The organism is Enterobacter sichuanensis (genome assembly GCF_002939185.1).
GTDB classification, from domain to species: domain Bacteria; phylum Pseudomonadota; class Gammaproteobacteria; order Enterobacterales; family Enterobacteriaceae; genus Enterobacter; species Enterobacter sichuanensis.
The window spans coordinates 1-57,671 of sequence record NZ_POVL01000008.1 but is presented as its reverse complement, the minus strand read 5'-3'; the positions used below and the strand labels follow the sequence as shown (position 1 = coordinate 57,671).

Here is a 57,671-nt window from a genome sequence, read left to right as displayed (position 1 = left end):
CAGTTAATCAGCGTCAGTGAGCGAAATTTACCGCGTTCAATCATTACTCTTCCTCCCCGCTATCCGGCAGATTCTCTTCATGCTCATCATTGAGCTGCAAATGGTTTTCCACCGGCATCGCTTCACCGTCGCGGATCATGCGAAGCTGCGCTTCACGCGCGTCGTCACCCGCACGCACGTCGGCGCCGAAGCGGAAGACAGATTCCGTAATGCGGAATTTGCTGCTGTCGTGGCCCATAAACCAGACCATCCCCAGACGGCGCAGACGGTTCAGGGAGGAGCGGACTTTTTCCTGTAATTTCTGACGATCGAGATCCGACCCTGTTGAACGGTTATTGACCAGCTTAAGCAGCTTGCTCTCATCTGCCAGCGTTAATAGCTCATCGTAAAGCTCCTGCTGGGTGAAAATACCTTCATTAGCCAGACGTTCAGGGCTGAGATAGAGGTAGCAAAGAATTTTGCCGACCATCATGTCCAGCTCGGAGAGTACGGAACGCGGAATCAACGTCGTGGAGCGTGGGCGCAGGTAGAAAAACCCTTCCGGCGCGCGAATGAGCTCCACGTTGTAGCGTGCGTAAAACTCTTCCAGGTACTCCTGGAAGTCCATCAAAAAGGCGTGATTATCCAGCTCGTCGAGGCCAATGTGACGACCGGCACGCAGCTGGCTGTCCAGCGCCGGAAATAACGGATTCGCCAGCGCCTGTGCCAGCTTAACCGGCATCACTTGTTCAATATTTGTCAATGACATGCGCCTGTACCTTGGCTCCGTAATCGTTAATTGGCTGCCACTTCGGCGGCAGTCCGGTGAAATCTGCTTGCGCGATGCCCAGGCGTACCGCCTGGTCTACTACAATGCGGGCAATGTCGAAGTGGCGCGCGCGAGGATATTGCGCCAGATAGTCGCGCACCACGAGGCCAAGATCCAGCGGCACTTGTCTGGTTTTGTAGACAGCGAGCTGTTCTTCGATCATGGCCGCAAGTTGCTCGCGAATTTCGTTAAATTCTTCATATTCCAGATCCGGTGGCAGTTCACCGGTCACCTCTTCATCGCGCAACGCCATCTCTTCGTCGCGCATATCCAGCAGACGATCGGCGTTGGCGTAGGTCAGCGCCCATGGCGCATCGAAATAGGTCTGTACCGACTGGCGCAGACGCTGAGCAAAGACGCGGTTTTTATCCATATCGATCGCGGTACGGATAAATTTATGCACGTGGCGATCGTAGCCGATCCACAGGTCGATCGACTGCTGGCCCCAGCTGATAATGCGATCGAGCTTGCTCTGCAAATCAAAGACCAGACGGTCGATAAAATGCAGATCGTCATGCGCCAGGGTCGCATCCTGAATGCGCAGCAGGTTTGCCTGCAGCTTATCCCCCGCCGCCTCCAGCGTATCCTGCAATTCGCGCAGCGTGCCGGAAGTTTCTGAGAGCAGCAGTTCGCAGCTGGAGATGGCCGCACGCCAGTCTTTATTCAGCAGTTGCGCGATATCGTCTTTCACCTGCTGCTGCTGTTCGTCCATCAGACGCTGGGTCAGATCGATACTGTCGAAAATTTCCGCCACCGAGTATTTCAGCGGGGCGTAGACGTTACGGTGCCAGTGGAACTCATCACCGTTTTCATCCGCAGCATCAGCGGCACGCTTAAGCTCACCCGCCACAATCGAGAGCTGCATCGAGAGACGCAGCGTGGAAAATTCGCGCTGGCGGATGTAGTAATCGGTAATGCCAATGCCCAGTGGCGTCAGGCGATAGATGGCGTTTCCTTCCGCCTGCTCGCTGGTAAAGCGGTTCAGCAGACGTTGACGCACCATATCGTTGATTGCGTTGTTGGCACGCACGCTAATGGTTTCGCTGGTTTGCTCAAACGCATCACTGACATGGCGGAACGCGTCCACCAGTTCACCCTCGCTCATTTCCCCGTCCAGCCGTTCGCCGTTCAGCGTGGCCACCGCCAGCAGGAAAGAGAGTCTGTCTACCGGCAGCGAGATGGAGAAATCGTTTTTCCTGGCCCAGGCAACCAGTTCGGGGACTGTCTGGGAAAATTCACTCATAGGTTATCCTTGCATCTGCGGCTTGTGCGCGGTGACGTGAATATAGCGGCCAAGGCTGACAAAAGGCTCCTGACGGCAATACCGCGTTTCTAATTCTGTCAAGGTGTCAAAACAGTCACGCTGTTTGTGTTTTTCACGCAGATAATCATGAAACACCCTGACGCCCGTCTTCCCGGTTATCTTCCAGCCGATCGCTTCCAGCCAGCCATAAACCTGCTGCGGATCGCGCGGATAGTCCGGGGAAAGCGTGCGCTTTTTCTTTTTAGGCATCCCGACCTGAACATAGTCAAAGTTACCCGCAACCATGTTGTGCATCAGGAAGCCGTTAGCATTGTAGAACATCAGCGACAGCGTGCCGCCCGGGCGCAACATCGACCACAGGGTTTGTAACACGCTTTGCGGATCGGCTACCCACTCCAGCACCGCATGAAACAATATCAGATCAACCTGGGTTTCCAAATGCTGTGCAATGTCCTGAGCGGCGCATTGTATAAAATGCATGTTGTCGCTCACACCTTTCTCTTCCGCTGCACGCGTCGCACGAGCGACCATTTCAGCAGAAAGATCGCAAAGCGTGACGTGATGACCGCGTTCCGCCATTTTTATGGCCGTCTGTCCTTCACCGCCTCCGGCGTCCAGCACGCGCAACGTTTGCCCCCCGAAGGTGGCCAGAATCGTGTCCAGATCCTGCCAGAGGATCGTCTGACGGAGCTGCCCTTTAGTGGTGCCATAAATGTTGCGCGAAAACTTTTCCGCGATGTCATCAAAATTGCGATCCCGCATTGGGAGAGTTCCACTCGCTAACTGCAAAACCGCTATTTTGTCACACCCGCGCGGAGAATGAACCTCTCTGGTGTAATATCACGGGTATTCACCTGCTATATGGTTAAAAAAGGAACCAAAAAGGATGCTTTTTACCCTGAAGAAATATGTGGGAGGGATGATGCTTCCCCTTCCGCTCCTGCTGCTCATCATCGCGCTGGGGTTGACGCTGGTGTGGTTCAGTCGCTTTCAGAAAAGTGGCAAAACGCTTATTACATTTGGCTGGTTGGTCTTGCTGCTGCTGAGCCTGCAACCGGTCGCGGATGGCCTGTTACGTCCCATCGAAAACAGGTACCCAACATGGCAGGGTAATCAGAAAGTGGCCTATATCGTGGTGCTGGGCGGCGGATATACCTGGGACCCGGACTGGGCCCCCAGCTCAAACCTGATCAACAACAGCCTGCCACGGCTCAACGAAGGCATTCGCCTGTGGCTGGCGAATCCGGGATCAAAAATGATCTTCACCGGTGCAGCGGCTAAAACCAACCCGGTGAGTACGGCTGAAGCGGGGGCCAGGGTGGCGGAATCGCTCGGCGTGCCGCGGTCATCGATCATTACCCTGGACCGCCCAAAAGATACCGAAGAAGAGGCCGCTGCGGTGAAGCAGGCGATTGGTGATGTCCCGTTCTTACTGGTGACCTCCGCCTCGCACTTGCCAAGAGCGATGATCTTCTTTGAAAAGCAGGGCCTGCACCCGCTCCCGGCACCGGCAAACCAGATGGCCATCGACGCACCGCTTAACCCCTGGGAACGGGCGATCCCGTCCCCGGCCTGGCTGATGCACAGCGATCGCGTGGGTTATGAGACGCTTGGACGCCTCTGGCAGTGGCTGAAGGGGTCCTCAGGCAAGCCAGGGCAGGAGTGATTTTGTCGCCAGATCGAAGTTGGCGCGATTGAAACGACCGGTATTCACCAGTTGCGCCACCTCGTCCCACAGCAGGTAGAGCCAGCGCCGCCAGAGAAACGCTTCGGCAACGGGCGCACGTTGAAGGTAGTGCCAAAGCAGACCTTCCGCCGCCCCGCTGTCGCTGAGCCTGAATAACTCATATTCGCGCGGCGCCCAGAGCATGACTCCCGGACCCAGCATGGCCAGAAGCTGATCGCTGCGGGAGTCCTTGAGCATGCTGCGCAGGGTGAAATTACCGTGGATCAGCACGCAGTTGTCATTAAAACCTTCAAACAGCGCCGGTAAGCACTCGCGGGTGCGGAACAGAATACGTTTGTCCTGCATGGTTAAACCGGTGTTATTGAATTGGTTAAGCGTCCCCCACAGCACTTCGACCCGCTGGCGATACCATAGCGGCCACAGGTTTTCCTGGGTACTGTCGACCGGGCCAACGAGTCCACGGCTATCCTGACGATGCCAGGCCAGCAGCGCCTCGACAATCTGGTCCTTGAGCTGTTCCCAGCGCTCCGGCGTACGTGCCGGGGCTTCAACAGACACCCCGCGCAGCCGCTCAATCAGCAGCACATCCGGGCCGGGGTGCTCCTCATGCGTCATCACGCCATAAACCGTCGGCATACGGACGGTTCCCTGCCGTGCGAGCATTGAAATTTTCCAGGCGAGCTGGCGGGCAACCCCCGGCGAGGTAAAGCTCCTGGCCATCAGCGGCATTGGGTTTCCCTGACTGTCGTACAACGACCAGAGCGCGGTATCAGCCTTTTCACTCACACATTCAACCCGGCTTAATTTCTCGCCAAGCAGGTGACTCAGTTCGGCACGCAGCTGTTCCATATGAGATTACCCCCATTAAGACTACTGCTTTTATAATGAGCGCGTTGAAAGCAGATGTCACCCTGCAGAGATCAATTATGGAAAAGACAGGAAAAAATAAACCGGAGATTGCATCCCTCCATGAGGGATGCAGACAGGATTAACGCAGTTCGGCGCGAACGCGCTCAAGATCTTCAGGAGTATCAACGCCCGTGCCAGGGACCTCCTCGGCAACAGCAACGTGGATTTTTTCGCCATACCAGAGCACGCGCAGCTGCTCCAGCATTTCGATATGTTCCAGTGGGCTCGGCGCCCAGCTCACATACCGACGAATAAAGCCAGCGCGATAGCCGTAGATGCCAATGTGACGCAGGAAGGTATCACCAATAGTCTCTTTTGAAACCGCAAAGCGATCGCGATCCCACGGAATGGTGGCGCGGGAGAAATAGAGCGCATAACCCTCAGCATCCGTCACCACCTTCACCGCATTCGGATTGAACGCTTCTTCTGCATGATGAATGGGCACCGCCAGCGTGGCCATTCCGACCTGACGCTGAGCCAGGTTTTCTGCCACCTGACGAATAATGACCGCCGGGATCATCGGCTCGTCACCCTGCACGTTCACGATGACCGTATCATCGCTGAAACCGCATTTCTCAACCACTTCCGCCAGACGCTCGGTGCCAGACTGGTGATCGGCGCGGGTCATACACACTTCCCCACCCGCGGCCTCAACCGCACGCGCCACATCGGGATGGTCGGTCGCCACGATAATGCGCTCAGCACCCGACTCACGGGCACGTTCAAGGACGTGCACAATCATCGGCTTGCCATTGATATCCACCAGCGGTTTACCCGGCAGACGGGTTGAGGCGTAACGCGCAGGAATAATGACAACAAAACTCATGGTTTGCTCTCTTCTGCCACCAGGGAACGGGCTTCGTTTTCCAGCAATACCGGAATACCGTCACGCAGCGGGAAAGCCAGACTGTCCAGCTTGCAGATCAGCTCTTGTTTGTCCTGGCTGTAGTAGAGTTTGCCGTTGCATACCGGGCAGGCAATAATTTCAAGTAAACGGTGATCCATAGTTCCTCCGTATGGGTAATCGCTAAAGCTTAACACATTCCTTTTTCAGGGAGTGCCTGTTTCCCAGCCACTTCGACAGGATGTAAACAATCCGTCGGGTACCCGACCCAGCGTCACATCGTGAGCCCCCTGCCAGCGCGCGAATTCGCTTATGGCGAGCGTTAACCCTTTTTCCAGAGCCGCCGTCACCCTGACGCCCTCTTCCAGATAAAGCGCAATGATTTCAAGCGTACCGGTCTTGCGGTGCATTTTGGCATCCATACGCCCGACCAGTTGCCCTTTATGCAGCAGAGGTAAGACGAAGTATCCATACTGGCGCTTGGGTGCCGGGGTGTAACACTCCAGCCGGTAGCTGAAACCGAACAGCTGCTCGGCGCGTTTTCTGTCCCAGACCACCGGATCGAAAGGCGACAGTACCGTGCTGTGGGTTGCCTGAAGTTTCCCTTCCTGCGCCTGAGGTAATAGCGGGAAGAGCTCCTTATGCAGCCACATTTCGCCCAGTGTTTCTACCATAACGGGGATTATGCGCTGTTCTTGCTGCCACATTTCCAGCAGCGGTTTTAGCGCAGGCTGGCGCAGACGGTAATAATCTGCCAGCCATTGTGAACGGAAAATACCCAGGCTGCGGGCGCTGTTTTCCAGCATGATGGCCTCAGCGGCCTCACGGGAAAGCAGGTCGCGCTCGTCGTCCCAGTGCGGCATCACGCGATGCGTGAGGTCGTAAACACGCTGAAAATTACGCCGTTCAATCACCATGACTTTGCCTGAGGTAAACAGGCCTTCCAGATGACGTTTGTGTGGCTTCCACTCCCACCATCCGCTCGTGCCTTTCCGGGGATGTTCAAAGTCGGCGGAACGTACCGGACCGTTCTCCTGAATATGTGCGATAAGCTGCTCGATTTCAGCCGCATGTTCCAGCATCCACGCCTGGCGGTATTTCCAGCCCATCTTCTCCGGCGCAAGCATACGGTGACGAACCAGGGCAAAGTCGCTACGGGGCAGGAAGCAGGCTTCGTGCGCCCAATACTCCATCAACTCCCCCTTGCTGAGCGACTCATCCAGCCACTGTGAAGGATACCCCCCCAGCCGGCTAAACAGCACCAGATAAGGGCTGCGGGCCACGATGTTAATGGTGTCGATTTGAAGTAGCGACATGCGCTGGACGGTAGAGAGAATATCGGCAGGCTGCGCACGGCGACGGGGCTTTTTAAGCAGCCCCTGTGCGGCAAGGTGTAAATGACGTGCGGCTGAAAGCGAGAGTTGCGGTAAAGACATGCGTTTTCCTGTCAGTCAAAGCGCCACCAGAACCGCGTAAGCGTTTATTTCACCAACGCCAGCAGTTCCTGGAGCAAGTGTTCCGGCTGCTCGCCGCTGAGTTCAGCGTCAACCGGCAGATACCACCAGTTATCTTTCGCAAAGAGACGGCATTTCACCGCATCTTTTTCAGTCATGATCAATGTCTGACCGGGCGTCGTCAGTGCGTCAACCTGTTCCACCGACAGCGCCTGATGATCGGCCAGCGGAACGCGTTTTTCAAGCCGGGCACCGCCCTGTTCCAGCGTCGAGAAGAAGCGAGGAGGATGACCAATACCCGCCATGGCGACCAGCGCAGGTAAATGAGAAACCGGACGACGTTCGCCCGTCACAAGATTGACGGCCATGCCAGGCTGGAGGTGCATAGGGATTTCGCCCGTTTTTGCCTCACCGCCATTCACAATCACCGCATCCACGGACTTCAGGCGTGAAGCCCGTTCTCTCATGGGGCCGGCGGGCAGCCACCAGCCGTTACCAAAACGACGAACCCCATCAATGACCACAATCTCTTTATCACGCGCCAGCGCGTAGTGTTGCAGGCCATCATCCGTGATGATTATCTGTACTGCATGTTCAGCAAGCAGGGCCCGAACGGCATCGCTGCGCACCGGCGAGACCGCGACAGGGGCGCCAGTACGCTGGTAAATCAATACTGGCTCATCACCCGCCTCGGCGGTCGTGGTTTCCGCCGTCAGCAACAGAGGGTATTTCGCCGCTTTACCGCCATACCCTCGCGATACCACGCCGGGACGCATACCGCGCTGTTGCAGTTGCTCAACCAGCCAGATGACCACCGGGGTTTTACCGTTGCCACCCGCCGTAAGATTACCCACCACCACAACCGGTACCGGCGCGCGCCATGCCTGCTTCAGCCCCAGACGGTAAAGCAGGCGAATAGCACCGCTCACCAGGCCGTACAGCCAGGAGAGCGGCAGAAGCAGCAGCCACAGCGGGGATTCACCGGACCAGATGCGTGCAATCATTCGCCGAACTGCATCTTATGAAGCTGGGCATAAACGCCGCGGTGTTCCAGCAGATCGGCATGGCTTCCGCGTTCAACAATGACCCCATCCTCAACCACGACGATTTCATCAGCCTGCTCGATAGTCGACAGACGGTGCGCAATCACCAGCGAGGTACGGTTCTTTTGCAGCTCATCCAGCGCCGACTGAATCGCACGTTCTGATTCCGTATCCAGCGCAGAGGTCGCTTCGTCCAGGATCAGGATCGGGCTGTCACGCAGCAGCGCGCGGGCAATGGCGATACGCTGACGCTGACCACCGGAGAGCAGTACGCCGTTCTCGCCGATGATGGTATCGAGACCGTTATCCATCTTGTTGATAAAGTCCATTGCATAGGCCATACGCGCGGCATTCTCAATCTGCTCACGGCTGTACTCTTCAGTGCGCGCATAAGCGATGTTGTTTGCCACCGTATCGTTGAACAGGTGCACGTTCTGGGAGACCAGCGCCACCTGGTTACGCAGCGACTGCAGGGTATACTCGCGCAGATCGTGGCCGTCTAACAGAATTTCACCTTCGTCAATGTCGTAGAAACGGGTGATCAGGCTGGCAATGGTCGATTTACCGGAGCCGGAACGGCCTACCAGCGCAACGGTTTTTCCTGCCGGAATGGTCAGGTTGATATTGCGCAGAGCCGGTGTTTCGCGGCCAGGATAGGTGAAGGTCACATTGCGGAACTCAACGTCACCGTTCGCGCGCTCAATGACGCGCTTGCCTTCATCTTTTTCCTGTTCGGAATCCAGAATGCTGAACAGGGTCTGACAGGCCGCCATCCCGCGCTGGAACTGAGCGTTGACGTTTGTCAGGGATTTCAGCGGACGCATCAGGGCGATCATGGAGGAGAAGACCACGGTGATGGTACCTGCCGTCAGCGTCTCCATCACGCTTGGGAAGCTTGCCGCGTACAGAACGAACGCCAGCGCCAGTGAGGCAATCAGCTGAATAATCGGGTCAGAGATGGAAGAGGCCGACACCATTTTCATTCCCTGCAGACGCATTTTGTTGCTGACTTTATCAAAGCGTTTTGTTTCGACGTCCTGACCACCAAAAATCAGAACTTCTTTATGCCCTTTCAGCATCTGCTCTGCGCTGGTGGTCACCTGTCCCATCGTATTCTGCATATTCTTGCTGATATTACGGAAGCGCTTCGACACGACGCGAATAGCCACGGACACGACCGGAGCCAGTACGATAAGGATCAGCGACAGCTGCCAGCTGTAGTAGAACATCATCACGAACAGGCCGATAATCGACGCGCCTTCGCGCACAACGGTAATCAGCGCGCTGGAAGAGGAAGAGGCAACCTGCTCGGAGTCGTAGGTAATACGTGACAACAACGTTCCGGTCGACTGTTTATCGAAGAACGCAACCGGCATACCCATCATATGACTGAACAGTCGACGGCGCATGGTCATCACCACTTTTCCTGATACCCAGGAAATACAGTAGCTGGAGATATAGCTGGTGATACCGCGTAAGATCATCAGTCCGATCACCACCAGAGGCATCCATAGCAGCACTGAGCGATCCGTTTTACCAAAACCGTCGTCCAGTAACGGTTTAAGAAGCGATAGCATAAAAGTATCGCTGGCTGCGTTGAGGATTAACGCTACACCCGCCACGATCAAGCCTGCTTTAAAAGGAGCAATCATCGGCCAGAGTCGGCGGAACGTTTGCCACGTGGAGAGATCTTTGTCGTTATGCATTCAAAAAACCAGCATTGTTGAAATAGCCGCATATTCTACCCGTTATCTACGGGCGCGCCAAACCACTGATGATACCAGCGGGGTAAAATTTGTTCTCGCAAGCGTCGGATTTGCCAGTGATGTTGCGAGAATGTCACCGATATTTGTCCAGAATGAGGCGTATCGTGCCAGATATACCCCTCTTTACGATAACGTCGTACGACTTTAGCCGACGGAAAATGCCATGCGTTGTAGCGGGCCGCCGAATCCAGTGCAATCTGCCCTTCCGCCCGCTTTACCAGTGGCAACGATGAAGACGTATTGCTGCCATGATGGGGGACTTGTATGAGCGTGGTCCTCAGATGACGCCAGTAATGGCTAAGCATAGCCTGTTCCGCAGGCGCTTCAATGTCCCCAGTCAGCAGAACACTCTGCTCACCGTCATCAACTTTTACCACACAGGAAGCGTTATTCCCCTGGGAGGGATAATTCTCTGGTGGCCAGTGAACGGTGAAGGTGAGCCCCTGCCATCGCCAGCGTTGTCCCCGGAAACAAGGGCGATGACCTGCCTGACGTAAGGGGCTTCTTATCCACATTTCAGGCCAGGCTTTTTTCAGCGATGCCAGGCCCCCTGTATGGTCGAGGTGATCATGACTGAGAATGACGCCTTCCGGCCACAGGTGATGCCAGCGAAGCCACGGAATAATTACCCGCTGCGCGCTGTCTCCGCCCGGCCAGGCGAGCCCGGTATCATACAGAATGGCTTTTCCCTGCCGTTCAATGACCATAGCCAGCCCCTGCCCTACATCCAGCATATGTAGCGTCCAGCTATCGCTTTTTGTTGTTTGCCACAGGGGATATGTCAACAGGACGCTGCCTGCCAGACAAACAGCAGGAACGATTTTCCAGGCACGAAAACGCCAGCCCGCGATGGCAAGCCAGGGCAGCAATGACAGGTACTGCCAGCGTTGATCCACATTTTGCCAGCCATCAGGCAGGCGCATCAGTAGCCAGAAGAGTCCCGCAAGCGACTTATCGGCCGCAAACCAGACGGCACTTTCTACCGCCGCCAGCGGCAGCAGATGGAGCAACATACCGAGCAGGATCAGCGGCACGGAGATAAATGTCACCAGGGGAACGGCAAAGAGATTGGCAATGAGGGACGAGAGGCTGAAACCATGGAAAATCAGCACCTGCAACGGCATAAGCAGCAGCAACATTCCGACCTGTAGATATACGAGGTTCAGGAGTGGTCGTATCCGACGAACCCGGTGCCAGTGAGGAAGCGGCAACCACTGAAACCAGAAAATCAACGCAGCGACGGCAAATGCTGACAGGGCCAGACTTTGCGACAGTACGGCTAACGGATCGCTTAGCAGGATCGCCGCGATACAGCAAAACCATACCTGCCAGGGAGACCATTGACGGGCCGTAATACGCAACGTCGCGAGTACAGCAAGGGCGATAACCGTTCGCATTGCCGGTGGTTGTAAACCGGTAAGCCAGGCGTAAAAAGCGGCAAAGGCCAACCCGGCCAGGAGAGGAATTTGCCAGTGGATCCGATGGGCGGGTAATAAAAACTGGAAACCGCGAGCCAGTAACCAGACGATGGATGCTGCCAGTGCGATATGCAGACCTGAAATCGCCATGAGATGCAGCGTGCCGGTTTCTCGCATCAGATCTTTTATTTCCCGCGGGACATCCAGACGCTCCCCCATCCCCAACCCGAGGATAACCGCTCCCCATTGATAAGCAGAAAGTCGCTTTTGCAGTGACATCAGGTATTGTGCGCGCAGGCTGCAGCGTCCATCGACGCGTTCCGCATGGGTGAAGCGCCCGCTCAGCGTTTGATGTTGGGCAAGAGCGCTTCGCTGGACATCATAGCCTCCGTCGTTCAGTTCGCCGTGAACAGGCCTGAGTCTGAGCGTCATGGCCCAGCGCTGACCGGCACATACGTTCTGTGGCAGATCGTTGCCATACAGCGTTACGCCCGTGGACGCCCACCAGCGTTGACCATCCAGGCTGAGAATGTTTCCCTTGAGCAGGGTTTTGCCATCTGTCGCGGTGATCTCGACCTCAGCCCGCACCGCTTCCGAGGTTAAATGCGCCATAGGCCAGACGCTCTCCTGAGCAGCAAGGATCCCCCATACACAAAATAACACCCCCATCCCCACATACTTCAGTTGTACGTTTCGCCGTGCAGCCAGCACGACACCACCCACAATCATTATCCAGACGAGATGACGTGATGGCAGCTCAGGTAACCAGAGCAAAGGGGTTATTGCCAGAATGGCGCAGATGCTTAGCGCGGGTATGCCCATTGCTACCTCCCTGTTTCAGGATGGCAGTATGTAAGCAGGCAGAGCGTGTTGTCAGGTGGGAAGACCAGGTTTTACAGCACGTGCCGTACTGTTTTTATCCGTTTGCAGAAACGGAAATGAAAAATGCGGGGGCTCTTCAGAACGAAAATGTTAAGCACAAAAAAAGCACCCGCAGGTGCTTTCTTTCGAACCCAGTTTACCCCAAGGGATAAACTCAGTTGCCATAAATATTGGCGCGATCGCGCAGTTCTTTACCTGGCTTAAAGTGCGGAACGTACTTACCTTCCAGTTCGACTTTATCGCCCGTTTTCGGGTTACGCCCGGTACGTGGAGCACGATAGTGCAGAGAAAAACTACCGAAACCGCGGATTTCAATGCGCTCGCCCTGGGCAAGAGTGGAGGCCATATGCTCCAGCATCTCTTTTACGGCATCTTCCACTGCCTTGGCAGGGATATGCGGTTGCTGACTGGCAAGTCTTTCAATCAATTCTGACTTGGTCATGATTCCTCCGGTTCCTTTCAAACCAATTAGCTGAACAGCTCATTAAACAAGGGCGGCCGTAGCCGCCCTTTGTTATTGATTACAGGACGGATCCTGCAATCTGTCAAGTTTGCTCCTCATCCTTCGCGCTGTAAATGCGTTACAGCTCAAATGATGCTGAGAACCTGATATTACTCGCCTTTAGCTGCTTTGAAAGCTTCAGCCATTGCGTTGTTAGAGAAGTTTGCATCTTCCTGTTTGTTAACAGTTGCGATTGCATCTTTCTCATCAGCTTCGTCTTTAGCACGAACAGACAGGCTGATTGCACGGTTCTTACGGTCAACACCGGTGAACTTAGCTTCAACGTCGTCGCCTACGTTCAGAACCAGAGTGGCATCTTCAACGCGGTCACGGGAAGCTTCAGAAGCGCGCAGGTAACCTTCAACGCCGTCAGCCAGTTCTACGGTTGCGCCTTTAGCGTCAACTGCAGTTACTTTACCGTTTACGATTGCGCCTTTCTTGTTCAGTGCAACCCAGTTGTTGAACGGATCTTCCGCGAGCTGTTTAACGCCCAGGGAGATACGCTCACGCTCTGCGTCAACCTGCAGAACAACTGCAGCGATTTCGTCGCCTTTTTTGTATTCACGAACTGCTTCTTCGCCTGCAACGTTCCAGGAGATGTCAGACAGGTGAACCAGGCCATCGATGCCGCCGTCCAGGCCGATGAAGATACCGAAGTCAGTGATAGACTTGATTTTACCTTCAACACGGTCGCCCTTGTTGTGGGTTTCCGCGAACTGCTGCCATGGGTTGTTTTTGCACTGCTTCAGGCCCAGGGAGATACGACGACGTTCTTCGTCGATATCCAGAACCATCACTTCCACTACATCACCAACGTTAACAACTTTGGATGGGTGGATGTTTTTGTTGGTCCAGTCCATTTCGGAAACGTGTACCAGACCTTCAACGCCTTCTTCGATTTCAACGAAGCAGCCGTAGTCAGTCAGGTTGGTCACGCGACCAGTCAGTTTGGTACCTTCTGGGTAACGCTTAGCGATAGCTACCCATGGATCTTCGCCCAGCTGTTTCAGGCCGAGGGATACACGAGTACGCTCGCGGTCGAACTTCAGCACTTTAACAGTGATTTCGTCGCCCACGTTCACGATTTCGCTTGGGTGCTTAACGCGTTTCCACGCCATGTCGGTGATGTGCAGCAGGCCATCAACGCCGCCCAGGTCAACGAATGCGCCGTAGTCAGTGAGGTTCTTAACGATACCTTTGACTTCCATGCCTTCCTGCAGGTTTTCCAGCAGCTGATCGCGTTCTGCGCTGTTTTCGGATTCGATAACGGCACGACGGGAAACAACAACGTTGTTACGCTTCTGGTCCAGCTTGATTACTTTGAACTCAAGCTCTTTGCCTTCGAGGTGCAGGGTGTCACGGACTGGACGAACGTCTACCAGAGAACCTGGCAGGAACGCACGAATACCATTCAGCTCAACAGTGAAGCCACCTTTAACTTTGCCGTTGATAACACCGACCACAGTTTCAGCTTCTTCGTAAGCTTTCTCCAGCGTGATCCATGCTTCGTGACGTTTAGCTTTCTCACGAGACAGCAGGGTTTCGCCGAAGCCGTCTTCTACTGCGTCCAGAGCAACGTCAACTTCGTCACCCACCTGGATTTCCAGCTCGCCCTGGGCGTTTTTGAACTGCTCTGCCGGAATGGCGGACTCAGATTTCAGACCGGCGTCAACCAGTACTACGTCTTTGTCGATAGCAACAACAACACCGCGAACGATGGAACCCGGACGGGTTTCGATTTCTTTTAAGGATTCTTCAAACAGTTGAGCAAAAGATTCAGTCATGTTTAATCTTCAGGTTAATATTAACGTCCACCTGGCTCCGTGCCGGATGGGGTTGTTTCACATACCCGCCGTCAATCCATTGCAGCGGGGGTACTGCTAAATCGGTCGCGATTACGCGAGTGCCAGTTTTTGGCGCGCATATTGTAGCGCTTTTTCAATCACTTGCTCAATAGTTAAACTGGTGGAATCCAGAACTAATGCATCTTCTGCAGGAACAAGTGGGGCGACGGCGCGGTTACGATCGCGGTCATCGCGCTCTTTTATCTCGGATAAAAGGCGATCAAAGTTAACACTAAACCCCTTCTCCTGCAACTGAAGCATGCGGCGTTGCGCACGTTCTTCCGAAGAGGCGTCAAGGAAAATTTTCACCGGCGCATCAGGGAATACCACGGTTCCCATATCACGCCCGTCCGCAATCAGACCCGGGGCTTCACGGAACGCGCGCTGACGGCGTAACAGAGCCTCACGAACGCGCGGGAATGCCGCCACCTGGGAGGCGGCATTTGCCACTTCCTGCGTACGAATTTCGCCGCTCACGTCTTCCCCTTCAAGGATGACTTCCAGGTTGCCATCGGTCGACACGAAACGCACATCCAGATGCGCCGCCAACGGAACCAGCGCCTCTTCAGAGGCTACATCCACATGATGATGCAGTGCAGCCAGCGCCAGCACGCGATAGATTGCTCCCGAATCTAAAAGATGCCATTGCAATGCTTCCGCCATCGCTTTGCACAGCGTACCTTTCCCTGCGCCACTAGGCCCATCAATGGTGATTACCGGGGCAACTGCCGTCATCTTTTTCTCCTTAAATAAGGCATACCGTTTACATAAACGCCGCGCATTATACGCGCCAACGTGCGCAACTGTTACCTTTGCGTGCAAATTAGGGAATTAATGAAGCAGAGTGTAGAAGAAATGCGCGTGAATGAACGTCAGGAAGCGTAAGCAAATGCCGCATCGGGCGATGCGGCACGCTGTTATCAGGCCAGCGTACTGATGCGGGCCAGCTGCTCGAAGTAGTCCGGGAAGGTTTTCGCTGTACATTTTGGATCGAGGATGGTCACCGCGGTATCGGACAGCGCCACCAGCGAGAAGCACATCGCCATACGGTGATCGTTGTAGGTCCCAATTTCCGCGAACTGCAGTTTTGCCGGAGGCGTAACGCGAATGTAGTCTTCGCCCTCTTCCACTTCAGCTCCCACCTTACGCAACTCGGTGGCCATTGCGAACAGACGATCGGTCTCTTTCACGCGCCAGTTGTAGATGTTACGCAGCGTGGTGGTGCCTTTTGCAAACAGCGCCGCCGTGGCGATGGTCATCGCCGCATCCGGGATATGGTTCATGTCCATATCAATGGCCTTCAATTCACCGTGTGTACAGGAGATGAAATCATCGCCCCAGGTGACAATGGCACCCATTTTCTCCAGCACGTCAGCAAAACGAATATCACCCTGCACGCTGTTACGGCCAATGCCGGTCACTTTCACCGTGCCGCCTTTAATCGCCCCGGCAGCCAGGAAATACGAAGCGGAAGAGGCATCCCCTTCCACCAGGTAATGGCCCGGAGACTGATATTGCTGGGCGCCGCGAACGACAAAACGCTGATAAGCCTGGTTTTCAACCTCTACACCGAAGGTCTTCATCAGATGCAGCGTAATATCAATGTACGGTTTGGAAACCAGATCGCCCTTAATAGTGATAACGGTATCCTGCGGTGCCAGCGGTGCGGTCATCAGCAGCGCCGTCAGGAACTGGCTGGATACGCTACCGTCAACCTCGACGTTACCGCCGGTAAACCCTCCGCGCAGACGCAGGGGTGGATAATTCTCTTGCTCCAGATACTCAATCTGCGCGCCGCCCTGACGAAGGGCATCCACCAGATGGCCGATCGGGCGCTCTTTCATGCGCGGCTCGCCTGTCAGGACAATGTTGTTGCTGCCCAGACACAGCGCTGCCGCCAGCGGACGCATTGCGGTCCCCGCGTTACCCAGAAACAGTTCAAGCTCATCAGCCGAGCGTAGCGCGCCGCCGTTCCCCGTCACCTCGCAGCGGGTACGGTCGTCAGACAGCGTGTAATGAACTCCCAACGCTTTCAGCGCATTGAGCATATGGCGCACGTCATCGCTGTCCAGCAGGTTCGTGAGGACGGTGGTGCCGTTTGCCAGAGCTGCCAGCAGCAGAGCGCGGTTCGAGACACTTTTTGAACCAGGCAGATTGATGGTGCCATCTACCCGCGCGATAGGTTGTAACGTCAGGGATTCCATGAAACTTATCTCAACTCAACATAATAAAAACCCCGCAGCAGGGCTACGGGGGTGAAAACAGCGCAATTAACCGTGGCGACGTTCGAAGTCAATCATGAAATCGGTCAGCGCTTTAACGCCTTCCAGCGGCATGGCGTTATAGATGGAGGCACGCATGCCGCCCACCACTCGGTGGCCTTTCAGCGCGTGCAGACCTGCCGCGAAGGACTCTTCCAGGAAGACTTTATCCAGGTTGCTGTCCGCCAGCTGGAACGGCACGTTCATGCGCGAACGGTTGGCTTTCGCCACATCGTTACGATAGAAATCGCTCTTATCAATCACGCCGTACAGCAGCTCGGCTTTCTGCTGATTAACCTTGTCCATCTGCGCCACACCGCCGTTTTGCTTCAGCCATTTGAAGACCAGGCCGGACAGGTACCAGGCAAACGTCGGCGGGGTGTTGAACATGGAGTCGTTATCGTTCAGCACGGTGTAATCGAGAATCGACGGGCAGGATTTGTGCGCTTTACCCAGCAGGTCTTCGCGCACGATGACGATAGTCAGGCCAGCAGGGCCGATATTTTTCTGCGCGCCCGCATAAATTACACCGTAGCGACTGACGTCAATTGGCGCAGAAAGAATGGTGGAGGAGAAATCTGCGGCAACCACTACGTCTTTGCCGAAGTTCGGGGTCTCGTCAATGGCGATACCGTCGATGGTTTCGTTCGGGCAGTAGTGAAGATACGCAGCGTTGTCAGAGAGTTGCCACTCGCTCATGGGCTTCACGGCGCGCAGACCGTCAACGGTCACTTTGGCGTCAATAACATTCGGCGTGCAGTACTTGTGCGCTTCTTTCACCGCACTGGCCGCCCAGTAGCCCGCATCAACGTAGTCTGCCGTCGTTTTATCACCAAGGATGTTCAGCGGCACGCCAGCAAACTGGCCGCGTCCGCCGCCATGGCAGAACAATACTTTGTAGTTCGAGGGAATATTCAGCAGATCGCGAAAATCCTTTTCTGCCTCTTCCGCCACCTGAATAAACTCTTTACCCCGGTGGCTGATTTCCATCACCGACGTCCCCAGACCGTTCCAGTCACAAAGTTCCTGTTGAGCCTGTTTAAGCACGTCTGCCGGTAACATTGCCGGACCTGAACTGAAATTAAAGACTTGAGCCATTTCCCCTCACCACGCTAAAAGCCATAAGTTATAACTGTGGATATCGGTTTTATCATTCAGTGACACGCGCCGCAATGTCTAAAACTAATGACCGGTGAAATGTGCCCCGCGTCACACAAAACAATCTGCCGCCTCGCTATCGCAAAACCGACAAAATGGCTGTCAGGTGATCCGTTTAGCCCGGCTAACCTTCGTCCATTCCGGATTTGCACAGCGAGGGCATAATTGACGATCGCCAGGCTTCATGGCCACAACATGGCTACATCTTACGCAAGCGTAATCGCCTGCTTCGGGGACCGTCCTGAAACGCTCGATCAGCATATCCGGCAAAATACAGAGACCAGGCTTTACGTCCTCATCCGCGTAGTAATAGACGCTGATCTGCCCGTTAGTTTCCATTATCGCCAGACGCACCTGCCCGAGCTGTTCCACGCTGTTCAGGCGCAGCTCCATAAAGAACTCAAACTCGGTCATATTGGCACTCTGGACATTTTCCCAGGCCAGCTGACCGTCCTCGACAATCACGACCGGCTTTCCTTCAAGCAGATCTTCCAGCTTTTCGCTTTTCGACATCAGCCACATTACCAGGCGATAGAGGAGCGCCAGTGAGACAAAAACGATAAACACCGGCACCATCGGCACATCATCATAAAAAGCGACATCCCCCGCCGCTGAACCCAGCGTCAGGATGATCAATACTTCAAAAAGCGACATCTGCCGCACGCCGCGACGACCGGTGATTTTAAGAAACAGGAAGACCAGAACGAAGGTATACAGACTACGCAGCGCCACTTCGCCTAAAAATTCGGGAGGGACTTTATCAAACGCCATCCGCTGGAGATCGAATGCTTTCATTTTTCTATGCCTTAACAGTGAGTTACTGACAGTAAGCATAGCCCAGTCTTTTATTTTCGCCGGAGATAGCACCTGTCACGCAAAACCCGTATCATTGCGCGCTTTACGTACGATAAAAGTGAACGCCATGACTCAAACGTTTATCCCCGGCAAAGACGCCGCCCTGGAAGATTCCATCGCTCGCTTCCAGCAGAAACTGACCGACCTGGGTTTTAACATCGAAGAAGCCTCCTGGCTCAATCCGGTGCCGCATGTCTGGTCCGTACATATTCGCGATAAAGACTGTGCCCTGTGCTTTACCAACGGTAAAGGCGCGACAAAAAAAGCGGCACTGGCCTCTGCGCTGGGTGAGTATTTTGAGCGTCTGTCCACCAACTACTTCTTCGCCGATTTCTGGCTGGGTGAAACCATCGCTAACGGCCCGTTCGTTCACTACCCGAATGAAAAATGGTTCCCGCTGACCGAAGATGACGAACTGCCGGAAGGTATCCTGGATACGCGTCTGCGTGCGTTTTACGATCCCGAAAACGAACTGACCGCCAGCATGCTGATCGATCTGCAGTCCGGTAACGAAGATCGCGGTATTTGCGCCCTGCCATTCACTCGTCAGTCGGATGAGCAGACCGTCTATATCCCGATGAACATCGTCGGCAACCTGTACGTGTCTAACGGCATGTCCGCCGGTAATACCCGCAATGAAGCGCGCGTGCAGGGTCTGTCTGAAGTCTTCGAACGCCACATTAAAAACCGCATTATTGCCGAATCCATCAGCCTGCCTGAAATTCCGGCAGACGTGCTGGCGCGTTATCCGGGCGTGGTGGAATCCATCGCCAAACTGGAAGCCGAAGGTTTCCCAATCTTTGCGTATGACGGCTCGCTGGGCGGTAAATACCCGGTTATCTGCGTTGTGCTGTTTAACCCGACAAATGGCACCTGCTTCGCCTCCTTCGGCGCACATCCGGACTTCGGCGTAGCGCTGGAACGTACCGTGACCGAACTGCTGCAGGGCCGTAGCCTGAAAGACCTCGACGTGTTTACGCCGCCAACGTTCGACGATGAAGAAGTGGCTGAGCATACCAATCTGGAAACCCACTTCATCGACTCCAGCGGTTTGATCTCATGGGATCTATTCAAACAGGACGCCGACTATCCTTTCGTGGACTGGAGCTTTGCCGGTACCACGGAAGAAGAGTTCGCCACGCTGATGGCCATCTTCAAATCTGAAGATAAAGAAGTCTACATTGCTGACTACGAGCACCTGGGCGTCTATGCGTGCCGTATTATTGTTCCTGGCATGTCCGACATCTACCCTGCTGAAGATCTGTGGCTGGCGAACAACAGCATGGGCGCGCATCTGCGTGAAACATTGCTGGCTCTGCCGGGCAGCGAATGGGAAAAAGAGGATTATCTGAACCTGATCGCCCAGCTGGATGAGGAAGGCCACGATGACTTCACGCGCGTACGCGAGCTGTTGGGTCTGGCGACCGGCAAAGATAACGGCTGGTATACCCTGCGCATCGGCGAGCTGAAAGCGATGCTGGCGCTGGCGGGCGGCGATCTGGATCAGGCCCTGGCCTGGACCGAGTGGACCATGGAGTTTAACCAGTCGGTCTTCTCTGCCGAGCGCACCAACTATTACCGCTGCCTGCAAACCCTGCTGCTTCTCGCGCAGGAAGAGGATCGTGAGCCGCTGCAGTATCTGAATGCTTTTGTGCGCATGTACGGTGCCGAGGCGGTAGAAGCGGCCAGCGCGGCGCTGAGCGGTGAAGAGCCGTTCTACGGTCTGCAGGCTGTTGACAGCGATCTGAAAGCTTTCCCGGCGCATCAGTCGCTGCTGAAGGCCTATGAGAAGCTGCAGAAAGCGAAAACCGCTTACTGGTCAAAATAAGCGCACATAACATTACCAGCAGTAGGCGTATTCAATCGTCTGGGCTATATTACGGGGCAATTTCATTGCCCCTTTTTTTATTTTCTTCGGCAATGACTGTTGTTTGTAATAATAAAGTTAATCATGGGTAAATATAATAATATCTACCCGGACTTAACTGTTACTTTTTATGGCTAATACTCCATATTAATTAACTGTTTCAGAGGTGGCCGAACGAAAAAATTCAACTCTTTTCACAACTTTTAAAATTTATTTTTATACGGATAATCAAATACTTACTCCGCATTTGGTGTAAAACCATACACACTGCGGGCCTATAAGCCAGGCGAGATATGATCTATATCAATTTCTCTTCTATAATGCTTTGTTAGTATCTCGTCGCCGACTTAATAAAGAGAGAGTTAGTGTGAAAGCTGACAACCCTTTTGATCTTTTACTCCCCGCTGCGATGGCAAAAGTCGCCGAAGAAGCGGGTGTCTATAAAGCAACGAAACACCCGATGAAGACGTTCTATCTGGCGATCACGGCTGGTGTGTTCATCTCTATCGCTTTCGTCTTCTACATCACCGCCACCACCGGTACTGCCGGAATGCCTTTTGGCATGGCCAAACTGATTGGCGGCATTTGCTTCTCACTGGGTCTGATTCTTTGCGTCATTTGCGGTGCCGATCTCTTCACCTCAACGGTGCTGATTGTCGTGGCAAAGGCCAGCGGAAGAATTACCTGGGGTCAGCTGGCACGTAACTGGCTTAACGTCTACGTGGGTAACCTGGTTGGCTGTCTGCTCTTTGTTTTGTTGATGTGGCTTTCTGGCGAGTACATGACCGCCAACGGCGGCTGGGGACTGAACGTCCTGCAAACCGCCGACCACAAAATGCACCACACATTTATTGAAGCCGTTGCTCTCGGCATCCTCGCGAACCTGATGGTCTGCCTGGCTGTATGGATGAGCTACTCCGGTCGTAGCCTGATGGACAAAGCCTTAATCATGGTTCTGCCGGTTGCGATGTTTGTTGCCAGCGGCTTTGAGCACAGTATCGCGAATATGTTCATGATCCCAATGGGCATTGTCATCCGCGACTTTGCAAGCCCGGAGTTCTGGACCGCAGTTGGTTCATCCCCGGAAAGTTTCTCTCACCTGACTATTATGAATTTCATTACTGATAACCTGATCCCTGTCACTATCGGGAACATTATCGGTGGGGGTCTGTTAGTTGGGTTGACATACTGGGTCATTTACCTGCGTGGCGACGATCATCATTGATGGTTTTCTCAGGCAGTAAATAAAAAATCCACTTAAGAAGGTAGGTGTTACATGTCCGAGCTTAATGAAAAGTTAGCCACAGCCTGGGAAGGTTTTGCGAAAGGTGACTGGCAGAATGAAGTCAACGTACGTGACTTCATTCAGAAAAACTATACCCCGTATGAAGGTGACGAATCCTTCCTGGCTGGCGCAACTGAAGCGACCACCAAGCTGTGGGACAGCGTAATGGAAGGCGTTAAACTGGAAAACCGCACTCACGCGCCAGTTGATTTTGACACCTCCGTGGCTTCCACCATCACTTCTCACGACGCTGGCTATATCAACAAAGCCCTTGAGAAAATCGTTGGTCTGCAGACTGAAGCACCACTGAAACGCGCAATCATCCCGTTCGGTGGTATTAAAATGGTTGAAGGTTCCTGCAAAGCGTATAACCGCGAGCTGGACCCAATGCTGAAAAAAATCTTCACCGAATACCGCAAAACTCATAACCAGGGCGTATTCGATGTTTACACCAAAGACATTCTGAACTGCCGTAAATCTGGCGTTCTGACTGGTCTGCCAGATGCCTATGGCCGTGGTCGTATCATCGGTGACTACCGTCGCGTTGCGCTGTACGGTATCGACTTCCTGATGAAAGACAAGTACGCGCAGTTTGTTTCCCTGCAGTCCGATCTGGAAAACGGCGTAAACCTGGAAGCGACTATCCGTCTGCGTGAAGAGATTGCTGAACAGCACCGCGCGCTGGGTCAGATCAAAGAAATGGCAGCGAAATACGGCTGCGATATCTCTGGTCCTGCAACCAACGCTCAGGAAGCTATCCAGTGGACCTACTTCGGCTACCTGGCCGCAGTTAAGTCTCAGAACGGTGCCGCAATGTCCTTCGGTCGCGTATCCACCTTCCTGGATGCCTACATCGAACGTGACCTGAAAGCTGGCAAAATTACCGAGCAAGACGCACAGGAAATGATTGACCACCTGGTCATGAAACTGCGTATGGTTCGCTTCCTGCGTACCCCTGAGTACGATGAGCTGTTCTCCGGTGACCCAATCTGGGCAACTGAATCTATCGGTGGTATGGGCGTTGATGGCCGTACTCTGGTAACTAAAAACAGCTTCCGCTTCCTGAACACCCTGTACACCATGGGTCCTTCTCCGGAGCCGAACATCACCGTTCTGTGGTCTGAAAAACTGCCTCTGAACTTCAAGAAATTCGCCGCTAAAGTGTCCATCGACACCTCTTCTCTGCAGTACGAGAACGATGACCTGATGCGTCCGGACTTCAACAACGACGATTACGCTATCGCTTGCTGCGTAAGCCCAATGGTTGTTGGTAAACAAATGCAGTTCTTCGGTGCGCGTGCAAACCTGGCGAAAACCATGCTGTACGCTATCAACGGCGGCGTTGATGAAAAACTGAAAATGCAGGTGGGTCCTAAGTCTGAGCCGATCAAAGGCGATGTTCTGAATTTCGACGAAGTCATGGACCGCATGGATCACTTCATGGACTGGCTGGCTAAACAGTATGTCACTGCGCTGAACGTTATCCACTACATGCACGACAAGTACAGCTACGAAGCCTCTCTGATGGCGCTGCACGACCGTGACGTTATCCGCACCATGGCGTGTGGTATCGCAGGTCTGTCCGTTGCTGCTGACTCCCTGTCTGCAATCAAATATGCGAAAGTTAAACCAATTCGTGACGAAGATGGTCTGGCTATCGACTTCGAAATCGAAGGCGAATACCCGCAGTTTGGTAACAACGACGCTCGCGTGGATGACATGGCGGTTGACCTGGTAGAACGTTTCATGAAGAAAATTCAGAAACTCACTACCTACCGTAACGCTATCCCGACTCAGTCTGTTCTGACCATCACCTCTAACGTTGTGTATGGTAAGAAAACCGGTAACACCCCAGACGGTCGTCGTGCTGGCGCGCCATTCGGCCCAGGTGCTAACCCAATGCACGGTCGTGACCAGAAAGGTGCTGTTGCCTCTCTGACATCCGTTGCGAAACTGCCGTTTGCTTACGCGAAAGATGGTATCTCCTATACCTTCTCTATCGTGCCAAACGCGCTGGGTAAAGACGACGAAGTGCGTAAAACGAACCTCGCGGGTCTGATGGATGGTTACTTCCACCACGAAGCGTCCATCGAAGGTGGTCAGCACCTGAACGTGAACGTAATGAACCGTGAAATGCTGCTCGACGCGATGGAACACCCTGAGAAATATCCTCAGCTGACCATCCGCGTATCTGGCTACGCAGTACGTTTTAACTCCCTGACCAAAGAACAGCAGCAGGACGTTATCACCCGTACTTTCACTCAGTCCATGTAAGTGGAAATGACTGAAATCACGCGTTAAAAAGCGTACAATAAAGGCTCCACGTCAGTGGGGCCTTTTTAGCACCCTCTCCACCTTAGTCTCTTTTGTCCGCTATCTATACTCTATGGATATCAGCCAAAACAGACTTCAACACAGCCGGTTTTGAGCTGTGCATACACAGGCCCCGGACGGGCCGATGCTGGAGATATCACCGCAATGTCAACTATTGGTCGCATTCACTCCTTTGAATCCTGTGGCACCGTCGATGGCCCGGGTATCCGCTTTATTACCTTTTTCCAGGGCTGCCTGATGCGCTGCCTGTACTGCCATAACCGCGACACCTGGGACACGCACGGCGGGAAAGAAGTGACCGTCGACGATCTGATGAAAGAGGTGGTGACCTACCGCCACTTTATGAACGCATCCGGCGGCGGTGTGACGGCGTCCGGTGGCGAGGCCATTCTTCAGGCCGAGTTTGTCCGCGACTGGTTCCGCGCCTGCCACAAAGAAGGTATTCATACCTGCCTCGACACGAACGGTTTTGTGCGCCGCTACGATCCCGTTATTGATGAATTGCTTGAAGTAACCGATCTGGTGATGCTCGATCTCAAACAGATGAACGACGAGATCCACCAGAATCTGGTTGGCGTGTCCAACCACCGTACGCTGGAGTTTGCTAAATATATCTCAGCGAAAGGCATTAAAACCTGGATCCGCTACGTGGTGGTTCCTGGCTGGTCAGATGACGACGATTCCGCGCACCGCCTGGGCGAATTTACCCGCGACATGGGCAACGTCGAGAAAATTGAGCTGCTGCCCTACCATGAGCTGGGTAAACATAAATGGGTGGCGATGGGCGAAGAATATAAGCTTGATGGCGTGAAGCCGCCGAAGAAAGAGACCATGGAGCGCGTGAAAGGTATTCTTGAACAGTACGGTCACAAAGTAATGTATTAAAGTAAAGGCCCGGTAAAAACCGGGCCTTATTTATTCTATTTGAATACACCGTTAATAATGGTCGTCACCACAGCCGTGCTGAGTGCAATTAAGACCAGATCGTCACCGACCACGCGCCATTCATAGCCAGGATAGGAAGGCAACTGGTCCAGCATAGAAGCCGGCACGGTTTTCTTCGCAATCCCCGGAGGCAGTGGTTTACCGCGTGCGAGGTTTTTCGCAATGCCCGGAGGCAATGACTCATAGCCGGTTAAACCATAGTTCACTGCCAGATGACGGGCATGATCGAAGCTTACACGGGCGTCGACATCATCGCTGACGCTTTTATTTGATTTACCCGGATTATCTGTATTGTGTTTACTACCATGGGTACCGGAATTTCCGTTACCATGATTCCCGGAATTGCCGTGATTACCACCATTACCTTGTCCGCCACTGTTACCGTGACCACCACCGCCATTCCCGTTTCCAGGATTAGCCATGACCGGTGCTGTAGCAAACGTTAAAGACAACACTACTGCCAGTGCGGTAGTGGTTAAACGACGTGTAGCCATGATTGCTGCCTTTTAGTGATAGAACTCACCTGAATTATCGCCTGGCGCGATAAACAAACAATGCGTAAAAGTCTTAGATGTGATGGGGACAAAAAAGCCAGTCGATGACTGGCTTTAATTTAATCAGGCATGCGCCACTGGCGTTGGATGTTCGCCCGCTTTGCGCAGCAGCATCAGGAGATAAATAAACGACACGCTGGCGATCATGATGAACAGCAAATTGTCGGAATAATTCTGCATCAGCATCGCGGTAAACGTCGGCCCTAACAAACTGCCGATGGTATAGCTCAGTAAAAGCGCCTGGTTCATGGCCACCAGCTGATGATGTTCCACTTTCTCACAGGCCCAGGCCATCGCGACCGGATAGAGCGTGAAACCGGCAGCCCCAAGAATAAACAGCGCCGGTGCCATCGCGGCGTTGCTAAGCATGGCGAGGCATCCCATAATCACCACGAAGACCTGAACGCGCAGCACCAGCAGGCGGCCAAAACGGTCCGCCAGACGGCCAATAGGCCACTGGCCGAGAATGCCCGCACTCACCATCACCGCCATCCAGAAGCCGATCCCGGAATCGCTGACGCCCTGGTGGTTCAGATAGAGCGGCATCAGGCCATAGAGCGAGCCCAGTACAATCCCGGAAATAATGCAGCCATTTACCCCCAGACGTGCCTGCCGGAGTCTCAGCATTGGCCAGACGTGGGTGACTTCCTGATGTTCGCTGTTCTGGTTCACAATACGCGTGAAGAGCAGCGGCAGGATCGCGGCCAGCACCATACCCGTCACCCACGGCAGAACGCTCATCAGGTCGGTTGGCAGCTTGCTGACCATCAGTTGTCCCAGCACGGTCCCCACGTAATACACCATCATATAGGCTGCCAGCAGGCGCCCGCGATTGCGCGACGTGCCGCTGCACATTAACGCACTTTCAACGACCACCCAAATCATCGCGCAGCCTACGCCGGCGATAAAACGCCACACCATCCAGCTCCAGAAGCCGACCATCAGGCCCAGCCCCGCACACCCGGCAGCGAAAATCAGCGAGGCCAGGTAATAGCTGCGGTTAAATCCTAAGCGCTTAATGAGGCTCCCGGTCACCAGCGTGCCCAGCAGGTTTCCGGTAAAAAAGGACGAGCTGACCATACCCACCTGCCAGGTCGGTAAGTTTTCATGGGCGAGCCACAGCGGAACGAGCGTATTTAACACTGCGATCGCCAGGGTCAACAGCAGCAGGCCACAGAGCAACAGCAGCACTGGCCGGGTATAGGTGGTCATGGATTAAAAGCCGTGAGGAAGTTCAGATTTCGTGCGCATCATGCCACTGGCAAAAACAAAGTCAATCCACTGACTTAGCCGCCAGGCACAATATGTTCCCTGTCGATTTAAAAAACTTATCCTGCTAATGCCACGCCTGCTATAGATATTAATTATGTCTCTGTTTTTATTTATTAATGGCCTAAATTAAAACAAAACGACAGTCGAAAAATTTCATGATCGAAAAAAAGAAAAGCCGGGCGCTCTGACCCGGCTTTACAGAAGGGATGACCGTCTTAACTGGCGACAGCCATACCCACGGTCATATGCAATCCGTAGAATACCCCACGGCCAATCAGTTCGTCCGTCAGGACGAGTACAAAGGCCAGTGACAGCAGCGGCAGCGCGGGCTGATAACCTTTGAGCTGCGGGGCAATCCAGAATACCAATGCCGCGACCAGCAGAACGACACGCCAGGCCATTAGCGAACCGTAATCCGGCACCAGGGCAGACGCCTGCTGAATCGAACTGTGAATGGTTGCCAGTTCAGCGCCCTGCATCAGGGCAACCATAGCACTCACGACCAGCGCCAGCAGCGAAACGGCAGGCAGCAAGCGCATAGCCCAACCGTCTACCCCCGCCACGCGCAGCAACAGATAGCCCAGCAGCGGTCCGCCGATAAACATGGTCAGGAAGAAGCTCATTGGCGTCCAGACGGTGTACCAGGTGGGAACCGTGTCGATGGTGTTATAGACGCGCACCATCATCCACACGAACACCACGCCCAGCACCATGGTCACGATCAGCCACAGGCTGCGTAGAGCCGCAGGCAGCTTCTTCATTGCGGCCAGCAGCCAGCCCAGCCCGCCAACGGCAAAGAAAATCGCCCCGCTGGCAATCTCATTACTGAGGGACGAGGCGCCCACACGGTTCAGAGAATTAAATGCGCGCATCGGCGAGCCCAGGTGCAGCGTAGAAGCAACGAAGCCAATCCCCATGAGCACCCACAGGCCAAACATGCTCAACACTAAACGCTGCTGCTGTTCGCCGCTGAGATTACCCTTCAGCAGCGCCAGCGCGAGCACAATGAAGCCACCAGCCACGCACTGACCAAAGACCGTGAAGATCATCAGCGGCCATTCATGCCATCCACTTCCCATCTCACACCTCCTTCGGATTTGCCAGGTAGCCGGTGGTATCACCTGTAGGACGGCTGTTGGCGTTAGGTTTAATCACAATACTCGGCTTCGTGAAGTGCGCAGACGGCAGGGGCGCCACTGCGGCAAGCTGACCGTGTTTTTGACGCAGCTCTTCAACTGGGCCGAAGTCCAGCGCGCGCAGCGGGCAGGATTCGACGCAAATCGGCTTTTTGCCCTCTGCGACGCGGGTGTGGCAGCCATCGCATTTGGTCATATGCCCTTTCGCGGCGTTGTACTGCGGTGCGCCGTAGGGGCAGGCCATATGGCAATAGCGACAGCCGATGCAAACATCTTCATCCACCACCACAAAACCGTCTTCACGCTTATGCATCGCGCCGCTCGGGCAGACCTTGGTACAGGCGGGATCTTCACAGTGGTTACAGGCAATCGACAGGTAATAAGCGAACACGTTCTGATGCCAGACGCCGTTATCTTCCTGCCAGTCGCCCCCGGCGTATTCGTAGATGCGACGGAAGCTCACGTCCGGAGTCAGGTCTTTGTAATCTTTACAGGCCAGCTCGCAGGTTTTGCACCCGGTGCAACGGCTGGAATCAATAAAAAATCCATACTGGGTTGTCATCGGTTACTCCTTAAACCTTTTCAACCTGGACAAGGTTTGTGTGGGATGGGTTGCCTTTTGCCAGCGGCGACGGGCGCTGCGTGGTCAGTACGTTAATACTGCCAGCCTGATCGATGCCCTTTGCATCCGGGCTGTACCAGGCGCCTTCCCCCAGCGCCACCACGCCGGGCATCATGCGCGGGGTCACTTTGGCTTCAATATGGACCTCACCGCGGCCGTTAAAGATCCGCACGCGATCGCCATTGCTGATACCGCGCGCTTTGGCATCCATCGGGTTGATCCACATCTCCTGTCGACAGGCCGCTTTCAGGACATCGACGTTACCGTAAGTGGAGTGAACACGCGCTTTGTAGTGGAAACCGGTCAGTTGCAGCGGGAATTTCGCCGTCAGTGGATCGTTATAGTTTTCAAAACCCGGCGTGTAGATCGGCAGCGGATCGATAACGTCCCCTTCCGGCAGCTCCCAGGTAGAGGCGATTTTTGCCAGCTCTTCGGAGTAGATTTCGATTTTGCCCGACGGCGTGGTTAGCGGGTTCGCCTGCGGATCTTCACGGAACGCTTTGTACGCCACGTGATGCCCTTCCGGGTCACGCTGTTTGTACATACCCTGCTTGCGGAAGGTATCGAAGTCCGGCAGATCGGGGATCGCTTTACGGGAGAGCGCGTGAAGATGGCGCATCCACCCTTCCTGAGTACGCCCCTCGGTAAACTGCTGCTCTACACCAAGCCGTTTCGCCAGTTCGGAGGTCATTTCATAGATGGTTTTGCACTCAAAACGCGGCTTGATGGCCTGGTCGGTGAAGATCACATAGGACATGTTGCCGCAGGAGGCATCCAGCGCGAAATCCATCTGCTCAGAGGCGGTGCAGTCCGGCAGAAGAATATCGGCATATTTTGCCGAGGAGGTCATGTGGCAGTCGATCACCACAATCATCTCGCACTTCTTGTCGTCCTGCAGGATTTCATGGGTACGGTTAATTTCGGAGTGCTGGTTGATAAGACAGTTGCCGGCATAGTTCCAGATCATCTTGATCGGCACGTCCAGTTTGTCCTTGCCGCGCACACCGTCGCGCAGGGCGGTCATTTCCGGGCCACGTTCAATCGCATCGGTCCACATAAACATGGAGATGCTGGTCTTCACGGGGTTGTCCAGGGTCGGCATCCGTTCAAACGGCAGCGAGTACGAACCTTCACGCGCGCCGGTATTACCGCCGTGAATACCGACGTTGCCGGTCAGAATAGAGAGCATAGAGATAGCGCGGGTGGCAATTTCGCCGTTCGCATGGCGCTGCGGGCCCCAGCCCTGGCTGATGTAGGCAGGTTTGGCTGAGCCAATTTCACGTGCCAGCTGCACAATACGTTCCGCCGGAATACCGGTGATGGTAGATGCCCACGCCGGCGTTTTCGCTACGCCGTCGCTGCCCTGGCCGAGAATATACGCTTTGTAATGCCCGTTTGCTGGCGCGCTGGCCGGCAGGGTTTTCTCGTCATAGCCGACGCAGTATTTATCCAGGAAAGGCTGATCGACGAGGTTTTCGGTGATCATCACCCAGGCCAGTGCGGAGACCAGCGCCGCATCGGTCCCCGGACGAATGGGGATCCATTCATCTTCACGCCCTGCACCGGTGTCGGTATAGCGCGGATCGATGATGATCATGCGGGCATTGGATTTGGCGCGGGCCTGTTCCAGATAGTAGGTCACCCCGCCGCCGCTCATACGCGTTTCACCCGGGTTGTTACCGAACAGCACGACCAGCTTACTGTTTTCGATATCCGACGGGCTGTTTCCGTCCGCCCAGCCACCGTAGGTGTAGTTCAGGCCAGCGGCGATCTGCGCCGAGGAGTAATCACCGTAGTGATTGAGATAACCGCCACAGCAATTCATCAGGCGCGCCACCAGCGTTTTACCCGGTGGCCAGGAGCGGGTCAACGTGCCGCCGAGAGTCCCGGTGCCATAGTTCAGGTAGATGGATTCGTTGCCGTACTCTTTGATCAAACGCTGCATATTGCTGGCGATGATATCGTAGGCTTCATCCCAGCTAATCCGCTCGAACTTCCCTTCTCCACGCTTGCCGACGCGTTTCATCGGGTATTTCAGACGGTCCGGGTTATACACGCGACGACGCATGGAGCGTCCGCGCAGACAAGCCCTAACCTGATGTAACCCTTCGTAGCTATCGTCGCCGGTATTATCGGTTTCGACATACTTAATTTCGCCGTCCACCACGTGCATACGCAGGGGACAACGGCTACCACAGTTGACGGTACAGGCACTCCACACCACTTTTTCAGGCGTCGTGGCTGGGGAGAGTGCCTCTGCCGCCGATGCCAGTCGGGTAAAAGGGAGCGTGAAGGCGCTGCTGGCTACAGCCAGACCGCCTATTGCCGTGGTTTTCATCAACCCACGGCGAGTGACCTCGGCAGCCATGAGTGCTTCAGGCGCGTTGATTTTCATAGAAACTCACTTTGGTTGCTCACAAAGAAAAGAGAGGCGGCGCGAACCGCTACATAGCTTTATAGATATCGAATTTCCGGGTATTCAGCTTTTTATGCTGACTTTCATTCGCAACAGTATTACTACTTTGGAGGGAGGGGGTATTGCGTCGTATCAATTCACAGACATAAAAAAAGCGCCCGCAGGCGCTTTTTTATTTTGAGGCAAATCATTAGCCGATGTACTGCAGGCCTTTCATGTATGGACGCAGCACTTCAGGGATCTCGATGCGACCATCTGCCTGCTGGTAGTTTTCCATCACGGCAACCAGCGTACGGCCAACCGCCAGACCAGAACCGTTCAGGGTGTGCACCAGACGGGTTTTCTTGTCAGATTTGCTGCGGCAGCGTGCCTGCATACGGCGCGCCTGGAAATCCCAGACGTTAGAGCAGGAAGAGATTTCACGGTAGGTGTTCTGCGCAGGCACCCACACTTCAAGATCGAAGGTTTTGCGGGCGCCAAAGCCCATATCACCGGTGCACAGGGCCATACGACGGTACGGCAGACCCAGCAGCTCCAGCACTTTCTCGGCGTGACCGGTCATCTCTTCCAGCGCATCCATGGAATCTTCAGGACGGACGATCTGCACCATCTCAACTTTATCGAACTGGTGCATACGGATCAGACCGCGCGTGTCGCGACCGTAAGAGCCTGCTTCAGAACGGAAGCACGGAGAGTGCGCCGTCAGTTTGATCGGCAGATCGTCTTCATCGATGATCTCATCACGCACGAGGTTGGTCAGCGGCACTTCCGCCGTTGGGATCAGCGCGTAGTTGCTGCTGTCCGCTTCCTCGTCCAGCGGACGGGTGTGGAACAGATCGCCGGCAAATTTCGGCAGCTGACCGGTACCGTACAGGGTATCGTGGTTAACAAGATACGGAACATAAGTTTCACTGTAGCCGTGCTGCTCGGTGTGCAGATCCAGCATGAACTGCGCCAGAGCGCGGTGCAGATGAGCAATCTGGCCTTTCATCACCACAAAGCGAGAACCGGTCAGCTTAACTGCTGCTGCAAAGTCCAGGCCTGTGTGCATTTCGCCCAGCGTCACGTGATCGCGCACCTCGAAGTCAAACTCACGAGGCGTACCCCAGCGTTTCACTTCAACGTTGTCGTTTTCATCTTTACCGACAGGGACGCTGTCGTCAGGAATATTCGGGATAGCCAGGGCAATATCACGAATTTCGGCCTGAAGAACATCCAGTTCGGCTTTCGCCTGATCCAGTTCTTCACCCAGTTTGTTCACTTCCAGGCGTAATGGCTCAATATCTTCCCCGCGCGCTTTCGCCTGGCCAATGGATTTCGATCGAGAATTACGCTCTGCCTGCAGATTTTCAGTTTGTACCTGCAGAACTTTACGACGCTCTTCAAGAGCGCGCAGCTTATCTACATCCAGCTTAAAGCCCCGGCGTGCCAGTTTTTCAGCGACTGCGTCTGGCTCATTACGCAGCAGATTGGGATCGAGCATGCTTATCCTGTGCTTATCGAATTAAAATAGGAAAAAGTGACCACAGCCTGCGATCACAGGGATACAACGCCAACATTACCGCAACGACTGCACTAACGGTAGCGTTTTATAGGGCTATTTTGATCCTGTCCGGCGAGCCAGGCGAGCTTTTCGCCAATCTTGCCTTCAAGACCTCTGTTTGTGGGGTGATAATAGCGGGTTTGTGCCATCTCCTGCGGGAAATATTCCTCACCGGCCGCGTAGGCATTGGGTTCGTCATGGGCGTAACGATACTCCTGCCCATACCCCATCTCTTTCATCAGTTTCGTTGGCGCATTACGCAGGTGAACCGGCACATCGTAGTCCGGGCGTTCACGCGCATCAGACATCGCCGCTTTAAACGCGGTATAAACGGCATTGCTTTTCGGCGCACAGGCCAGATAGACAATCGCCTGGGCAATTGCACGTTCGCCTTCCGCCGGACCCACGCGGGTGAAACAATCCCACGCCGACAGCGCGACCTGCATGGCACGAGGATCGGCATTGCCGACATCTTCTGAGGCGATCGCCAGGCAGCGGCGCGCAACGTACAGCGGATCGCCACCGGCAGTAATGATGCGCGCGTACCAGTACAGTGCCGCATCTGGCGCGCTGCCGCGCACGGATTTATGCAGGGCAGAAATGAGATCGTAAAATCGATCGCCTTTATTATCGAAACGCGCGCTGCGCTCCCCGGCTATTTCGGTGAGCAGTTCCGGCTTCAGCACTCGTTTGCCAGCATCGTCGACTTCGGCCATGTCGGCCATCATCTCCAGCGTGTTCAGCGCCCGACGCGCATCACCGTTCACCAGCTCCGCAATCGCACGACGCGTGTCGTCAGGCAGAACGATATCCTGCCCGCCGTAGCCGCGCGCTTTATCGTCCATCGCCTGGGTGAGAACCTTTTCGATATCCTCGACGGTCAACGATTTGAGCAAGTAAACGCGCGCACGAGACAACAGCGCCGAGTTCAGTTCAAACGAGGGATTTTCGGTAGTCGCCCCGATGAAGAAGATCGTGCCGTCTTCAATGTGCGGCAGAAAGGCATCCTGCTGACTTTTGTTGAAGCGGTGAACTTCGTCCACGAAGAGGATAGTCCTGCGCCCGGCATTGCGGTTCTGCCGCGCGCGCTCGATCGCTTCGCGGATCTCTTTCACGCCGGATGTAACTGCAGAGATGCGTTCAACGTCCGCGTTCGCATAGCGGGCAATCACTTCGGCAAGCGTGGTTTTGCCCGTGCCGGGTGGCCCCCAGAGGATCATCGAGTGAAGATGCCCGGCCTCAATGGCGCGCGGCAATGGCTTACCGGCAGCCAGCAGGTGTTGCTGGCCGATATACTGCGCTAAATTTTCTGGCCGCATACGAGCGGCCAGAGGTTGAAACGCGTTGTCTGAAAAATCGAGCGACAGATTGCTCACTCACGCCTCTTACTTACGTTGGTCATCCACCGTTACGCCCTGCGGCGGGGTAAAGGTGAATTTCGATGCATCTACAGCGCCATTCTGCTGAGACTTAAGCTGATAGCTGCTGCGCTGATCGTCCTGCTCAACGGCGCCAAACTGATTAATGGTACCGTTGGGGCTTACGTTAATGGTGAACTGCTTCAGGTTGCCGTTACTGCCTTTTGGCGTCAGGACAAACTCGTCCCCCGTCTGCTTAATATTGTACTGCTGCCAGTCGCTGGCCTGGTTGCGGGCAATCAGCATAAATGGCGTATTGCTGGTGGCATCTTTCAGCCAGGTCGCCGTTGCCTGCTCAACGAACGGGTTGAAGAACCATAGCGTTTTACCGTCAGACACCAGGATGCTTTCATCCGGCTGGGTCATGTGCCAGTTAAACAGATTCGGGCGTTTTACCCACAAATCTCCCTGACCTTCCTGCACCGCGTTGCCGCTGCCGTCAGTCACTTTTTGCGTGAAGCTGGCGTGGAAGCTGCTTACTTTATCCAGTCGGCTTTTAAGGTCGCTGGCTGCATCAGCCCAGACGCTGCTGGCAACAAAACTGGTGAGTAATGCACAGGCGATGGCGATTTTTTTCATTGTTATTCCTTAAAATACGTCTTCCCAATATGGGGTTTCCGTCTTCTATTCTGGACCTGCCCGCAGGCAGGCGACAGAAGAAAATGCTTAATTTTGGTTGATTTACCCTTCTTTGCAATTGCCGAAGGTTAATCAAACGGCGGCGGTGCCAGCACCTCGCGGTTACCGTTGTGCCCCTGCTCGCTGACAATACCCTGCGCTTCCATCTGTTCGATGATACGCGCCGCGCGGTTATAGCCGATGCGGAACTGACGCTGTACGCCAGAGATGGAGGCCTTGCGTTTTTCGGTCACGAAGTTCACCGCCTGATCGAATAACGGATCCAGCTCTTCGCCGCCGTCGAAGCCACCGCCGCCGCCTTCGCTTTCCGTGTCGCTGGTGATGCCATCAACATATTGCGGACGACCACGTGCTTTCCAGTCCTGGACTACCGCGTGCACTTCCTGGTCGCGAACGAATGCGCCGTGAACACGCACCGGAGAGGTGGAATTCGGGCCGGAATAGAGCATGTCTCCCATCCCCAGCAGCGACTCTGCACCGCCCTGATCAAGGATGGTACGTGAGTCAATTTTACTGGATACGGTAAAGGCGATACGCGTCGGGATGTTCGCTTTAATCAGACCGGTGATAACGTCCACGGATGGACGCTGGGTCGCCAGCACAAGGTGAATACCGGCGGCGCGCGCTTTCTGCGCCAGGCGGGCAATCAGCTCTTCCACTTTTTTACCGACGGTCATCATCAGGTCGGCGAATTCATCTACCAGCACCACGATATAAGGCAGTTTTTCCAGCACCGGATGCTGTGCATCCATGCTGTCTCCCGGTTTCCAGTACGGATCCGGGATCGGACGGCCCATACGCGCCGCCTCGGCGATTTTCTCGTTATAACCGGCCAGGTTACGCACGCCCAGTGCCGACATCAGCTTGTAGCGACGTTCCATCTCGTTCACGCTCCAGCGCAGGGCGTTGGCCGCGTCTTTCATGTCGGTAACCACTTCCGTCAGCAGGTGCGGGATGCCTTCATAGACGGACAGTTCGAGCATTTTCGGGTCGATCATGATGAAACGCACATCTTCCGGCTGCGCTTTATAGAGCATGCTAAGGATCATGGCGTTCACACCGACGGACTTACCGGAACCGGTCGTACCGGCCACCAGCAGGTGAGGCATCTTCGCAAGGTCTGCCACTACCGGATCGCCCGCAATATCTTTACCCAGCACCACCGTTAGCGGGGAAGGGTTATCGCGGAACTTGGTGTTATCCAGCACTTCACGCAGGTAGACGGTCTGACGTTTCTTGTTCGGCAGTTCAAGGCCAACGTACGGTTTGCCCGGTATGACCTCCACCACACGCACCGCTACGGTCGACAGAGAACGCGCCAGGTCACGGGAGAGGTTAGAAATACGTGCGGCTTTTACGCCTGGCGCCAGATTCAGTTCGAAACGGGTGATGACCGGCCCCGGGGAGTAGTTCACCACGTCCGCTTTAATGCGGAAGTCAGCCAGACGCGCTTCGACCAGACGCGCCATCTGCTCCAGCGCGAAGGTATCAACCGGTTCAACTTCCGCTGGCGGCGGCGTTAACAGATCCAGCGACGGCAGTGGCGTGCTTGGACGTTGCAGCGGACGGCTGTCACCGTTACGCATCAGCAGCGGGTGAATCAGACTCTCCTGCGGCTGTGGCGCAGGCTGCTGGAACTGCGGCGGTTGTTGTGGCTGCTGCGGTTGCGGTGCGTATGACGGCTGTGCGGGTTGCTGGCGCACAGGCTCCGCTTCCGGCATCACGCTCGGGGTAAATAAAGGCTCGCTCGGGCCATCATCCACCAGATCTTTCATCGGCGAGAATTCAAAATCCGACAGGGAGAACGGATTTGCGCCAGCCGGTTGTTCGCCGGAATAGCGCTGCTGCTGGGTAGCGGCAAACTGGCGCGCCAGTTCGGCTTCCGCCGCGTCATCGTCGTCCAGCGCAGGCTCATCGTGCTGATATTCCTCACCGTAGCGTTGATTCTGCTGCGCGGCGAACTGGCGAGCCAGCTCAGCCTGCTGCATGTCATCGGCATCATCCTCGTACTCTGACTCGCGGGCTTTTTCTTCGGCCATCCGCTGGGAAGGCAGCTTGATACCGTAAGAGGCAAGCTCACGACGCGTTGGCACGCGGACGCGGTTAGGACGAGGCAATTGAGGACCAATCCCCTCTTTCACCTGAGGACGTGGCGCTCCCCCTGTTGCCAGGCTAAAGACAGGTGCAGCCACGGCCGCCGCCGCGGTGGCCTGCTTCACGCTTTCCGCTACAGGGGCAACCGAAGGTGTTGGATCAACCTGAGGGGCCGAAACAGCAGGTGCTTTCGTAACAGGTTCCTGCACCGGTTCAGGCACTGGCTGATACCAGGCCGCCAGCTGTTCGCGTTCACGCGCACGGCGCTCTTCGACTTCTTCAAAATAGTACAGTGGCGGACGCGCTGGCTTCACCTCTTCCACGATTTCGGGCTCAGGTTCCGGCTCAGGTTGCGGTGCGACATAAGACTGCACGGGTTCAACCGGTTCAGGCACATACTCCTGATACGGTTGAGTTACAGGCTGTTCATAGTGTGGGTTGTGTTGTGGTTCATACGCAGGCTGCGGCGGCTGATAAGGCTGCTGCCACTGCTCCTGCTGAACGGGAATATAGCTTTCTGGTTCAGGCGCAATAACCGGTTCCGGGGTATGAACACCCGGCGCAGTCTGCCAGTCTACCTGAGGCTGCTGAATAACGGATTCCGGCGGTGAAACCGGCGCAGAAGGCATCACGGCGTCAACGGGGGCGGCATAGGCCTGAGCAGCGGTCGTCGCGGCGGCGGCTGCGGCAACCGGCTCGGTGACCGAATGACCGTTTAACAGCGGATCGTATTCGTCAAAATCGCCTGGGGTGGCACGGTTGCCGGAGAAGAGCACATCGTCAGGATCGACCTGATTTCCCGCAGCGCGATAGACCACCTGCTCGTCTTCATCCATGCGTTTACCAGAGAAGAGCGCCGCATCAGTTTTACGGCCCAGCGGATTGGCAAATTTCTCTGCAACACGTTGGCGACGCGCCAGCGCGCCACGCAGAATTCGAGCACGACGAGACTCGCGACGCTGCACAGGCGCGTCATCTTCCTCTTCATCTTCGTACTCATCTTCATCAACCCACGTATCGTCACGACGGGTACGGTTGCTGGCGAAGGTCAGAATAGTGAGGATAAAACTGCCAATTTTCTCGGCAATGCTCACCCAGGACCAGCCGGTGAATAACGTCAGCCCCGCCGCCCAGATGCACAGCAACGCCAGCGTGCCGCCGCTGCTATGAAGCATCGGCTGCAGCGCAGAACTCAACAGACTGCCAATCACGCCGCCCGAAGCGAAGTACCAGATATCATCCGCATTAATGGCCGCCAGCCCGCATGAGGTGAGGATCAGTGCCAGTGCGCCAATCAGACGCAGCGAAACGGCGAAATAGTCGATGTAATCATCGTTTTGACGGTGTCGCCACGCAAACCAGCACCCGCCGATAATAATGACGGGAAGGGTGTAGGCCATCACACCGAAAATGAAAAAGAGCGTGTCCGCAAGCCAGGCACCGGGTACGCCGCCTAAATTATGAATAGGCTCATGCCATGCAGTTTGTGACCAGCTGGGATCTGAGGGATTGAAACTGAGTAAGGCTGCCATCAGCCAGACGGCAAAAAGGGCAATAACAATCAGCAAAGCCTCGAGGAGACGACGTCCGCTGCTTAGCTTCGATAGTGTGACTTCTTTGTCTTCAGTGTATTCCTGGCTCAAGAAAGGCTCTCCAGGTATCAGGCATATCCTGCCTGTTTGCTAAAACGGACAACAGCGCCGGGACTCCCCGGCACTGTTGCTGTATGGATTAACAGGAGTGTAATCAAACTACGCTGATTTTGCACCTGTTCCGTGTTAGCGCGTCTTAATAACCAGACGATTGCTCTGTTTGACCTCTTCCATCACCACATAGGTACGGGTGTCGTTCACGCCTGGCAGACGCAGCAGGGTTTCCCCCAGCAGCTTACGGTAGGCGGACATATCAGGCACACGGGTTTTCAACAGGTAGTCGAAATCACCGGACACCAGATGACACTCTTGAATTTCTTCAAGTTTTTGTACAGCGGCGTTAAATTGCTCAAACACATCCGGCGCACCACGATTCAGAGTAATCTCAACAAATACCAGAAGTGAGGCATCCAGATAATGCGGGTTCAGCAGAGCTGTATAGCCCTGAATAAAACCCTGTCTTTCCAGTCGGCGCACACGCTCAAGGCATGGCGTCGGGGAAAGTCCCACACGTTTTGAAAGCTCGACGTTGGAAATACGCCCATCCTTTTGCAATTCATTAAGAATGTTACGATCGATACGGTCGAGATCTTTGCCAGGGCGCTTCTTGCTATCTACCATTATTATTGTCTCTCTGTATTCCTTCCCTACTCCTGCCTGGACCCTGTGCACATCACTGTTCAGAGCCTGTACCCGTTAGTCATCACATCGCCTGATTTTGTATTAGACGCGATGCGGATTCGGGTTCTGTTGGTAAGAAGACCGTTGCCCGAAGGCTGTCACCGACATCACGTATGGCGTCTGTCCACGCCATGCGTAGATTTCACTGACCCGGTAAAAATGGCATTTACGTGCATGCCTATGCGGCATACGGTTAACGCGGTTTTTTTTCTTCCTTGAATGTTTTCGCAAAAGCGCAGGGGATTGTCAAAGCAAAACATCGTTTTTTAGTACAACATGCCGGATATTCATTACGGCAGGGTATTAATCCTCATTTTATTGCCTTATAAACAACCGGTTTTCAGGAGAAAGCTTGATGTTATCGCGCGCCATTCATCGTCCGTGACTATTACACAGATTGATATCAAAATTGCTGCGCTCTTTTTTTACGACAACAAATTCCCTACAATCCAGCCAAATGTCTGCCAACAACAATGGGGATCTCATGGGCACGGCCAAACACAGTAAGCTGCTAATCCTTGGTTCTGGACCTGCGGGATATACCGCGGCGGTCTATGCTGCACGCGCTAACCTGCAACCGGTATTAATCACCGGCATGGAAAAAGGCGGTCAGCTGACCACCACCACCGAAGTGGAAAACTGGCCAGGCGACCCGAACGACCTGACCGGGCCGCTACTGATGGAACGTATGCACGAGCATGCTGCCAAATTCGAAACCGAAATTCTGTTCGACCATATTAACAAGGTCGATCTGCAGAACCGTCCGTTCCGCCTGACGGGTGACAGCGGCGAATACACCTGTGACGCGCTGATCATCGCCACCGGTGCTTCTGCCCGTTACCTGGGCCTGCCATCAGAAGAAGCGTTTAAAGGCCGCGGCGTCTCTGCCTGCGCAACCTGTGACGGTTTCTTCTACCGCAATCAGAAAGTTGCGGTCATCGGCGGCGGCAACACTGCCGTGGAAGAAGCGCTGTACCTGGCGAACATTGCCTCAGAAGTGCACCTGATCCACCGCCGCGATACATTCCGCGCGGAGAAGATCCTGATCAAACGTCTGATGGATAAAGTGGCAAGCGGCAACATCGTGCTGCACACCAACCGCACGCTGGAAGAGGTCACGGGCGATCAGATGGGCGTTGCCGGTCTGCGTATTCGTGATACCCAGAACAGCGATAACGTCGAAACGCTGGACGTGGCGGGCCTGTTTGTTGCTATCGGTCACAGCCCGAACACGGCAATCTTCGAAGGGCAACTGGAGCTGGAAAACGGCTACATTAAAGTGCAGTCAGGCATTCACGGTAACGCGACGCAGACCAGCATCCCGGGCGTGTTTGCGGCGGGCGATGTCATGGACCACATTTACCGTCAGGCAATTACCTCTGCGGGTACCGGGTGTATGGCCGCGCTGGATGCTGAACGCTACCTCGATGGACTGGCGGAACAAGGTAAATAATCTTTACAAGTCAGTAACAAACGTAAATAAAGGCGGCGATAAGTCGCCTTTATTGTCTCCCCGTTGTAACATTGCGCTGCCCAATTTCTAATAACGTCACCTGCAAAGTACGCAATGGAAAAAACCCGTCAACAAGAGTTAACACGCTGGCTGAAACAGCAAAGCGTTATTTCCCGCCGCTGGCTTACCATTTCCCGTCTGCTGGGATTTGTTAGCGGTCTGTTGATTGTTGCCCAGGCATGGCTGCTGGCCCGCATTCTCAATCACATGATCATGGAGAACATTCCCCGCGAGGCGCTCCTGCTGCCCTTTATTGTCCTGATCCTGGTTTTTATCCTGCGCGCCTGGGTGGTCTGGCTGCGTGAACGCGTCGGTTTTCATGCCGGACAGCATATCCGCTACGAGATCCGTCGTCAGGTGCTCGACAGGCTTCAGGAAGCCGGCCCGGCGTGGATTCAGGGAAAACCAGCCGGAAGCTGGGCGACGCTGATCCTTGAGCAGATTGACGATATGCACGACTATTACGCGCGCTATTTGCCGCAAATGGCGCTTGCCGTCTTCGTTCCGCTGTTGATTGTGATCGCCATCTTCCCGGTTAACTGGATGGCAGCACTGATTCTGCTGGGCACCGCCCCGCTGATCCCCCTGTTTATGGCGCTGGTTGGGATGGGAGCGGCGGATGCCAACCGCCGTAACTTCCTGGCATTGGGTCGCTTAAGCGGCCATTTCCTTGACCGTCTGCGCGGCATGGAGACGTTACGCATTTTTGGCCGCGGTGAAGCGGAAACCGACAATATTCGTCTGGCATCGCAGGATTTCCGCCAGCGCACCATGGAAGTGTTACGCCTCGCCTTCTTATCCTCAGGCGTGCTGGAATTCTTTACTTCGCTGTCGATCGCCCTTGTGGCCGTCTACTTCGGCTTCTCCTATCTCGGTGCGCTGGATTTCGGCCATTACGGCACGGCAGTGACCCTTTCTGCCGGTTTCCTGGCGCTGATCCTGGCCCCGGAATTTTTCCAGCCCCTTCGCGATTTGGGGACCTTCTATCACGCTAAAGCACAGGCGGTTGGCGCGGCCGACAGCCTGAAAACGTTCCTGGAAACACCGCTGGCACACCCGGAGCGGGGTGACGTGATGCTAAATGCCAAAGAACCCGTGACCGTCGAGGCCCAGGATTTTTGCATCCTCTCGCCGGAAGGTAAGGTGTTGGCAGGCCCGCTGAACTTTACCCTGCCGGCCGGACAGCGCGTGGTGCTCGTCGGCACCAGCGGTTCCGGGAAAAGTTCGTTACTGAATGCGCTATCCGGTTTTATGGCCTACACCGGTTCGCTGCAAATAAACAAAACCGAGTTGCGTAAACTCGACCCTGACGCCTGGCGTAAACAGCTCAGTTGGGTAGGACAAAACCCGCAGCTTCCTGCCTCCACGCTACGTGAAAATGTGCTTCTGGCGCGTCCGGATGCGCGTGAAGATGAACTGCAATCGGTGCTCGACCGCGCCTGGGTCAGCGAGTTTCTGCCGCTGCTCCCGCAAGGGGTAGACACCGTCGTCGGTGACCAGTCCGCCGGGCTGTCTGTTGGCCAGGCGCAGCGTGTAGCCGTTGCCCGCGCGCTGCTTAACCCATGTCAGCTGATGCTGCTGGATGAGCCTGCAGCCAGCCTGGATGCCCACAGTGAGCAGCGCGTGCTGGAAGCGCTTAACGCCGCCTCACGCCAGCAAACGACCCTGATGGTCACCCACCAGCTGGAAGGTCTTGCCGACTGGGACCAGATCTGGGTCATGGAAAATGGCCGTCTTGTTGAGCAAGGCGATTACGCCTCTCTTGTTGCCGCGCAGGGGCCGTTTGCCGCCCTGCTGGCGAACCGTCAGGAGGACATCTGATGCGTGCTCTGCTGCCTTATCTTGCGCTCTATAAACGCCACAAATGGATGCTGACGCTGGGGATCGTGCTGGCGATTGTGACTCTGCTCGCCAGCATTGGTCTGCTCACGCTTTCCGGCTGGTTCCTGTCAGCCTCTGCCGTCGCGGGCGTTGCCGGGTTATACAGCTTTAACTATATGCTCCCGGCGGCCGGGGTTCGCGGTACCGCCATCACCCGTACTGCCGGACGCTATTTTGAGCGGCTGGTCAGCCACGACGCCACTTTCCGCGTGCTGCAGCACCTGCGCATCTACACCTTCAGCAAACTGCTGCCCCTCTCCCCTGCCGGGCTGGCGCGTTTTCGTCAGGGTGAACTACTTAACCGTGTCGTTGCCGATGTCGACACGCTGGATCACCTTTATCTGCGCGTGATCTCCCCGATTACAGGCGCGTTTGTGGTGATTGTGGTGGTGACGCTGGGATTGTCTTTTCTGGATGTTCCCGTTGCGCTCACGCTGGGCGGGATCATGCTGTTGACGCTTATAATTCTGCCGCCGCTCTTTTACCGCGCCGGGAAATCCACCGGGGAAAACCTGACGCGTCTGCGCGGAGATTACCGCCAGCAGTTGACCTCCTGGCTTCAGGGCCAGGCAGAACTGACCATTTTCGGTGCAAGCAGGCGCTATCGCGCGCGTATGGAAAGTACGGAGCTGAACTGGCATGAAGCTCAGCGCCGACAGTCGGAACTGACTGCGTTTTCCCAGGCACTGATGACACTCATTGGCGGTATCGCGGTGATTGCCATGCTGTGGCTGGCGTCCGGGAGTGTCGGGGGAAATACACAGCCAGGTCCCCTGATCGCCCTCTTCGTTTTTTGTGCGCTGGCCGCGTTTGAAGCGCTGGCACCCGTGACGGGCGCCTTCCAGCATCTGGGGCAGGTCATCGCCTCAGCCCTGCGCATCACCCAGATCGCCGAACAGGAACCTGAAGTAACATTCAGTGCCGGACAGACCGCGGTACCAGCTCAGGTTGCGCTGGCGCTGGATGATGTCACCTTCGCCTACGACAAACAGGCGCAAAACGCGCTGGAAAGCATCAACCTGTCTGTTAACGCCGGAGAGCGGATTGCGATCCTCGGCCGTACCGGGTGCGGTAAATCGACGCTGCTGCAGCTGCTGACCCGTGCCTGGGATCCGCAGCGCGGCCAGATCCGTTTTAACAATACGTTGCTGACAGATTTCAGCGAGCAGGCCCTGCGTCAAACCGTCAGCGTCGTTCCACAGCGCGTACACCTGTTTAGCGCCACCCTGCGTGATAACCTGCTGCTGGCCGCACCGCACGCGTCTGATGACGCTCTTCGCGCCATGCTGGAGCAGGTCGGTCTGCACAAGCTGCTTGAGGACGAGGGATTAAACAGCTGGCTGGGTGAAGGCGGCCGTCAACTCTCCGGCGGTGAGCTGCGCAGACTGGCGATTGCGCGCGCGCTGCTGCACGATGCCCCGCTGATGTTGCTCGACGAACCCACCGAAGGGCTGGACGCGACAACTGAGAGCCAAATCCTTGATCTGCTTGCGAATGTGATGCGCGGGAAAACCGTGCTGATGGTCACGCACCGCCTGCGCGGTCTGGCGAGTTTTGATCGGATAATTGTGATGGACAACGGACAGATTATTGAGCAAGGTAGTCACGCAGAGCTGTTGACGAAACAGGGTCGCTACTACCAGTTTAAACAGCGTCTGTAGACTATATTTGTAGCGTCCTCACTCGCGTACTGGAGTTTTGCTGTCATGCGCCTGGTCCAGCTTTCTCGTCATAATATCGCGTTCCCTTCGCCGGAGGGGGCGCTGCGCGAGCCCAATGGGCTGCTGGCCCTTGGCGGTGACCTTAGTCCTGCGCGGTTATTAATGGCGTACCAGCGCGGCATTTTCCCGTGGTTTTCCCCCGGCGACCCGATTTTATGGTGGTCTCCCGATCCCCGCGCCGTGCTGTGGCCAGAGCAGTTTCACCTGAGCCGCAGCATGAAGCGTTTCCATGCAAAATCACCGTACCGTGTCACCCTGAATCACGCCTTTGGTCAGGTTATAGAAGGCTGTGCCGAAGACCGCTATGAAGGGACATGGATAACCCGCGATATCATTACCGCCTATCACCAGTTGCATGAGCTGGGTTACGCCCACTCTATCGAGGTCTGGCAAGATGGGACGCTCGTCGGCGGCATGTACGGCGTGGCGCAGGGGACGCTGTTTTGTGGCGAGTCGATGTTTTCTCGTTCGGTCAACGCCTCGAAAACCGCGCTGCTGGTTTTCTGCCAGGCCTTTGCCCAATGCGGCGGACGCCTGATCGATTGTCAGGTGCTCAACGAACACACGGCCTCGCTGGGTGCCGTTGAAATCCCGCGACGCCAGTATATCGGGCATCTCGATGCCAGCCGTCAGGAGAAGCTCCCGCGCGACTTTTGGGTCCCGAGAACGCTCTTTATGCCCTATGCCTAAATGTTTTCCGCATATTTTTTGTGAGGGTGTTATAATTATGCCGCAGAGTAGCTTCTGCCTGTTGCCCCGCCGCCGTTTGGGACCCTCGCTTCAGATAACGTCCTGACGTTTATCCTGTTGTCTCCCCTTTACGAATGCGCTTCCTGTTCGGTTGTACCGTGACGCTTGGGCAATGCGCCGAAACTGTTTTGCTGCGTTTTAATCGCGCAATTCTTTACTTAATAGATGAATTTCGGCATTATCTTGCCGGTTCAAAACTTGGTAGTGATACCCCAGAGGATTAGATGGCCAAAGAAGACAATATTGAAATGCAGGGTACCGTACTTGATACGTTGCCTAATACCATGTTTCGCGTAGAGCTGGAAAACGGTCACGTGGTAACTGCGCACATCTCCGGTAAAATGCGCAAAAACTACATCCGCATTTTGACGGGCGACAAAGTGACTGTTGAACTGACCCCGTACGACCTGAGCAAAGGCCGCATTGTCTTCCGTAGTCGCTAATTGTTTTCGCCTGTAATGGCAGATGAATATTAAATAAGGTCGGGTTCTTCCCGGCCTTAAATTTATGGAAAACCCTCCCCTTAACTATACAGTCGCCTTTCTTGCCGGGTGGCGCTGCGCTTACCCAGCCTACACGCCAAAATTGCACAACACATTGTAGGCCTATGCAAGCGTAGCGCCGCCAGGCGACGCGGTAGTATGTAAAACCTCTTTATTTGCTTTTTTATGCTGCCTGCACGGCAGTGCATAAGGTGCTTGAGTATCCATTTCAATGCCTATGTTTCTAAGCTGCCTGTACGGCAGTGCACTTGCGGCGATATTCCGTGGCAGTTACACAGAATTGCTGACAGGCTCTTGTCACACAAACGACCAGTTGGGTGACAACGATTAAAACGACGGTTCTAATGCTGGACTCTGTCAAATAACCCGCCATTTATTCAGTGTCATGCAAATCAGATGTTTTTTAGCTTTAGTGACGGAATTTTCTGGGGTTCCGTCGTAGACCCCCAATGTACTGACCAGACTAGCCCGGTGAACCCAGGGGTAACCTCTTGCTCCTGCTCTCTAAAAAATGGTTGCATCGAGCTTTATGCATCTGCCATAAATTTAAGTCCAATTGTGTTTATGGATCATACATAAGGATGTTTTGATGGATATCGCGCTTTTTCCTGGTCAGAACAGGCGCCAGTGGGCTGACACTATGATAAATCTCGAAGCCCGTAAGCTTGGGAGCTATCCTCATCGGTGACGCTTTTAATACGATATCCAGAGAAGCGGCCAGGCAATTGCTGAATGCACCTGCCTCACAGGGGATGTTCGCAGACAGCGCGATGCCCATTGCTGAGTTCAAGGGATTTAGTCGTGATGTTGGTCTTGGCGTTTACAATGCCACTACTTTAGCGGCAAGCGTCTATGGTGTGTTCGGATTGACAGGCAAAGCCGAGGCCTGGCGGTTATTCAGATATCTTCCGGCAAATTAAGCATGAAAGTTTTAGGGTGGGGAGTCAGTGCAAAGGTGGTACTGGAGCGACTCACCCACGACGATCAAAATCGCTAACATACGTTCTCAATAGCTTCCAGGATTTATAACCAACTTTAACAGGCATCACCAGGAGAAAAACAACAAACAGGAAAACTGCTGCTATCGCGCTTGAGATTGCCTGTACGGTGCTGCCTAAAATGAAACTGAGAATGGTAATCACGGTCATAATAATTGTGACCCAAACGAACATTTTGAAATAACGGGAAAGATCTAACAGAACCCTGTCCAGTGAATCACCGGTTTCAAGGTAACGTTTAATCCTTATGATTTCCTTTTTTGTAAAACCTGACGCGTGTAGATCATGTTCTTCCACTGGCACCGACCTTCTTTCTGTTTAACCTGTGGACACAGGATACACTATTTTGCACATGATGGATGGGTACGCCGCGTTAGGGCGTCAGTGATTGTACGGCAAGCCTGTATATTGGGGTTCCGGGTGAGTAGACCCGCCGGTTACCCGGTCAGGCCCCTCCGCAGAACTTTGCGGTTAAACCATCTGTAGATGATTCGCTTGCTCTGGTAGATGAACTGTCCCACTCGCCTTTTATTATCTGAGATGCCGTGATAGTTGATCCATCCGCGAACAACCCGGATACAACAGTGCACCAGTACTGCGATCAGATGGTTCCGGATGGTAATTTCTAAGCTGCCTGTACGGCAGTGCACTGAAATATTATCTAAACAACTTTATGATTTTCATACAAAAAATCTAAAAACGCTTTTCTCACCCTCTTTTTTACAGCCATTAAATTATCATTGAAAATCAGTTCATTACACTTCAATTAAAAATTAGGATCATAGCCCGCCTTCCTTTATTTACCCCTGCGTAAAACAATCACTTCCTACCTTCTGACAAATGTCTATAATAAACCATGACAAATGACAATCATCAGGAGGTAAAAAATGAGAACATGGGTTCCTGCGCAGAAGCCTGCTGATAACGCGCTCTGGCGATTTGCGGGGTTACCGGCAAACCGGGGTATGCGGTTGGTTGAGTATCTCAATCAGGGGTTACCCGTTAGCGTCCTCGACAATATCCACGAGTGGACGGCGATGTCGAAAGCGGACATCCTGCGCGTGACGGGGATTAACGAGCGTAACGTCGCGCGCCGCAAAAGCGCGGGCCGTACGCTGACCCCAGATGAAAGCGAACGCGTGGCGCGTTTCGTTCGGGTGCTGGATGCTGCCGTCGATTACTTTGGCAGTAAAGACGACGCCTGGACCTGGCTGCAATCTCCGGTGCGAGGGTTAGGGAACAGAGCACCTGTCGATTTAATTGCGACAGAAACCGGCGCGCTGGAAGTGACCGATTTGATTGGTCGGCTTGAACACGGTGTGTTTGCATGATTTTTTATCGGCTGGTGACGGGACGCTACGCCAGCGAAGCATGGAGTGGAGGCGGTGCAAACCAGTATGGCGGGCGCTGGAATCATAAGGGGCATCCTGCCGTGTATGTTTCCACCACCATCTCGCTGGCATCGCTGGAAATTCTGGTACATGTCAAAAAAGACACCGTGCTGAATCAGTACCAGCTGTTTAGCATCGATATCCCGGATGAGCAGATTGATTATCTGGACAAAGCATGGCTGCCCGATGACTGGCAGGAGAACCCGGCACCGGTCTCAACGATGGATCTGGGCACCGGTTGGCTACAATCCCGCAGCGCGCTGGCGCTTATCCTGCCTTCCTGCATTATTCCTTACGAAAATAACGCCATACTTAATCCATTACATCCGGCGTTTCATCAGGTACTGGGTACGGTTAAGCCACTACCGTTTATTTTTGATCCTCGCCTGGCAGAAAAAACCGCAACCTGAAAGCAGATACGGCTCTGATTTTTCAGGACCAGGCATAAAAAAACCGGGCCTGTGCCCGGTTTTTACGTTTAACTTTCCACTTAGTGAGCCGCTTCCGGCTTGTGCTTCGCCGCACTCTGGAAATCGTACGTCAGCTCGTTCTTCACCTGATCCAGCGCCACAGTCACCTGACCGCCGTCCACCAGCGAGCCAAACAGCAGCTCGTTCGCCAGCGGTTTCTTCAGGTTATCCTGAATCACACGCGCCATCGGACGGGCCCCCATCGCACGGTCGTAGCCTTTCTCGGCCAGCCAGTTGCGGGCCTCCTGGCTCACTTCCAGCGACACGCCTTTCTGATCCAACTGAACCTGCAGCTCGACGATGAACTTATCCACCACCTGATGGATCACCTCGGTAGACAGGTGATCGAACCAGATAATGTTGTCCAGACGGTTACGGAACTCCGGCGTAAAGATCTTCTTGATCTCTTCCATCGCATCGGTGCTGTTATCCTGGTGGATAAGACCGATGGATTTACGCTCGGTTTCACGTACCCCGGCGTTGGTGGTCATCACCAGCACCACGTTGCGGAAGTCCGCCTTGCGCCCGTTGTTGTCGGTCAGCGTCCCGTTGTCCATCACCTGCAGCAGGATGTTGAACACGTCCGGGTGCGCTTTCTCGATTTCATCAAGCAGCAGTACCGCGTGCGGATGCTTGATCACCGCGTCGGTGAGCAGACCGCCCTGGTCAAAGCCCACGTAGCCCGGAGGCGCACCGATCAAACGGCTGACGGTGTGACGCTCCATATACTCGGACATATCAAAGCGCAGCAGCTCAATGCCCAGCGCTTTGGAGAGCTGAACCGTCACCTCGGTTTTCCCCACGCCGGTTGGGCCGGCGAACAGGAAGGAACCAACAGGTTTATGCTCATGCCCCAGCCCGGCGCGGGCCATCTTGATCGCTTCGGTTAAGGCCTCAATGGCTTTATCCTGACCAAAGACCAGCATTTTCAAGCGGTTGCCAAGAGTACGCAGCGTGTCGCGGTCGCTCTGAGAGACGCTCTTCTCAGGAATGCGCGCAATACGGGCCACCACGGACTCAATATCCGCCACGTTAACGGTTTTCTTACGCTTGCTGGCCGGCATCAGACGCGCACGCGCCCCTGCCTCATCAATGACGTCGATCGCCTTATCCGGCAGATGACGGTCGTTGATGTATTTCACCGCCAGCTCCACCGCCGCACGCACCGCTTTCGCGGTATAACGCACGTCGTGGTGCGCTTCGTACTTCGGTTTCAGGCCGTTGATGATCTGCACCGTTTCCTCGACGGACGGTTCGGTCACGTCGATTTTCTGGAAGCGACGCGCCAGCGCGCGATCTTTCTCAAAGATGTTGCTGAACTCCTGGTAGGTGGTGGAGCCAATCACGCGGATCTTGCCGCTGGAGAGCAGCGGTTTGATCAGGTTTGCGGCATCCACCTGGCCACCGGAGGCCGCACCGGCACCGATGATGGTGTGGATCTCATCGATAAACAGGATGCTGTTGGTGTCCTGCTCCAGCTGTTTTAGCAGCGCCTTGAAGCGTTTTTCAAAATCACCACGGTATTTCGTGCCCGCCAGCAGTGAGCCAATATCCAGCGAGTAGATGGTGCAATCGGCAATCACTTCCGGCACGTCGCCCTGCACAATGCGCCAGGCAAGACCTTCGGCAATCGCGGTTTTACCTACGCCAGATTCCCCCACAAGCAGCGGGTTGTTCTTGCGGCGACGGCACAATACCTGGATCGCACGCTCCAGCTCTTTATCGCGACCAATCAGCGGGTCGATACCGCCAACGCGAGCAAGCTGATTAAGGTTGGTGGTGAAGTTTTCCATACGATCCTCCCCGCCTGCTTGCTCTTCATTGTTATTGACCTGATTGCTGGAATCCGATGCCTGGTTAGGCTCGTCTTTGCGCGTTCCGTGAGAAATAAAGTTAACCACATCGAGTCGGCTGACTTCGTGTTTGCGCAGCAGGTAGGCAGCCTGTGACTCCTGCTCGCTGAAGATGGCGACTAAGACGTTTGCGCCAGTCACTTCGCTACGTCCGGAAGACTGGACGTGAAATACCGCGCGCTGCAGCACACGCTGGAAGCTGAGCGTCGGCTGCGTGTCGCGCTCCTCTTCACTGGCTGGCAGCACCGGTGTGGTTTGTTCGATGAAGGCTTCGAGTTCCTGACGTAGCGCCACCAGATCCACGGAGCAGGCTTCCAGCGCTTCGCGGGCAGATGGGTTGCTAAGCAGTGCGAGCAACAGGTGCTCGACGGTCATAAACTCATGTCGGTGCTCACGCGCTCTGGCGAAAGCCATGTTTAAACTGAGTTCCAGTTCTTGATTGAGCATAGGCACCTCCCCCAATTTTATGCCTTATCAGGCCTTTTCCAGCGTACACAGCAACGGATGCTCGTTCTCCCTCGCATAGTCGTTCACCATCGCCACTTTGGTTTCCGCCACTTCGGCGGTGAAGATGCCGCAGATAGCTTTGCCACGATAATGAACGGTAAGCATCAGTTGCGTTGCACGTTCTACATCATAAGAAAAGAACTTTTGTAGCACGTCAATAACAAATTCCATCGGCGTGTAATCATCGTTCATTAACATAACTTTATACATAGATGGCGGTTTTAGCGCGTCACGCACTTTGTCTTCCGCCAGCTGGTCAAAATCCAGCCAGTCGTTGGTCTTACCCATTTTGCATAACCACTTTGAATCTACCTCAGATGTTAGATAACAATCATCTATTACTGTCATCCGCGATGTCTGTCACAAACTGTTGCAATAGCGTTAACTGCTTCAAACTTTGGTTGATTATTGTCCCATCTCCAGCGCCAAACGCTTGACGACTTCTTTCGTTTCTCTAAATTGTACAAGCGTGAGATGGCGAGGTTTTGAACAGCCCCCACTCCACCACCGGTTCATTCCATCTTAACTTATAAGATTTACGAAGGATGTCGAAGCATGGAAATGGGTACTGTTAAGTGGTTCAACAACGCCAAAGGGTTTGGCTTCATCTGCCCCGAAGGCGGCGGCGAGGATATCTTCGCTCACTATTCCACCATTCAGATGGATGGTTACAGAACGCTCAAAGCCGGGCAGTCCGTCCGGTTCGATGTACACCAGGGACCCAAAGGCAATCACGCAAGCCTTATCGTACCCATTGAAGCAGAGACGGTTGCATAGTTCTCTGTTTTATTGTGTACATCCCGCAGTCAAAATGCCAGCCCGATCGGCTGGCATTTTTATTTTCAGCCTATTCGCGGGCCAGTGCATCCACCGGATCCAGCCGCGCCGCATTGCGGGCGGGTAACCAGCCAAACAAAATGCCGGTAAAGGTTGAACACAAAAACGCGGTAAGAATGGCCACCGGTGAGAAGCCAATTTCCCAACCGGGTAAAAAGAGCTGGAGTGCAAATGCGATCATCATCGAGAGCGCAATGCCCATCGCGCCCCCTACCAGACACACCAGCACAGCTTCAATCAAAAACTGTTGCAGGACGTCGCTGGCTCTGGCCCCGACCGCCATGCGGATACCAATCTCACGGGTGCGTTCGGTCACCGACACCAGCATGATATTCATCACCCCGATACCGCCAACGACCAGCGAAATGACCGCCACCAGCGTGAGGAACAACTGAAGAGTACGTGTGGTCTTTTCCGCCGTTTTCAAGAGGCCGTCCATGTTCCAGGTGAAGAAATCCTTCTTCCCGTGGCGCAGGGTTAACAACCGCTCAAGCTGCTGCTCGGCCAGCGCGCTGTCGTAGCCCTCCTTCACGCGCACGGTGATGGAGTTAAGCCAGGACTGCCCCATAATCCGCCCGGAGATGGTGGTATAGGGTAGCCAGACGCGCAGGATCTTGCTGCTGCCAAACATCGACTGCTTCTCTTCCGCCACGCCGATGACCGTAGCCGGCATGTTGCCGACCAGGATCACTTCCCCCACCACGTTCGCTTTATTGGGGAAAAGCTGTCTGCGTGAGTTCGCGTCCAGTACCACCACCTGCGCCCTGCCCGCGAGCTGTTCGGCATTGAAGGTCGCACCTTCACTGAAGGTCATACCGTAAACGTTGAAATAGTCCCCGCTGACGCCGTTCGCACTGGCGGCAACGTCCACGTTACCCACGCGCAGGCGCAAATTTTGCGACACGGCCGGCGTAGCCGAATTAACCCACGGCTGCTTCTGAATCGCCGCCAGATCGTCATATTTCAGGGACTGCTGATACTGCGGCTCGTCGTCGCCAAAGTCTTTGCCGGGATAGACGTCAATGGTATTGGTGCCAATCGCGCGGATATCGGCCAGCACCAGTTGCTTGGCCGCGTCGCCCACCACCACAATCGATACCACCGAGGCGATACCGATAATGATGCCGAGCATGGTGAGCAGGGTGCGCATTTTATTCGCCGCCATCGCCAGCCAGGCCATGGCAAGCGCTTCACGAAAGCCGCTAGAGAATTGTCCCCAGCCGGTGGACGGCGGTAGCGCTTCTTTCGTCGCCGCCGCTCTGGACGCTCCCGGCGGCGGATTGCTGACCAGCTCGCCGTCGTGGATCTCAATAATGCGTTCCGCCTGCGCCGCCACCTGCGGGTCATGCGTCACGATAATCACCGTGTGTCCCTGATCGCGCAACTGGTGGAGGATCGCCATCACCTCTTCGCCGGAATGGCTATCGAGCGCCCCGGTGGGTTCATCCGCGAGGATCACCTGCCCGCCGTTCATCAGGGCACGGGCAATACTTACGCGCTGCTGCTGGCCGCCTGAAAGCTGCGAGGGCTGATACTCCACCCGCTCCGCCAGCCCCAGACGCGTCAGCAGCATCTGCGCGCGCTCAAGACGCTTTTTCCGCTCCACGCCGGCATAGACTGCCGGCACTTCGACGTTCTGCGCTGCATTGAGGTGAGAGAGCAGATGGTAACGCTGGAAGATAAAGCCGAAGTGCTCCCGACGCAGCTTTGCCAGCGCGTCGCCGTCCAGCGTGGAGATGTCCGTTCCGGCCACGCGATAGGTGCCGCTGGTCGGTTTATCCAGACAGCCCAGAATGTTCATCAGCGTCGATTTACCGGATCCCGATGCGCCGACAATCGCCACCATCTCGCCCGCCTCCACGCGCAGAGAGATGCCTTTCAGCACCTCCACCGGGCCATCGCCCGAGGGGTAGCTACGGCGAATGTCGTTCAGCTCAAGCAGCGCCGTCATTTCGCGGCTCCGGGCAGGTTTTCGCTGATGACAACCTCCTCACCCTCTTCCAGCCCTTTCACCACCACCACATCGGTGTCGTTGCGCGCGCCAATCACTACTTCACGCTCGCGCGTTTCCCCGTTGCGCAGCACTTTGACTTTATAGCGGTTATCCCCGGCGGACTCGCCCAGCGCAGAGAGGGGAATGGTCAGCACGTTCTTCACGCCGGTCAGTTGGATATGCACCTGCGCGGTCATGTCCAGACGCAGCACGCCCTGCGGGTTCGGCACTTCAAAACGGGCATAGTAGAAGATGGCGTCGTTAACCTTTTCCGGCGTCGGCAGAATATCTTTCAGCACGCCTTCGTAGCGGGTCTGCGGATCCCCCAGCACCGTAAACCAGGCGTTTTGCCCCGGTTTGAGATGGATAACGTCCGCCTCGGAGACCTGAGCTTTGACCAGCATGGTGCTCATGTCCGCCAGCGTCAGGATGTTTGGCGCCTGCTGCGCGGCAATCACCGTCTGCCCCTGCAGGGTGGTGATCTGGGTGACTTCGCCAGCCATCGGCGCGACGATTTGCGTATAGTCGAGGTTGGTTTTCGCCGTGTCCAGCGAGGCCTGGTTGCGTTTGATTTGCGCGTCGATGGTGCCAATCTGCGCCTGTTTTACCGCCAGCTCTGTGGTGGCCGTATCTAAATCTTGTTTCGAAATGGCCTGGGTTTTCGCCAGCGCCTGCTGGCGGGTGAGTGTGACCTGAGCCAGGTTGCGCTCTGCCAGCGCCTGGGCGCGATGAGCGCGCAGCTCCATCAGCGTGGCTTCCACCTCGCGGATCTGGTTCTCAGCCTGTTCAGGATCGATAACCCCAAGCAGCTGGCCTTTTTTCACCTTATCGCCAATCTCTACCGACAGCGTTTTCAACTGGCCGCTCACCTGGGCACCCACGTCAACCTTGCGCAGGGCATCCAGCTTGCCCGTCGCGAGGACGTTTTGCTGCAGTTCGCCAGGACGAACAATCAATGTCTGATACTGTGGCACAGGCGCATTAAGCACTTGCCATAGCCAGTACCCACCGGCTAATACCACGACCGCCAGCAGCAGAAACAGCGTTCTGCGTTTTCCCTTAAGGTTCATAAATATTCCAATTAAATGTTCTGGCAATAATAAATGTTGATTCTAACTAAACGACTCCTCAACGAAACCCCTGTTCTCTGAAATCGTCACAATTTGTTTACGAGACGTTGAACGTTCGCCTGCTGAAATGAAGCTATTCATCAAGAAGCAGGATCTATCATGTCTTCCATCGTCGATACACCTTTTTCCAGCCTGCCACAGCCTAAATCGGGCTGGCAGCTCTTCAAAAATCTGGCTTTCGGTACGCTCACGCCAGGGCTGGCGTGGCAGAACCCCGCCTATCGACGTAAATTCATGTTACGTTCGCTGGCGACGCCCATTAGCACCGCGCGCCTGTTAACGAGCCTTGCTAAGCAACCACGTCTGATGCAGATGCTGCAGGTCCAGCCAGGACTGCCGTGCCGGCTGCATCGCCCCTGGCTGACGGTGAAGATGGATCGTCAGCATGCGCTGGAATCGCTTAACTGGCACTATCAGACCCTGAGCCGCCAGCTTCCTGCGACGCTGCTTGCGGGTTATCTTTCTAAGCCGGGTTACACCCTGCTGACCTTAACCGGCAAAGAGGAACAGCAGTTCACCGTTCGTCTGTGCGCTGATGCGTTCCTGGATAAAGAAGGGGAAGCCACCCTCGCCTTCTGCGACAGGCACAACACGGTGCTGGCGGAAATGACCTTTACGCTCTGCCAGTTTGCAGGTAAAACGACGCTGTTCATCGGCGGTCTACAGGGCGCAAAAGCGCACGTTCCCCATGAGCTGATCCAGGGGGCGACGAAAGCCTGTCACGGTCTGTTCCCGAAACGTCTGCTGCTGGAAGCCGCGATGACGCTTGGCACCGCTTTCCCGGTCGAGCAGATCGTTGCCGTCAGTAACGCCACACACATCTATCGCAGCTGGCGTTACCGCAAGAAAAAAGAGGGGAAACTGCTGGCTGATTACGATAGTTTCTGGGTCTCGATCGGCGGTGAAAAACAGGATAATGGTCACTTCCTGTTGCCGCTTGTCATGCCGCGTAAACCGATGGAAGAGATCGCGAGCAAAAAGCGCGCCGAGTATCGCCGTCGTTATGAACTGCTGGATAGCCTGATTCAGCAGGTCAATCAGGCAACCCAACGCTAATCCGCTTTCCCGCGCGCCAGCCACAGCACGCGGGAAAACATCTTACGTAGCAGAGTCGGTACCGCCTCCACGCCCCGCCTTCCCGCTTCTGTCGCCACTTCAATGGCTAAATCCGGTTTTGACGAACGATGAATGGCTTTGGCGATCACGCGCCGCATGTTCATCGGGACATCGACAGGCACCATGGCAATTCGGTGGAATACGTCGTCGAACCCCTGACGATACATAAAGTGCTCCATGTCCATCGCGGGCAGCATAGTTAAATGGTCGCGCTCTTCTTCCCGCTCGTTATTGAGCAGGCTACGCACGGTCGAGGCATATTTTTTGCCCGCCTCATCACCGTCGACCAGGACGTGCCACTCGATCCCCATCCGGCGTGCGAATTTAATCAACGGCTTTAATCCCGACTGGGCGAATTCGATCACCTTAATGCCTTCCGCATCAAAATGGTGACCACACTGGCGCGCCAGCTCGTTAATGACCCAGGTTTCCGTCTCTCCTTCCACCAGCAGCCAGCAGCGGGCAAAGAGCGATGACGCCCGGTTAAAGCGGATATGAAACGCGATGCGCCGCCCGTCTTCCGCGTTCATGCCGCCCGGCCCCAGTCGGTAAGCGGTGACACGGGAGGATTCACGCACCAGACGACAGACGTGTTCAACCGGCGTCAGGGATAATAGCTCACCGGAGTTGGTGGTCGTAATGCGCTGGAGCGGCAGCAGATTCAGCAGATGCCATGCCACGGAGAGCATAATGGGATGCAGGCGGGTTTCAGGATCTTCCACCAGCAACAGCGGTCGGGCGTCCCGGTCAAGACGGACGGTGCCTTTGGCCTGCAGAAGCGTGGAGAACAGCCCCAGCAAAATCACCCGATGCGTACGCCCGCCGGGCCGGTCAATCATTCGGTTAATGATATCGAGATAGCGCCAGCTTCGTTGCTCATCATGAGAGCGGCGGCGCATCAGACGATGGCGGGACTCCGAGGTCCCCTGCTCGGAAAAATAGTGCTCCAGCAGTTGTACCATCGCGGACAACCCCTGGCGGATTTGACCATCGGTCAGATTTTGTGGACGAGACACCAGCTCCCGCGCCAGAAAATCCAACTCGCGGGCGGTGACTTCCACTTCCGGCATATTCGGTACGGTACCGTTACGAATACGCCGCATAAAACGCGCATCGCGCAAGCGTAATACCGGCGTCAGGCGGATCAGGTGGCGGGCCAGATCGTCAATATTGTCCAGCGGGATCGGATTGGCTTTTTCGTCGAGAAACTCACGCAGCGTGAGTACGCCTTCGTTCTCCGCCATCTCCCCTTCCAGCCGATAGAAAATCCGGTGGAAGCCGTCATCGCACGGCACCCAGCAGGGTGACAGCGGACGGAAGCGCCGCACGCGGTGACGGCCCGGTTCGGATTCCCGGAACGTCAGGATGATATGCAGGTGCTTCTCGCGGCCATTGACATCACCGGGCGGAAACCAGAAATCGTCCCGGACGAAGTGATACAGATCGTCTTCGGGCGAAAGCAGCAACGTCAGCGCATCCAGCAGGCTGGACTTACCCCACGCGTTCTCACCGATCAGGACGTTGTTCTGCTCCAGCTGCAGCGACAGGCGGTTAATACCGCGAAACCCGACAATTTCCACTCGTTCGAGAAGCATAAGTCCCCCGCGAAATGATCACTTTTTCCTTTAAGTTATCAGCAGTATAGCGGGAGGATGCCGCGCAGAACACTGCCAGAGGTCCTGATTATTCTGCGCAAGCACGAAAAATTAAGAATTTCCGTGGCAGGTTTCATTTGAAATAGTGTCAACAGCACAACAAACTATTGTCCGCAAATTGGACTATGCTCTATTCACCTCCAGTTTGAACAAGGATTGACATCACATTGCCTTAAATCAAATTAAACAAATTTATTTAA

Annotated in this window: 48 protein-coding genes and 1 pseudogene (1 of these 49 running past the window's edge); 15 read left to right on the top strand and 34 right to left on the bottom strand. The window is 54.9% G+C overall.

Translation table 11 applies throughout. The annotated features are described in order from the left end of the window. The 4 genes in view from mukB to cmoM are tightly spaced (at most 3 nt apart) and all read right to left on the bottom strand, a layout consistent with a single transcriptional unit that may run on beyond the window. Positions 1–44, bottom strand: the beginning of a protein-coding gene (gene mukB, locus C5687_RS05785; protein WP_104556567.1) for a chromosome partition protein MukB. 4,405 nt of this gene lie to the left of the window's left edge; 44 of the gene's 4,449 nt are visible here — the first part of the coding sequence; it begins with the start codon at positions 42–44; its stop codon lies beyond the left edge, outside the window. Continuing rightward, entirely contained in the window at positions 44–748 is a 705-nt protein-coding gene (mukE, locus tag C5687_RS05780; protein ID WP_008499954.1) for a chromosome partition protein MukE, read from the bottom strand. The genes mukB and mukE overlap by 1 nt, the downstream gene beginning before the upstream one ends. After that, positions 729–2,051 (bottom strand): chromosome partition protein MukF, encoded by a 1,323-nt coding sequence (mukF, locus tag C5687_RS05775; RefSeq protein WP_025756001.1) that lies wholly within the window; start codon positions 2,049–2,051, stop codon positions 729–731. Before mukF ends, mukE begins: the two co-directional genes overlap by 20 nt. 3 nt (positions 2,052–2,054) lie before the next feature. After that, positions 2,055–2,834 carry a tRNA uridine 5-oxyacetic acid(34) methyltransferase CmoM gene (gene cmoM / locus C5687_RS05770; protein ID WP_025756002.1) on the bottom strand — a complete coding sequence of 260 codons (780 nt, stop codon included), beginning with the start codon at positions 2,832–2,834 and terminating at the stop codon, positions 2,055–2,057. Positions 2,835–2,958: 124 nt separating this feature from the next. On the opposite strand from cmoM, the gene elyC reads away from it, so the two are divergent. Next, a complete protein-coding gene (elyC, locus tag C5687_RS05765) occupies positions 2,959–3,738 on the top strand; it encodes an envelope biogenesis factor ElyC (protein WP_104556566.1) in 780 nt (259 codons plus the stop codon). Here the strand turns inward: elyC and C5687_RS05760 are convergent. The 13 genes from C5687_RS05760 to C5687_RS05700 form a co-directional block, all read right to left on the bottom strand. Continuing rightward, complete coding sequence (locus tag C5687_RS05760; RefSeq protein WP_025756004.1) at positions 3,715–4,608, bottom strand: YcbJ family phosphotransferase; 894 nt, start codon at positions 4,606–4,608, stop codon at positions 3,715–3,717. The genes elyC and C5687_RS05760 overlap by 24 nt on opposite strands. Before the next feature lie 139 nt (positions 4,609–4,747). Further along, positions 4,748–5,494: a 3-deoxy-manno-octulosonate cytidylyltransferase gene (kdsB, locus tag C5687_RS05755; protein WP_094918150.1), complete on the bottom strand. Its 747-nt coding sequence runs from the start codon at positions 5,492–5,494 to the stop codon at positions 4,748–4,750. Further along, the gene (gene ycaR, locus C5687_RS05750; RefSeq protein ID WP_006174474.1) at positions 5,491–5,673 is read right to left on the bottom strand and encodes a protein YcaR; all 183 of its coding nucleotides are present in this window, start codon (positions 5,671–5,673) and stop codon (positions 5,491–5,493) included. Before ycaR ends, kdsB begins: the two co-directional genes overlap by 4 nt. 45 nt (positions 5,674–5,718) lie before the next feature. Next, entirely contained in the window at positions 5,719–6,948 is a 1,230-nt protein-coding gene (locus C5687_RS05745; protein WP_104556565.1) for a winged helix-turn-helix domain-containing protein, read from the bottom strand. A gap of 44 nt (positions 6,949–6,992) precedes the next feature. Beyond that, complete coding sequence (gene lpxK, locus C5687_RS05740) at positions 6,993–7,970, bottom strand: tetraacyldisaccharide 4'-kinase (protein WP_104556564.1); 978 nt, start codon at positions 7,968–7,970, stop codon at positions 6,993–6,995. Beyond that, positions 7,967–9,715: a lipid A ABC transporter ATP-binding protein/permease MsbA gene (gene msbA, locus C5687_RS05735; RefSeq protein ID WP_047958157.1), complete on the bottom strand. Its 1,749-nt coding sequence runs from the start codon at positions 9,713–9,715 to the stop codon at positions 7,967–7,969. Before msbA ends, lpxK begins: the two co-directional genes overlap by 4 nt. 35 nt (positions 9,716–9,750) lie before the next feature. Next, on the bottom strand, positions 9,751–12,015 hold the full coding sequence (locus C5687_RS05730; RefSeq protein ID WP_104556563.1) for a ComEC family protein: 2,265 nt from the start codon (positions 12,013–12,015) through the stop codon (positions 9,751–9,753). 214 nt (positions 12,016–12,229) lie between these two features. After that, entirely contained in the window at positions 12,230–12,517 is a 288-nt protein-coding gene (ihfB, locus tag C5687_RS05725; protein ID WP_008499965.1) for an integration host factor subunit beta, read from the bottom strand. Between the two features lie 170 nt (positions 12,518–12,687). Continuing rightward, positions 12,688–14,361, bottom strand: coding sequence for a 30S ribosomal protein S1 (gene rpsA, locus C5687_RS05720; protein WP_008499966.1), 1,674 nt, complete (start codon positions 14,359–14,361; stop codon positions 12,688–12,690). 111 nt (positions 14,362–14,472) lie between these two features. Further along, a complete protein-coding gene (gene cmk, locus C5687_RS05715) occupies positions 14,473–15,156 on the bottom strand; it encodes a (d)CMP kinase (protein WP_013097305.1) in 684 nt (227 codons plus the stop codon). 185 nt (positions 15,157–15,341) lie between these two features. Next, a complete protein-coding gene (gene aroA, locus C5687_RS05710) occupies positions 15,342–16,625 on the bottom strand; it encodes a 3-phosphoshikimate 1-carboxyvinyltransferase (RefSeq protein WP_045284487.1) in 1,284 nt (427 codons plus the stop codon). Between the two features lie 66 nt (positions 16,626–16,691). Continuing rightward, positions 16,692–17,780, bottom strand: coding sequence for a 3-phosphoserine/phosphohydroxythreonine transaminase (gene serC, locus C5687_RS05705; RefSeq protein ID WP_045284488.1), 1,089 nt, complete (start codon positions 17,778–17,780; stop codon positions 16,692–16,694). Positions 17,781–17,942: 162 nt separating this feature from the next. Further along, on the bottom strand, positions 17,943–18,635 hold the full coding sequence (locus C5687_RS05700) for a DUF421 domain-containing protein (protein WP_025756012.1): 693 nt from the start codon (positions 18,633–18,635) through the stop codon (positions 17,943–17,945). Between the two features lie 127 nt (positions 18,636–18,762). Between C5687_RS05700 and ycaO the strand changes: the two genes are divergently transcribed. The 4 genes from ycaO to pflA all read left to right on the top strand — a co-directional run bounded on the left by ycaO (position 18,763) and on the right by pflA (position 25,066). Beyond that, positions 18,763–20,523 carry a 30S ribosomal protein S12 methylthiotransferase accessory factor YcaO gene (gene ycaO / locus C5687_RS05695; RefSeq protein ID WP_162299939.1) on the top strand — a complete coding sequence of 587 codons (1,761 nt, stop codon included), beginning with the start codon at positions 18,763–18,765 and terminating at the stop codon, positions 20,521–20,523. A gap of 406 nt (positions 20,524–20,929) precedes the next feature. Continuing rightward, positions 20,930–21,787, top strand: coding sequence for a formate transporter FocA (gene focA, locus C5687_RS05690; RefSeq protein ID WP_008499974.1), 858 nt, complete (start codon positions 20,930–20,932; stop codon positions 21,785–21,787). 51 nt (positions 21,788–21,838) lie between these two features. After that, the gene (pflB, locus tag C5687_RS05685; RefSeq protein ID WP_045284490.1) at positions 21,839–24,121 is read left to right on the top strand and encodes a formate C-acetyltransferase; all 2,283 of its coding nucleotides are present in this window, start codon (positions 21,839–21,841) and stop codon (positions 24,119–24,121) included. A 204-nt stretch (positions 24,122–24,325) separates the two neighbouring features. Further along, complete coding sequence (pflA, locus tag C5687_RS05680; protein WP_025756015.1) at positions 24,326–25,066, top strand: pyruvate formate lyase 1-activating protein; 741 nt, start codon at positions 24,326–24,328, stop codon at positions 25,064–25,066. A gap of 35 nt (positions 25,067–25,101) precedes the next feature. On the opposite strand, the gene C5687_RS05675 is transcribed toward pflA, so the two are convergent. The 10 genes from C5687_RS05675 to lrp form a co-directional block, all read right to left on the bottom strand. Further along, positions 25,102–25,620 (bottom strand): anti-virulence regulator CigR family protein, encoded by a 519-nt coding sequence (locus tag C5687_RS05675; protein ID WP_025756016.1) that lies wholly within the window; start codon positions 25,618–25,620, stop codon positions 25,102–25,104. 123 nt (positions 25,621–25,743) lie between these two features. Then, positions 25,744–26,892, bottom strand: a complete 1,149-nt coding sequence (locus C5687_RS05670; RefSeq protein ID WP_104556562.1) for an MFS transporter — start codon at positions 26,890–26,892, stop codon at positions 25,744–25,746. A gap of 275 nt (positions 26,893–27,167) precedes the next feature. Beyond that, positions 27,168–28,031, bottom strand: a complete 864-nt coding sequence (locus tag C5687_RS05665; protein ID WP_104556561.1) for a dimethyl sulfoxide reductase anchor subunit family protein — start codon at positions 28,029–28,031, stop codon at positions 27,168–27,170. Position 28,032: 1 nt separating this feature from the next. Next, entirely contained in the window at positions 28,033–28,650 is a 618-nt protein-coding gene (locus tag C5687_RS05660; RefSeq protein ID WP_025756019.1) for a DMSO/selenate family reductase complex B subunit, read from the bottom strand. 10 nt (positions 28,651–28,660) lie between these two features. Next, a complete protein-coding gene (dmsA, locus tag C5687_RS05655) occupies positions 28,661–31,105 on the bottom strand; it encodes a dimethylsulfoxide reductase subunit A (RefSeq protein ID WP_047958153.1) in 2,445 nt (814 codons plus the stop codon). A 211-nt stretch (positions 31,106–31,316) separates the two neighbouring features. Further along, positions 31,317–32,609, bottom strand: a complete 1,293-nt coding sequence (gene serS / locus C5687_RS05650; RefSeq protein WP_025756021.1) for a serine--tRNA ligase — start codon at positions 32,607–32,609, stop codon at positions 31,317–31,319. 92 nt (positions 32,610–32,701) lie between these two features. Continuing rightward, complete coding sequence (rarA, locus tag C5687_RS05645; protein WP_025756022.1) at positions 32,702–34,045, bottom strand: replication-associated recombination protein RarA; 1,344 nt, start codon at positions 34,043–34,045, stop codon at positions 32,702–32,704. 9 nt (positions 34,046–34,054) lie between these two features. Then, the gene (gene lolA, locus C5687_RS05640) at positions 34,055–34,666 is read right to left on the bottom strand and encodes an outer membrane lipoprotein periplasmic chaperone LolA (RefSeq protein ID WP_059386168.1); all 612 of its coding nucleotides are present in this window, start codon (positions 34,664–34,666) and stop codon (positions 34,055–34,057) included. A 128-nt stretch (positions 34,667–34,794) separates the two neighbouring features. After that, positions 34,795–38,463 (bottom strand): DNA translocase FtsK 4TM domain-containing protein, encoded by a 3,669-nt coding sequence (locus tag C5687_RS05635; protein ID WP_104556560.1) that lies wholly within the window; start codon positions 38,461–38,463, stop codon positions 34,795–34,797. Positions 38,464–38,598: 135 nt separating this feature from the next. Continuing rightward, a complete protein-coding gene (gene lrp / locus C5687_RS05630) occupies positions 38,599–39,093 on the bottom strand; it encodes a leucine-responsive transcriptional regulator Lrp (RefSeq protein ID WP_000228469.1) in 495 nt (164 codons plus the stop codon). Between the two features lie 544 nt (positions 39,094–39,637). Between lrp and trxB the strand changes: the two genes are divergently transcribed. The 6 genes from trxB (at position 39,638) to C5687_RS05590 (ending at position 46,441) form a co-directional block, all read left to right on the top strand. Continuing rightward, positions 39,638–40,606, top strand: a complete 969-nt coding sequence (gene trxB, locus C5687_RS05615; protein WP_025756025.1) for a thioredoxin-disulfide reductase — start codon at positions 39,638–39,640, stop codon at positions 40,604–40,606. Positions 40,607–40,720: 114 nt separating this feature from the next. Then, positions 40,721–42,487 carry a heme ABC transporter permease/ATP-binding protein CydD gene (gene cydD / locus C5687_RS05610; RefSeq protein WP_104556559.1) on the top strand — a complete coding sequence of 589 codons (1,767 nt, stop codon included), beginning with the start codon at positions 40,721–40,723 and terminating at the stop codon, positions 42,485–42,487. Beyond that, positions 42,487–44,208: a heme ABC transporter ATP-binding protein/permease CydC gene (gene cydC / locus C5687_RS05605; protein ID WP_104556558.1), complete on the top strand. Its 1,722-nt coding sequence runs from the start codon at positions 42,487–42,489 to the stop codon at positions 44,206–44,208. Before cydD ends, cydC begins: the two co-directional genes overlap by 1 nt. Positions 44,209–44,253: 45 nt before the next feature. After that, a complete protein-coding gene (gene aat, locus C5687_RS05600; protein ID WP_025756028.1) occupies positions 44,254–44,958 on the top strand; it encodes a leucyl/phenylalanyl-tRNA--protein transferase in 705 nt (234 codons plus the stop codon). 284 nt (positions 44,959–45,242) lie between these two features. Then, positions 45,243–45,461, top strand: a complete 219-nt coding sequence (gene infA / locus C5687_RS05595; protein WP_002211347.1) for a translation initiation factor IF-1 — start codon at positions 45,243–45,245, stop codon at positions 45,459–45,461. A gap of 725 nt (positions 45,462–46,186) precedes the next feature. Then, positions 46,187–46,441, top strand: a complete 255-nt coding sequence (locus C5687_RS05590) for a DUF4225 domain-containing protein (protein WP_072049117.1) — start codon at positions 46,187–46,189, stop codon at positions 46,439–46,441. Between the two features lie 51 nt (positions 46,442–46,492). Here C5687_RS05590 and C5687_RS05585 read toward each other — a convergent pair whose 3' ends face one another. Both C5687_RS05585 and C5687_RS25335 read right to left on the bottom strand, forming a co-directional pair. After that, positions 46,493–46,816, bottom strand: coding sequence for a hypothetical protein (locus tag C5687_RS05585; RefSeq protein WP_050597145.1), 324 nt, complete (start codon positions 46,814–46,816; stop codon positions 46,493–46,495). 146 nt (positions 46,817–46,962) lie between these two features. Next, positions 46,963–47,169: pseudogene (locus C5687_RS25335) on the bottom strand (group II intron maturase-specific domain-containing protein); the annotation flags it as partial. 237 nt (positions 47,170–47,406) lie between these two features. On the opposite strand from C5687_RS25335, the gene parS reads away from it, so the two are divergent. Continuing rightward, positions 47,407–47,850, top strand: coding sequence for a type II RES/Xre toxin-antitoxin system antitoxin (parS, locus tag C5687_RS05580; protein ID WP_025756031.1), 444 nt, complete (start codon positions 47,407–47,409; stop codon positions 47,848–47,850). After that, positions 47,847–48,320, top strand: a complete 474-nt coding sequence (locus C5687_RS05575) for an RES family NAD+ phosphorylase (protein ID WP_104556557.1) — start codon at positions 47,847–47,849, stop codon at positions 48,318–48,320. Before parS ends, C5687_RS05575 begins: the two co-directional genes overlap by 4 nt. Before the next feature lie 80 nt (positions 48,321–48,400). On the opposite strand, the gene clpA is transcribed toward C5687_RS05575, so the two are convergent. After that, positions 48,401–50,680, bottom strand: a complete 2,280-nt coding sequence (gene clpA / locus C5687_RS05570) for an ATP-dependent Clp protease ATP-binding subunit ClpA (RefSeq protein WP_104556556.1) — start codon at positions 50,678–50,680, stop codon at positions 48,401–48,403. Positions 50,681–50,707: 27 nt separating this feature from the next. Further along, positions 50,708–51,028, bottom strand: coding sequence for an ATP-dependent Clp protease adapter ClpS (gene clpS / locus C5687_RS05565; RefSeq protein ID WP_006174393.1), 321 nt, complete (start codon positions 51,026–51,028; stop codon positions 50,708–50,710). A 267-nt stretch (positions 51,029–51,295) separates the two neighbouring features. On the opposite strand from clpS, the gene cspD reads away from it, so the two are divergent. After that, complete coding sequence (gene cspD / locus C5687_RS05560; protein WP_008499993.1) at positions 51,296–51,517, top strand: cold shock-like protein CspD; 222 nt, start codon at positions 51,296–51,298, stop codon at positions 51,515–51,517. Between the two features lie 70 nt (positions 51,518–51,587). Here cspD and macB read toward each other — a convergent pair whose 3' ends face one another. Then, entirely contained in the window at positions 51,588–53,528 is a 1,941-nt protein-coding gene (macB, locus tag C5687_RS05555) for a macrolide ABC transporter ATP-binding protein/permease MacB (RefSeq protein ID WP_047958146.1), read from the bottom strand. After that, on the bottom strand, positions 53,525–54,640 hold the full coding sequence (gene macA / locus C5687_RS05550) for a macrolide transporter subunit MacA (protein WP_104556555.1): 1,116 nt from the start codon (positions 54,638–54,640) through the stop codon (positions 53,525–53,527). Before macA ends, macB begins: the two co-directional genes overlap by 4 nt. A gap of 159 nt (positions 54,641–54,799) precedes the next feature. Here macA and C5687_RS05545 point away from each other — a divergent pair, with 159 nt between their 5' ends. Next, entirely contained in the window at positions 54,800–55,756 is a 957-nt protein-coding gene (locus C5687_RS05545; RefSeq protein ID WP_047958144.1) for a VirK/YbjX family protein, read from the top strand. Here C5687_RS05545 and C5687_RS05540 read toward each other — a convergent pair. Further along, positions 55,753–57,411: an ATP-dependent endonuclease gene (locus C5687_RS05540; RefSeq protein ID WP_045284513.1), complete on the bottom strand. Its 1,659-nt coding sequence runs from the start codon at positions 57,409–57,411 to the stop codon at positions 55,753–55,755. The two genes, C5687_RS05545 and C5687_RS05540, sit on opposite strands and share 4 nt — an antisense overlap. Between the last annotated feature and the right edge of the window lie 260 nt (positions 57,412–57,671).

What these genes read in the sequence shown, in the direction of transcription:
- mukE (WP_008499954.1), bottom strand. Translation starts at nt 748, where the DNA reads ATGTCATTGACAAATATTGAACAAGTGATGCCGGTTAAGCTGGCACAG.
- mukF (WP_025756001.1), bottom strand. Translation starts at nt 2,051, where the DNA reads ATGAGTGAATTTTCCCAGACAGTCCCCGAACTGGTTGCCTGGGCCAGG.
- cmoM (WP_025756002.1), bottom strand. Translation starts at nt 2,834, where the DNA reads ATGCGGGATCGCAATTTTGATGACATCGCGGAAAAGTTTTCGCGCAAC.
- elyC (WP_104556566.1), top strand. Translation starts at nt 2,959, where the DNA reads ATGCTTTTTACCCTGAAGAAATATGTGGGAGGGATGATGCTTCCCCTT.
- C5687_RS05760 (WP_025756004.1), bottom strand. Translation starts at nt 4,608, where the DNA reads ATGGAACAGCTGCGTGCCGAACTGAGTCACCTGCTTGGCGAGAAATTA.
- kdsB (WP_094918150.1), bottom strand. Translation starts at nt 5,494, where the DNA reads ATGAGTTTTGTTGTCATTATTCCTGCGCGTTACGCCTCAACCCGTCTG.
- ycaR (WP_006174474.1), bottom strand. Translation starts at nt 5,673, where the DNA reads ATGGATCACCGTTTACTTGAAATTATTGCCTGCCCGGTATGCAACGGC.
- C5687_RS05745 (WP_104556565.1), bottom strand. Translation starts at nt 6,948, where the DNA reads ATGTCTTTACCGCAACTCTCGCTTTCAGCCGCACGTCATTTACACCTT.
- lpxK (WP_104556564.1), bottom strand. Translation starts at nt 7,970, where the DNA reads ATGATTGCACGCATCTGGTCCGGTGAATCCCCGCTGTGGCTGCTGCTT.
- msbA (WP_047958157.1), bottom strand. Translation starts at nt 9,715, where the DNA reads ATGCATAACGACAAAGATCTCTCCACGTGGCAAACGTTCCGCCGACTC.
- C5687_RS05730 (WP_104556563.1), bottom strand. Translation starts at nt 12,015, where the DNA reads ATGGGCATACCCGCGCTAAGCATCTGCGCCATTCTGGCAATAACCCCT.
- ihfB (WP_008499965.1), bottom strand. Translation starts at nt 12,517, where the DNA reads ATGACCAAGTCAGAATTGATTGAAAGACTTGCCAGTCAGCAACCGCAT.
- rpsA (WP_008499966.1), bottom strand. Translation starts at nt 14,361, where the DNA reads ATGACTGAATCTTTTGCTCAACTGTTTGAAGAATCCTTAAAAGAAATC.
- cmk (WP_013097305.1), bottom strand. Translation starts at nt 15,156, where the DNA reads ATGACGGCAGTTGCCCCGGTAATCACCATTGATGGGCCTAGTGGCGCA.
- aroA (WP_045284487.1), bottom strand. Translation starts at nt 16,625, where the DNA reads ATGGAATCCCTGACGTTACAACCTATCGCGCGGGTAGATGGCACCATC.
- serC (WP_045284488.1), bottom strand. Translation starts at nt 17,780, where the DNA reads ATGGCTCAAGTCTTTAATTTCAGTTCAGGTCCGGCAATGTTACCGGCA.
- C5687_RS05700 (WP_025756012.1), bottom strand. Translation starts at nt 18,635, where the DNA reads ATGAAAGCATTCGATCTCCAGCGGATGGCGTTTGATAAAGTCCCTCCC.
- ycaO (WP_162299939.1), top strand. Translation starts at nt 18,763, where the DNA reads ATGACTCAAACGTTTATCCCCGGCAAAGACGCCGCCCTGGAAGATTCC.
- pflB (WP_045284490.1), top strand. Translation starts at nt 21,839, where the DNA reads ATGTCCGAGCTTAATGAAAAGTTAGCCACAGCCTGGGAAGGTTTTGCG.
- pflA (WP_025756015.1), top strand. Translation starts at nt 24,326, where the DNA reads ATGTCAACTATTGGTCGCATTCACTCCTTTGAATCCTGTGGCACCGTC.
- C5687_RS05675 (WP_025756016.1), bottom strand. Translation starts at nt 25,620, where the DNA reads ATGGCTACACGTCGTTTAACCACTACCGCACTGGCAGTAGTGTTGTCT.
- C5687_RS05670 (WP_104556562.1), bottom strand. Translation starts at nt 26,892, where the DNA reads ATGACCACCTATACCCGGCCAGTGCTGCTGTTGCTCTGTGGCCTGCTG.
- C5687_RS05665 (WP_104556561.1), bottom strand. Translation starts at nt 28,031, where the DNA reads ATGGGAAGTGGATGGCATGAATGGCCGCTGATGATCTTCACGGTCTTT.
- C5687_RS05660 (WP_025756019.1), bottom strand. Translation starts at nt 28,650, where the DNA reads ATGACAACCCAGTATGGATTTTTTATTGATTCCAGCCGTTGCACCGGG.
- dmsA (WP_047958153.1), bottom strand. Translation starts at nt 31,105, where the DNA reads ATGAAAATCAACGCGCCTGAAGCACTCATGGCTGCCGAGGTCACTCGC.
- serS (WP_025756021.1), bottom strand. Translation starts at nt 32,609, where the DNA reads ATGCTCGATCCCAATCTGCTGCGTAATGAGCCAGACGCAGTCGCTGAA.
- lolA (WP_059386168.1), bottom strand. Translation starts at nt 34,666, where the DNA reads ATGAAAAAAATCGCCATCGCCTGTGCATTACTCACCAGTTTTGTTGCC.
- lrp (WP_000228469.1), bottom strand. Translation starts at nt 39,093, where the DNA reads ATGGTAGATAGCAAGAAGCGCCCTGGCAAAGATCTCGACCGTATCGAT.
- trxB (WP_025756025.1), top strand. Translation starts at nt 39,638, where the DNA reads ATGGGCACGGCCAAACACAGTAAGCTGCTAATCCTTGGTTCTGGACCT.
- cydD (WP_104556559.1), top strand. Translation starts at nt 40,721, where the DNA reads ATGGAAAAAACCCGTCAACAAGAGTTAACACGCTGGCTGAAACAGCAA.
- cydC (WP_104556558.1), top strand. Translation starts at nt 42,487, where the DNA reads ATGCGTGCTCTGCTGCCTTATCTTGCGCTCTATAAACGCCACAAATGG.
- aat (WP_025756028.1), top strand. Translation starts at nt 44,254, where the DNA reads ATGCGCCTGGTCCAGCTTTCTCGTCATAATATCGCGTTCCCTTCGCCG.
- infA (WP_002211347.1), top strand. Translation starts at nt 45,243, where the DNA reads ATGGCCAAAGAAGACAATATTGAAATGCAGGGTACCGTACTTGATACG.
- parS (WP_025756031.1), top strand. Translation starts at nt 47,407, where the DNA reads ATGAGAACATGGGTTCCTGCGCAGAAGCCTGCTGATAACGCGCTCTGG.
- C5687_RS05575 (WP_104556557.1), top strand. Translation starts at nt 47,847, where the DNA reads ATGATTTTTTATCGGCTGGTGACGGGACGCTACGCCAGCGAAGCATGG.
- clpA (WP_104556556.1), bottom strand. Translation starts at nt 50,680, where the DNA reads ATGCTCAATCAAGAACTGGAACTCAGTTTAAACATGGCTTTCGCCAGA.
- clpS (WP_006174393.1), bottom strand. Translation starts at nt 51,028, where the DNA reads ATGGGTAAGACCAACGACTGGCTGGATTTTGACCAGCTGGCGGAAGAC.
- cspD (WP_008499993.1), top strand. Translation starts at nt 51,296, where the DNA reads ATGGAAATGGGTACTGTTAAGTGGTTCAACAACGCCAAAGGGTTTGGC.
- macB (WP_047958146.1), bottom strand. Translation starts at nt 53,528, where the DNA reads ATGACGGCGCTGCTTGAGCTGAACGACATTCGCCGTAGCTACCCCTCG.
- macA (WP_104556555.1), bottom strand. Translation starts at nt 54,640, where the DNA reads ATGAACCTTAAGGGAAAACGCAGAACGCTGTTTCTGCTGCTGGCGGTC.
- C5687_RS05545 (WP_047958144.1), top strand. Translation starts at nt 54,800, where the DNA reads ATGTCTTCCATCGTCGATACACCTTTTTCCAGCCTGCCACAGCCTAAA.
- C5687_RS05540 (WP_045284513.1), bottom strand. Translation starts at nt 57,411, where the DNA reads ATGCTTCTCGAACGAGTGGAAATTGTCGGGTTTCGCGGTATTAACCGC.